52 protein-coding genes (2 of these 52 cut by a window edge) are annotated in these 57,671 nt (G+C 59.9%); 29 read left to right on the top strand and 23 right to left on the bottom strand.

Annotated elements, in window-relative coordinates; all coding sequences use genetic code 11:
* The 3 genes in view from HGP16_RS21000 to HGP16_RS34080 are tightly spaced (at most 40 nt apart) and all read right to left on the bottom strand, a layout consistent with a single transcriptional unit that may run on beyond the window.
* A protein-coding gene (locus tag HGP16_RS21000; RefSeq protein WP_168841942.1) for an error-prone DNA polymerase crosses the window boundary here: on the bottom strand, positions 1-622 show its 5' portion. It extends 2,846 nt beyond the left edge of the window; only the first 622 of its 3,468 coding nucleotides appear in the window; its start codon is at positions 620-622; its stop codon lies off the left edge, out of view.
* The gene (locus HGP16_RS20995; RefSeq protein ID WP_246703536.1) at positions 619-2,046 is read right to left on the bottom strand and encodes a Y-family DNA polymerase; all 1,428 of its coding nucleotides are present in this window, start codon (positions 2,044-2,046) and stop codon (positions 619-621) included. The genes HGP16_RS21000 and HGP16_RS20995 overlap by 4 nt, the downstream gene beginning before the upstream one ends.
* A 40-nt stretch (positions 2,047-2,086) precedes the next feature.
* The gene (locus HGP16_RS34080; protein WP_246703532.1) at positions 2,087-3,082 is read right to left on the bottom strand and encodes an ImuA family protein; all 996 of its coding nucleotides are present in this window, start codon (positions 3,080-3,082) and stop codon (positions 2,087-2,089) included.
* Positions 3,083-3,359: 277 nt separating this feature from the next.
* Here HGP16_RS34080 and HGP16_RS20985 point away from each other — a divergent pair, with 277 nt between their 5' ends.
* Positions 3,360-3,797, top strand: a complete 438-nt coding sequence (locus tag HGP16_RS20985; protein WP_168841940.1) for a metallopeptidase family protein — start codon at positions 3,360-3,362, stop codon at positions 3,795-3,797.
* Between the two features lie 44 nt (positions 3,798-3,841).
* On the opposite strand, the gene HGP16_RS20980 is transcribed toward HGP16_RS20985, so the two are convergent.
* Together HGP16_RS20980 and HGP16_RS20975 are read right to left on the bottom strand one after the other, a co-directional pair.
* Positions 3,842-4,048 carry a DUF1737 domain-containing protein gene (locus tag HGP16_RS20980; RefSeq protein ID WP_168841939.1) on the bottom strand — a complete coding sequence of 69 codons (207 nt, stop codon included), beginning with the start codon at positions 4,046-4,048 and terminating at the stop codon, positions 3,842-3,844.
* 21 nt (positions 4,049-4,069) lie between these two features.
* Positions 4,070-5,011 (bottom strand): CoA ester lyase, encoded by a 942-nt coding sequence (locus tag HGP16_RS20975; RefSeq protein ID WP_168841938.1) that lies wholly within the window; start codon positions 5,009-5,011, stop codon positions 4,070-4,072.
* Positions 5,012-5,122: 111 nt separating this feature from the next.
* On the opposite strand from HGP16_RS20975, the gene HGP16_RS20970 reads away from it, so the two are divergent.
* The 10 genes from HGP16_RS20970 (at position 5,123) to HGP16_RS20925 (ending at position 14,164) form a co-directional block, all read left to right on the top strand.
* A complete protein-coding gene (locus HGP16_RS20970; RefSeq protein WP_168841937.1) occupies positions 5,123-5,359 on the top strand; it encodes a hypothetical protein in 237 nt (78 codons plus the stop codon).
* 191 nt (positions 5,360-5,550) lie between these two features.
* Complete coding sequence (gene leuD / locus HGP16_RS20965; RefSeq protein ID WP_168841936.1) at positions 5,551-6,159, top strand: 3-isopropylmalate dehydratase small subunit; 609 nt, start codon at positions 5,551-5,553, stop codon at positions 6,157-6,159.
* A gap of 189 nt (positions 6,160-6,348) precedes the next feature.
* Positions 6,349-7,167, top strand: coding sequence for a sugar phosphate isomerase/epimerase family protein (locus tag HGP16_RS20960; protein WP_168841935.1), 819 nt, complete (start codon positions 6,349-6,351; stop codon positions 7,165-7,167).
* 187 nt (positions 7,168-7,354) lie between these two features.
* Positions 7,355-8,467, top strand: a complete 1,113-nt coding sequence (leuB, locus tag HGP16_RS20955; RefSeq protein WP_168841934.1) for a 3-isopropylmalate dehydrogenase — start codon at positions 7,355-7,357, stop codon at positions 8,465-8,467.
* 189 nt (positions 8,468-8,656) lie between these two features.
* Positions 8,657-9,421, top strand: a complete 765-nt coding sequence (gene lpxE / locus HGP16_RS20950; protein WP_168841933.1) for a lipid A 1-phosphatase LpxE — start codon at positions 8,657-8,659, stop codon at positions 9,419-9,421.
* Between the two features lie 236 nt (positions 9,422-9,657).
* On the top strand, positions 9,658-9,912 hold the full coding sequence (locus tag HGP16_RS20945; protein ID WP_168841932.1) for an ArsR/SmtB family transcription factor: 255 nt from the start codon (positions 9,658-9,660) through the stop codon (positions 9,910-9,912).
* A gap of 159 nt (positions 9,913-10,071) precedes the next feature.
* On the top strand, positions 10,072-10,821 hold the full coding sequence (locus HGP16_RS20940; RefSeq protein ID WP_168841931.1) for an SDR family NAD(P)-dependent oxidoreductase: 750 nt from the start codon (positions 10,072-10,074) through the stop codon (positions 10,819-10,821).
* Positions 10,822-11,120: 299 nt separating this feature from the next.
* Entirely contained in the window at positions 11,121-11,630 is a 510-nt protein-coding gene (locus tag HGP16_RS20935) for a Dps family protein (RefSeq protein WP_168841930.1), read from the top strand.
* A 389-nt stretch (positions 11,631-12,019) separates the two neighbouring features.
* Entirely contained in the window at positions 12,020-13,054 is a 1,035-nt protein-coding gene (locus HGP16_RS20930; protein WP_168841929.1) for an aspartate-semialdehyde dehydrogenase, read from the top strand.
* Between the two features lie 288 nt (positions 13,055-13,342).
* Positions 13,343-14,164 carry a lytic transglycosylase domain-containing protein gene (locus tag HGP16_RS20925; protein WP_168841928.1) on the top strand — a complete coding sequence of 274 codons (822 nt, stop codon included), beginning with the start codon at positions 13,343-13,345 and terminating at the stop codon, positions 14,162-14,164.
* Positions 14,165-14,272: 108 nt separating this feature from the next.
* On the opposite strand, the gene HGP16_RS20920 is transcribed toward HGP16_RS20925, so the two are convergent.
* On the bottom strand, positions 14,273-14,914 hold the full coding sequence (locus tag HGP16_RS20920; RefSeq protein WP_168841927.1) for a carbonic anhydrase: 642 nt from the start codon (positions 14,912-14,914) through the stop codon (positions 14,273-14,275).
* 72 nt (positions 14,915-14,986) lie between these two features.
* Complete coding sequence (gene pdxY, locus HGP16_RS20915; RefSeq protein ID WP_168841926.1) at positions 14,987-15,862, bottom strand: pyridoxal kinase PdxY; 876 nt, start codon at positions 15,860-15,862, stop codon at positions 14,987-14,989.
* A 295-nt stretch (positions 15,863-16,157) separates the two neighbouring features.
* On the opposite strand from pdxY, the gene HGP16_RS20910 reads away from it, so the two are divergent.
* Positions 16,158-20,948 (top strand): NAD-glutamate dehydrogenase, encoded by a 4,791-nt coding sequence (locus HGP16_RS20910; RefSeq protein WP_168841925.1) that lies wholly within the window; start codon positions 16,158-16,160, stop codon positions 20,946-20,948.
* A 53-nt stretch (positions 20,949-21,001) separates the two neighbouring features.
* Positions 21,002-22,393 carry an MFS transporter gene (locus HGP16_RS20905; protein ID WP_168841924.1) on the top strand — a complete coding sequence of 464 codons (1,392 nt, stop codon included), beginning with the start codon at positions 21,002-21,004 and terminating at the stop codon, positions 22,391-22,393.
* Positions 22,394-22,459: 66 nt separating this feature from the next.
* Here the strand turns inward: HGP16_RS20905 and purH are convergent, their stop codons facing one another.
* The 4 genes from purH to htpX all read right to left on the bottom strand — a co-directional run bounded on the left by purH (position 22,460) and on the right by htpX (position 28,373).
* Positions 22,460-24,076: a bifunctional phosphoribosylaminoimidazolecarboxamide formyltransferase/IMP cyclohydrolase gene (purH, locus tag HGP16_RS20900; RefSeq protein WP_168841923.1), complete on the bottom strand. Its 1,617-nt coding sequence runs from the start codon at positions 24,074-24,076 to the stop codon at positions 22,460-22,462.
* A 97-nt stretch (positions 24,077-24,173) separates the two neighbouring features.
* Positions 24,174-25,820 carry a heparinase II/III family protein gene (locus tag HGP16_RS20895; RefSeq protein WP_246703533.1) on the bottom strand — a complete coding sequence of 549 codons (1,647 nt, stop codon included), beginning with the start codon at positions 25,818-25,820 and terminating at the stop codon, positions 24,174-24,176.
* Between the two features lie 148 nt (positions 25,821-25,968).
* Complete coding sequence (locus tag HGP16_RS20890) at positions 25,969-27,378, bottom strand: RsmB/NOP family class I SAM-dependent RNA methyltransferase (RefSeq protein ID WP_168841921.1); 1,410 nt, start codon at positions 27,376-27,378, stop codon at positions 25,969-25,971.
* A complete protein-coding gene (htpX, locus tag HGP16_RS20885; protein ID WP_168841920.1) occupies positions 27,375-28,373 on the bottom strand; it encodes a zinc metalloprotease HtpX in 999 nt (332 codons plus the stop codon). Before htpX ends, HGP16_RS20890 begins: the two co-directional genes overlap by 4 nt.
* Before the next feature lie 108 nt (positions 28,374-28,481).
* Here htpX and HGP16_RS20880 point away from each other — a divergent pair, with 108 nt between their 5' ends.
* The gene (locus HGP16_RS20880) at positions 28,482-28,709 is read left to right on the top strand and encodes a DUF1674 domain-containing protein (protein WP_168842024.1); all 228 of its coding nucleotides are present in this window, start codon (positions 28,482-28,484) and stop codon (positions 28,707-28,709) included.
* Positions 28,710-28,746: 37 nt separating this feature from the next.
* Positions 28,747-29,739: an alpha/beta hydrolase family protein gene (locus HGP16_RS20875; RefSeq protein ID WP_168841919.1), complete on the top strand. Its 993-nt coding sequence runs from the start codon at positions 28,747-28,749 to the stop codon at positions 29,737-29,739.
* Positions 29,740-29,801: 62 nt separating this feature from the next.
* On the opposite strand, the gene acs is transcribed toward HGP16_RS20875, so the two are convergent.
* The gene (acs, locus tag HGP16_RS20870) at positions 29,802-31,760 is read right to left on the bottom strand and encodes an acetate--CoA ligase (protein WP_168841918.1); all 1,959 of its coding nucleotides are present in this window, start codon (positions 31,758-31,760) and stop codon (positions 29,802-29,804) included.
* A gap of 225 nt (positions 31,761-31,985) precedes the next feature.
* On the opposite strand from acs, the gene HGP16_RS20865 reads away from it, so the two are divergent.
* Positions 31,986-32,693: a DUF1013 domain-containing protein gene (locus HGP16_RS20865; RefSeq protein ID WP_075853359.1), complete on the top strand. Its 708-nt coding sequence runs from the start codon at positions 31,986-31,988 to the stop codon at positions 32,691-32,693.
* 219 nt (positions 32,694-32,912) lie between these two features.
* Here the strand turns inward: HGP16_RS20865 and HGP16_RS20860 are convergent, their stop codons facing one another.
* Complete coding sequence (locus tag HGP16_RS20860) at positions 32,913-33,572, bottom strand: YggS family pyridoxal phosphate-dependent enzyme (protein ID WP_168841917.1); 660 nt, start codon at positions 33,570-33,572, stop codon at positions 32,913-32,915.
* Positions 33,573-33,773: 201 nt separating this feature from the next.
* Here HGP16_RS20860 and leuS point away from each other — a divergent pair, with 201 nt between their 5' ends.
* Genes leuS through holA form a run of 3 tightly spaced genes read left to right on the top strand, consistent with a single transcriptional unit; the run spans position 33,774 to position 37,966 of the window.
* Entirely contained in the window at positions 33,774-36,404 is a 2,631-nt protein-coding gene (leuS, locus tag HGP16_RS20855) for a leucine--tRNA ligase (RefSeq protein ID WP_168841916.1), read from the top strand.
* The gene (gene lptE, locus HGP16_RS20850) at positions 36,394-36,915 is read left to right on the top strand and encodes an LPS assembly lipoprotein LptE (protein WP_168841915.1); all 522 of its coding nucleotides are present in this window, start codon (positions 36,394-36,396) and stop codon (positions 36,913-36,915) included. The genes leuS and lptE overlap by 11 nt, the downstream gene beginning before the upstream one ends.
* Positions 36,916-36,928: 13 nt before the next feature.
* Positions 36,929-37,966: a DNA polymerase III subunit delta gene (holA, locus tag HGP16_RS20845; RefSeq protein WP_168841914.1), complete on the top strand. Its 1,038-nt coding sequence runs from the start codon at positions 36,929-36,931 to the stop codon at positions 37,964-37,966.
* 104 nt (positions 37,967-38,070) lie between these two features.
* Here holA and HGP16_RS20840 read toward each other — a convergent pair whose 3' ends face one another.
* The 8 genes from HGP16_RS20840 to hemE form a co-directional block, all read right to left on the bottom strand.
* On the bottom strand, positions 38,071-38,955 hold the full coding sequence (locus HGP16_RS20840; protein WP_168841913.1) for a ParB/RepB/Spo0J family partition protein: 885 nt from the start codon (positions 38,953-38,955) through the stop codon (positions 38,071-38,073).
* 29 nt (positions 38,956-38,984) lie between these two features.
* Positions 38,985-39,782 (bottom strand): ParA family protein, encoded by a 798-nt coding sequence (locus HGP16_RS20835; RefSeq protein WP_168841912.1) that lies wholly within the window; start codon positions 39,780-39,782, stop codon positions 38,985-38,987.
* Between the two features lie 21 nt (positions 39,783-39,803).
* Positions 39,804-40,421: a 16S rRNA (guanine(527)-N(7))-methyltransferase RsmG gene (rsmG, locus tag HGP16_RS20830; protein ID WP_168841911.1), complete on the bottom strand. Its 618-nt coding sequence runs from the start codon at positions 40,419-40,421 to the stop codon at positions 39,804-39,806.
* 25 nt (positions 40,422-40,446) lie between these two features.
* Positions 40,447-42,327: a tRNA uridine-5-carboxymethylaminomethyl(34) synthesis enzyme MnmG gene (gene mnmG, locus HGP16_RS20825; protein ID WP_168841910.1), complete on the bottom strand. Its 1,881-nt coding sequence runs from the start codon at positions 42,325-42,327 to the stop codon at positions 40,447-40,449.
* Between the two features lie 107 nt (positions 42,328-42,434).
* Positions 42,435-43,769 carry a tRNA uridine-5-carboxymethylaminomethyl(34) synthesis GTPase MnmE gene (mnmE, locus tag HGP16_RS20820; RefSeq protein WP_168841909.1) on the bottom strand — a complete coding sequence of 445 codons (1,335 nt, stop codon included), beginning with the start codon at positions 43,767-43,769 and terminating at the stop codon, positions 42,435-42,437.
* 137 nt (positions 43,770-43,906) lie between these two features.
* On the bottom strand, positions 43,907-45,172 hold the full coding sequence (rho, locus tag HGP16_RS20815) for a transcription termination factor Rho (protein ID WP_205926641.1): 1,266 nt from the start codon (positions 45,170-45,172) through the stop codon (positions 43,907-43,909).
* 199 nt (positions 45,173-45,371) lie between these two features.
* The gene (hemJ, locus tag HGP16_RS20810; protein WP_205926642.1) at positions 45,372-45,917 is read right to left on the bottom strand and encodes a protoporphyrinogen oxidase HemJ; all 546 of its coding nucleotides are present in this window, start codon (positions 45,915-45,917) and stop codon (positions 45,372-45,374) included.
* A complete protein-coding gene (gene hemE / locus HGP16_RS20805; RefSeq protein WP_168841908.1) occupies positions 45,917-46,951 on the bottom strand; it encodes a uroporphyrinogen decarboxylase in 1,035 nt (344 codons plus the stop codon). Before hemE ends, hemJ begins: the two co-directional genes overlap by 1 nt.
* Before the next feature lie 400 nt (positions 46,952-47,351).
* Here hemE and HGP16_RS20800 point away from each other — a divergent pair, with 400 nt between their 5' ends.
* From HGP16_RS20800 to dnaQ, 5 genes are read left to right on the top strand one after another with little or no spacing between them, the layout of a single operon-like run.
* Complete coding sequence (locus tag HGP16_RS20800; RefSeq protein ID WP_168841907.1) at positions 47,352-48,173, top strand: pyruvate, water dikinase regulatory protein; 822 nt, start codon at positions 47,352-47,354, stop codon at positions 48,171-48,173.
* A gap of 33 nt (positions 48,174-48,206) precedes the next feature.
* The gene (locus HGP16_RS20795) at positions 48,207-48,806 is read left to right on the top strand and encodes a Maf-like protein (protein ID WP_168841906.1); all 600 of its coding nucleotides are present in this window, start codon (positions 48,207-48,209) and stop codon (positions 48,804-48,806) included.
* Positions 48,799-49,656, top strand: coding sequence for a shikimate dehydrogenase (locus HGP16_RS20790; RefSeq protein WP_168841905.1), 858 nt, complete (start codon positions 48,799-48,801; stop codon positions 49,654-49,656). Before HGP16_RS20795 ends, HGP16_RS20790 begins: the two co-directional genes overlap by 8 nt.
* The gene (gene coaE, locus HGP16_RS20785; RefSeq protein ID WP_168841904.1) at positions 49,656-50,255 is read left to right on the top strand and encodes a dephospho-CoA kinase; all 600 of its coding nucleotides are present in this window, start codon (positions 49,656-49,658) and stop codon (positions 50,253-50,255) included. The genes HGP16_RS20790 and coaE overlap by 1 nt, the downstream gene beginning before the upstream one ends.
* Positions 50,256-50,272: 17 nt before the next feature.
* Positions 50,273-50,989 carry a DNA polymerase III subunit epsilon gene (gene dnaQ / locus HGP16_RS20780; RefSeq protein ID WP_168841903.1) on the top strand — a complete coding sequence of 239 codons (717 nt, stop codon included), beginning with the start codon at positions 50,273-50,275 and terminating at the stop codon, positions 50,987-50,989.
* Positions 50,990-51,105: 116 nt separating this feature from the next.
* On the opposite strand, the gene secB is transcribed toward dnaQ, so the two are convergent.
* On the bottom strand, positions 51,106-51,588 hold the full coding sequence (gene secB / locus HGP16_RS20775) for a protein-export chaperone SecB (protein WP_112339883.1): 483 nt from the start codon (positions 51,586-51,588) through the stop codon (positions 51,106-51,108).
* A gap of 93 nt (positions 51,589-51,681) precedes the next feature.
* A complete protein-coding gene (locus tag HGP16_RS20770) occupies positions 51,682-52,200 on the bottom strand; it encodes an FxsA family protein (RefSeq protein WP_168841902.1) in 519 nt (172 codons plus the stop codon).
* A 146-nt stretch (positions 52,201-52,346) separates the two neighbouring features.
* Here HGP16_RS20770 and HGP16_RS20765 point away from each other — a divergent pair, with 146 nt between their 5' ends.
* The 5 genes from HGP16_RS20765 to gyrB all read left to right on the top strand — a co-directional run.
* Complete coding sequence (locus tag HGP16_RS20765) at positions 52,347-53,048, top strand: Tim44/TimA family putative adaptor protein (protein WP_168841901.1); 702 nt, start codon at positions 52,347-52,349, stop codon at positions 53,046-53,048.
* Positions 53,045-54,163, top strand: coding sequence for a murein transglycosylase A (locus HGP16_RS20760; protein WP_168841900.1), 1,119 nt, complete (start codon positions 53,045-53,047; stop codon positions 54,161-54,163). The genes HGP16_RS20765 and HGP16_RS20760 overlap by 4 nt, the downstream gene beginning before the upstream one ends.
* Positions 54,163-54,747: a Smr/MutS family protein gene (locus tag HGP16_RS20755; protein WP_168841899.1), complete on the top strand. Its 585-nt coding sequence runs from the start codon at positions 54,163-54,165 to the stop codon at positions 54,745-54,747. Before HGP16_RS20760 ends, HGP16_RS20755 begins: the two co-directional genes overlap by 1 nt.
* Positions 54,744-55,109, top strand: coding sequence for a helix-turn-helix domain-containing protein (locus HGP16_RS20750; protein ID WP_168841898.1), 366 nt, complete (start codon positions 54,744-54,746; stop codon positions 55,107-55,109). The genes HGP16_RS20755 and HGP16_RS20750 overlap by 4 nt, the downstream gene beginning before the upstream one ends.
* A gap of 261 nt (positions 55,110-55,370) precedes the next feature.
* Positions 55,371-57,671, top strand: the 5' portion of a protein-coding gene (gene gyrB, locus HGP16_RS20745; RefSeq protein ID WP_168841897.1) for a DNA topoisomerase (ATP-hydrolyzing) subunit B. The gene runs 135 nt beyond the window's last position; 2,301 of the gene's 2,436 nt are visible here — the first part of the coding sequence; its start codon is at positions 55,371-55,373; its stop codon lies beyond the right edge, outside the window.

The raw sequence follows: 57,671 nt of genomic DNA, 5'->3' as shown, positions 1-57,671 counted from the left end.
TGGCAAAGACCAACCGATCCCGTCCGTCATAGGCTGGCGACAAGACCATATGGAACTTTCGGCCGAAGCGCATCCATAGCCGCTTCAGGCACTCCTCAAGCTTTGCCTGCCCCTCCGGCGTCTCGATGCTATCAGCATCGGGAATGAGCGCCAGCATCATCTCGTCCCCCCATTCCATAAGGTCGGCTTCTTCGAGCTGACAGGAACCTTTCTCGGCCCTGAGGTTACCGACACTCAACAGCCGGCAGAGATGTGCCCAGCCCTTGCGATTTTCCGGATAAGCAAGAATGTCAGGCGTGCCGTCGGCAAAGACCAGGCGTGCGCCGGGCTGGAAAGGGACCGGTTTCAGGAGCGGCTTTTCCGGCTGTCCCTTGGCTCGAAGCTCCAGGTTTTCCTCGATGACCCTCTTATGCTCCGCCCGGAGAACCTTAGTATGCGCATGCGCCTTGACCACGCCGGCAACCGAATTGCGGTCGGCAATTCCAAATCCGGAAAGTTTCAGGAGCGCGGCCTGTATCACCATTTCCTCCGGATGCGAGGCGCCTTCGAGAAAGGAGAAGTTCGTTCGGACCCCGATCTCGAAGAAGGGCACCGGTTCGTGAAAGCCCGGGCGCGCGTTCATGCGAAGACCCCGTGCATGTACCAGTCCGGTGCCGTTCCGCCGCGGTCATAAAGTCCCCTGCGGAACAGCCAGAAGCGATGGCCTTCCTCGTCCTCTACCTGGAAATAATCGCGTGCGGGTTCTTCCTTTTCCTCGACCCACCATTCCGCCGAAAGCCGTTCCGGTCCATCGGCCCGGCTGACCCGATGCATGACCCGCCGCCAGCGGAACTGCCGGGGAGGGCCATCAGGTACTTCGGCGGCAATAGCTTCGATCGGCTCCGGCATGCGAAACAGCCGCAGCGGTCGCTCACCGCGGAAGAAGCCATGCCCGGCATCTTCTCTGCCGATCCGGCGCTTCGAGGCGAGGATTGCCATGGCCGGCATCGGTCGTACGGCTCGTTCGGGGATATGGCTCTGCCGCAATTCGAACCCCTGCAGGCAGTCCGGTCCCAATCGCGCAGTCACCCGATCGACAAAGGCCGCGAGCGAACCGTCCTGGCGGCTGTCTCCGACGAAATCGCCTTGCATCGCGTCGAAGGGTGCGTGCTGAAGGACATTGAGGCGGACGATCTCGAAGCCATAGCCGACATCGAGATCGTCATGAATAGCGCCAAAACGCTCCGTGAACAGGCTGGCGATCCGGCTTGGCTCCCGCAGCGGCTGCGATGCGCCGGCAGCGATGCGGAAGACCGCCCCATCCACCCTGAACAACAGGAGTTCGAAGGAGCGGCCGCCGACACCGCGGGCCTCGAGCTCCGGTTTCAGCGTTTCGGCAAGCTGGCGGGCAAGCTGCAGAATATCGTCTTCCGTCTGCACCGGTTCGGCCAGCCGTCGCTCGGCCGACAATTGCGCGACCGGCCGACGCGGCGAGATCGGCTCCTCGACGAGGCCGACGGCCTGATCGAGCCGCAGGAGCAGTTGCGCGCCAAAGCGGCGGGTAAGCGGCGCGCGTGGCGCGGCCAGAAGGTCACCCACTTGCTTCAATCCCAGCTTCTGCAACGCGGCAATGGTCTCTTCACCGAGCCTCAGCGAAGCCACGGGCAGGGGCGCCAGGGCCTCTTCCATGGCTTCGGGGAGAACGATACGGCTTTCCTCAAAATGGGCGACCGCCCAGGACAGGCCGGGCGCGGAGGAAATGGCGCCGCGCACATCGAGGCCCAGCCGGGAAATCCGGATCAATATATCCTCCAGCAGCGCCTCTTCGCCGCCGAAGAGATGGGCACAGCCGGTAATATCGAGGAATAGCCCGTCCTTGCCGTCGATCGCCACCAGCGGCGTATAGCGGTCGCACCAGTCGGCGATCGCTTCTAAAAGCTTGCGATCCGCGGCGGGATCCTCCTCGACGACATCGAGGTCGGGACAGATCGCCTTCGCCTCGGCCACGCCCTGCCCCTGCTTCAGGCCGATCATCTCCGCACGCTCGTTGAGCGCGGTGAGCCGCATGGCATTGTTGAGCTTGCCGGCACAGGCGAGCGGCGGCGCTTCAAGCCTGCCTGTCGAACGCCAGGACAGGCCCCAGCGCTTGCGGGCGATCCGGTCGGTTGGCAGATGCGGGAAGGTCAGCGCCAGAATTCGCTGCGTATTCGCCGGGAAAGGCAGGGCGTTGAGTGTCGAGGACAGGGGCAAAGCGGCGGTCATGGGCATTCCACTCCAGGGTTATGGAAAGAGGCGCCGGGTTTCGGCTTTTTTCCAAGGTCAGACGAAAGGCCGGGTGACCGATGCTGCCGCCAAGCACCGATCCATCCGGCAGGGGCCGCGCCAGCGCCGGCGCGGGTTCGACGGAAAAGCGGAAGAGAGCGCTGCTTGCTTCCTCCTCGCCTCCCTGTCGCAACAGAAACAAAGGCCGCCCTGCCGCCTTGGCTCTCAGCGCCAGCCGCCGGCTTTCGGTCAGGCCGAAACGGGCCGGATTGCCGCGCACTTCCAGAATGACAACCGCAAGAGCAGCACTCCCAAGCGCTGCCTCCGCCACCCAGAGCGCGTCTTCCAGCTTGCGCGGCGACGCCTGCAGGAAAGCCTCGGGCTCCAGCCCGAAATTCCGGATGCCGATGGCATAGGGCAGGCCCGCCTCCATCGTAGCGACCGTATCGCCGATCCACAGGATCGGAGACGTGGCCGCGTCCGTACCCGAAGCTTGCGCATGCAGCCGCGCGGCAAGCGCAAGGGTAAAGCCGCTTGCCGCTCCCGCATCGCGCAGGCCGAGCGAGCGGATTTCCGTCAGCGCATCGAGCGGCACGCCACCTTGCAGGGCAGCGTCGAGATCGTCGACGCCGGTCGCAAGAAGCGCCTGCGCAGACCTAGGCTGAACGGGCGCCGGTTGGGCAGGTAGAGGCTTCGCAATGCCTGCCGATCCCATGGTCGGCTTGGCTGCTGGCATCTCATGCGCCACTGCCGCCAGTGCCGGGATCGGCCTGCCTTCCAGTCGGGCGATGGTTTCACGCAGGGCAAAAAGCGTTTCCCGCGCCACGGCAGCCTCGGCCATGACGTTCACTCCAGATTGATAATGTTCCTGTTATGTTCTTATGGATTCCAGAGCTTGATAAAAGAGTCAACACCATTTCATAAGAAAATATTCCTTTACCTAAAGTCGGATGATTTTAGGCTTCTTCGGCCTCAAATCTGAATCCGCTCTAAAATCAAAGAAGTAGAACATGATGTCGCCCGAAAACCGCTCAAGCACTTTTCGGCATCGCAGCCTAATCCGCTCTCGTAAAAGCTGCGCAAAGTCTCTATATGACCAGCTAAGGAAGGAAGCATTCATGGCTCGCATTGACCAGAGCGAGGATTGGCGGGACCGCCACGCGCCCTCAATCAGCACATTCGAATCTCTGGCGATGGAGGCGTATAGCCATCTGCCGGAGGAATTCCGCTCGCTCACCGGCAACCTCATCATTCTCATCGAGGATTTTCCCGATGATGAGGTATTCGACGATATGGCGCTGGAGACCCCCTTCGATCTGCTCGGCCTCTTCGAGGGACGCGGCATCTCTGAGCGCTTTACCGCCCAGACCGGCGACATGCCCAACAAGATCCGCCTCTACCGCCGGCCGATCATCGATTACTGGGCTGAAAACGAGGAAACCCTCGGCGATATCATCACCCATGTCCTAATCCACGAGATCGGCCATCATTTCGGCCTGAGCGACGAGGATATGGAGCGCGTCGAGGCAAGCGCCGAGGAAGCGACGGATCGCTGATACCAGCCCGACCGCAAGACGGCTGGGTGAAGAACTTCAGTCGCTTACTGCTCGGAGAGCTTCATCTCCGGATCGTAATCCTTGCCGGCCACGTTCTTGACGACGGCCTGGCCGCACTGCATCTGGCCGCTCGCGGCATTGAAGGCGTAGGTCGGCGAGCCCGACAGCTCCCAGCCCTTGTTCAGCGCCGCGGTCACCTTGTGGCAGAAGGAAGCGTCGTCGGGGCCGGTGAGGAAGCGGTAGAGTTTCATCAAAGGATCTTTCGTAACGTATCAGTCCTTGCCCTGAGCCTGTCGAAGGGCAATGGAGCGCTGCTCGATCAGGCGAGCTTTATGGACCAGTCTTTCCGCCTGGACAAGGTGCAGCCGCTCCACCATTCGCCCGTTAAGGTTCACGACATTAAGGGCGTCGGCACCCGGTTCGGCAAAGGCTGATATGATGGCTTCGGCCTCGGCGATGGCTGTTACATCGGGGCTGAAATGCCGGTTGGCCGGCTCGATCTGGCTCGGATGGATCAGCATCTTGCCGGCAAAGCCCATGATGCGGCCCTGGCCGCATTCCGCTTCGTACGCCTCCGCATCCCTAAAATCGTTGAAAACGCTGTCGATGGCCTCAAGCCCGTAGGCGCTAACAGCAAGCACTACCTGCATTAGCCAAGGCACGAGATAGGCGCGGTCCGGCCGCGGCAGGACGCCCGTTTCCTTTCTGAGGTCGTTGAGGCCGACGACAAAGCAATCGAGCCGGCTGCCCGCCGTTCGCCCGGCCTCGGCGATCGAAGCAGCGTTCAGGATACCGCGCGGCGTCTCGATCATTGCCCAGATACGCAGGCTTTCCGGCGCATCGGCTTCCGCGAGCCTGTCGCTGACAACAGTCACGTCCTGCGGCCCGTCCACCTTGGGCAGGAGCACCCCATCCGGCTCCAGCTCCACCACCAGCGCCAGGTCGTCAGCCCCGAAATTGGAGGAAAGCGCATTGATGCGTATGATCCTTTCCTTGCCTGGCAGCGGCGAGGCCACGAAAAAGGCCCGCAAATTCTCCCGCGCCTCGGCTTTCTTTTCCGGCGAGACCGAATCCTCGAGATCGAAGATGACGGCGTCGCAATCGAGGCTCGAAAGCTTTTCCAGCGCGCGGCGGTTGATGGCGGGAACGCTTAAGACCGAGCGGCGCAGACAGGCGGGACGGGAAGGGGAGTTTTGGCTCGCAGATTGGCTCATTGTGCCGTTTTGCCGCGCTTTTAATCGCCAGGCAAGTCAACAAAAAGCCACGCTCCTCTTGCAGAGGGGAAGAGAGAGGACCACATTGCTGGGAGTAGAGAGGTCTCGACCATGCAGAATATCCGTTCCCTGTTCATCGCGCTTGCCGGTATCACCGTGTTTGCGGCCATGGCGTTGTTTACCGTTTCGGTCACGCTTGCCGTCGGCGGTATCCTGACCGTGCTCATGGCAGCCCGCGCGATTTCGCTTCGCATGAAGCCGGCACCGGTGCATGCCAAGGCAAAGGCGAACGGCCAGCGCGAAATGCGCATCTGGAACGACGGCCGCGGCACGATCATCGACCTTTGAGTCGAAACAGGTGAAGGTAGCCCCTCCCGGGCTACCGAACGCATTCGCCAAGCTCGGACACGGCTCGAAGAATGGAATGCGACCCAAAGCGCCGCGGTTTAGAGCATATCCAAGATTCTCCTTCATTTCGGACCGGATTTGCTCTATTGGCAGGATAATTCGTGCTTAGACGAGAATGAAGGCAGGACCCCATGGACAAGTTCGTGAAGTTGACCGGTGTCGCAGCACCCCTCCCGGTCGTCAATGTCGATACCGACATGATCATCCCAAAGGATTATCTGAAGACCATTAAGCGCACGGGTCTGGGCAAGGGCCTCTTCGCTGAAGCCCGCTACAATGAAGACGGCACGCCAAACGAAGATTTCGTGCTGAACAAGCCGGCCTACCAGAACGCCAAGATCCTCGTCGCCGGCGACAATTTTGGCTGCGGTTCCTCGCGTGAGCATGCTCCGTGGGCGCTGCTCGACTTCGGCATCCGCTGCGTCATCTCGACCAGCTTCGCCGACATCTTCTACAACAACTGCTTCAAGAACGGCATCCTGCCGATCAAGGTCAGCCAGGAAGAGCTCGACAAGCTGATGGACGACGCCTCGCGCGGCTCCAACGCCATTCTGACGGTCGATCTGGAAAACCTCGAAATCACCGGCCCGGATGGCGGCTCGCTCAAGTTCGAACTCGACGAATTCAAGCGCCACTGCCTGCTGAATGGCCTTGACGATATCGGCCTGACGCTGGAAAAATCCTCCGCGATCAACGATTTCGAGAAGACGAACGCCGCATCGCGCCCCTGGGCCGCCTGATCGGTTTATCGTTATTTTTCGCATTTCAAAGCCGGGCCTCGCGCCCGGCTTTTTTGTTGTCAGACTTTTGAAAACACCGCCTCTCTCATCCCCTGTAATATGATCGACAAGAAGCGGGTCCATACAGGCTGCCGAGACCCTTCGGGCCTCTCCCCACCCTAATTCTTCCCCACGCAATGGAGCCTCTCCATGACCTCCCTTCCCATTGTCGGCGCCGCCATGACGCTTGACGACGTTGAAATCCATCGCAACTGGCTGCTCGAAAAGCCGCGCGACCTGGAACTGCAAAGCTTCGTCGAAGCCGAAGTCCTGAGCGGCGACTGGACCCCGCTCGCCGAGCGCGCTCGCAAGCTGCTCGCTGGCCATCAGGGCCGCCTTGGCATCCATGGCCCGTTCTGGGGCTTCGTCATCGCCTCGCAGGACCCGGATATCCGCGCCGTCGTCTCCAAGCGCCTCCTGCAAGCGCTCGACGTCTGCGCCAATATCGGCGCCACGCAGATGGTCATCCATAGCCCCTATACGTCCTGGTCCTACAATAACCTCGACAACAACAAGGGCGAGCGCGAGAAGATCATCGAATATACACATCAGACGCTCAAAGAGGCTGTCAAGCGCGCCGAAGACATCGGTCTGACCATGGTCATCGAGAATATCGAGGACAAGGATCCCCATATCCGCGTCGGTCTTGCCGACAGCTTCCATTCGCCCGCCGTCGCCGTTTCGATCGACACCGGCCATGCCCATTACGCCCACGGCTACACCGGTGCACCGCCGGTCGACTATTATGTACACGCCGCCGGCAACCGCCTGCAGCATGTCCATCTGCAGGACGCGGACGGCTATGCCGACCGTCACTGGAGCCTCGGGGAAGGCAATATTCACTGGCGCGCCGTCTTCGCCGCCCTTGCCAAGCTCGACAGCAATCCGCGTTTGATCATCGAGATCAAGGACAAGTCGAAAATCCCGGCATCGGCCGCTTATCTGGCATCGCTTGGATTGGCCGAGTAAGCAGACTCACTGCCCGCCCTCGTGGTGAGGTGGGAGCCCTGAGCCTGGCGAAGGGCGACTCGAACCACGAGGGCGGATGGTTGCCCTCAAAAGCCCGAAAACCGTACCGTTTCGGCCCGTTCCTCGCTTGAAAAGCCGCATTTGCGGGTCTAAGAACCCGCAACTTGTTTTTTTGTGGAGGCTTCCCATGACAGTGCGCAATCTCTTCCTCCTGCCGGGCGACGGCATCGGTCCCGAAGCCATGGGCGAAGTTCGCAAGATCATCGCCTACATGAACGAAGCGAAGAATGCCGGCTTCGTCACCGACGAAGGTCTTGTCGGCGGCAGCGCCTATGACGCGCACGGCGCGGCGATCTCTGATGCCGACATGGCAAAGGCGATGGCCGCCGACGCCGTGCTCTTCGGCGCCGTCGGCGGCCCGAAGTGGGATGCAGTCCCCTATGAAGTGCGCCCGGAAGCCGGCCTGCTGCGCCTGCGCAAGGATCTGCAGCTGTTCGCCAACCTGCGTCCGGCCATCTGCTATCCGGCACTGGCATCCGCTTCTTCGCTGAAGCCGGAGCTGGTCGAAGGTCTCGACATCCTCATCGTGCGCGAGCTCACCGGCGGCGTCTATTTCGGCGAGCCGAAGGAAATCATCGACCTCGGCAACGGCCAGAAGCGCGGCATCGATACCCAGGTCTACGACACCTATGAGATCGAGCGCATTGCCGGCGTCGCCTTTGAACTGGCACGCACCCGCAACAACCGCGTCTGCTCGATGGAAAAGCGCAACGTCATGAAATCAGGCGTGCTCTGGAACCAGGTCGTCACCGCGACGCATAAGGAAAAGTATTCCGACGTGCAGCTCGAGCATATGCTGGCGGATGCCGGCGGCATGCAGCTCGTGCGCCAGCCGAAGCAATTCGACGTTATCGTGACAGACAATCTGTTCGGCGACATGCTGTCCGACGTCGCGGCCATGCTGACCGGTTCGCTCGGCATGCTGCCGTCCGCTTCGCTCGGCGCGCCCGATGCCAAGACCGGCAAGCGCAAGGCGCTCTACGAGCCGGTGCATGGCTCGGCCCCCGATATCGCCGGCAAAGGCATTGCCAACCCGATCGCCATGATCGCCTCCTTCGCCATGTGCCTGCGTTACTCCTTCGGCTTGGTTGCCGAAGCCGATGCGCTGGAAAAGGCGATCGCCAACGTCCTCGACAGCGGCATCCGCACCGGCGATATCATGTCGGCAGGCAGCCGCCAGGTCGGCACCGCCGAAATGGGCGACGCCATTCTCGCCGAATTCAAGGCCCTCTCGGCATAAGCCAGATAGATCGCCTGATATATTTCACGTGAAACACACAACCCCGCCCTGCAGCGCAGCGCGGGGTTTTCAGTACGAGGAGCCAGCAGTGAGCTTCGAATCGACGGACCGATATCCGCGATCTTAAAAATACTGTTACAGGAGCCTGCTAGTCGTCCAACTGATTGGAAATCAAAATGGGCGATGATTATGCAGGCGATCTTGACGTCTCTCGACAGGCGTTGGCGGCGAAGCGATGCGGCACTTGCACCGTCTCACTGGAAAATCTGCCTTTTTCTGACAGCCAATATCGTGCTTCTTTCGGCACTTCTGTTCGACTGGCCTGTCGGGGCCACCGTCAAGAACCTTTCGCCACCCCTTCACTTCTTCGGCAAGATGCTGACGGATTTCGGCGATTCCGAATGGATCATCATCATCAGCGCTTTCCTCTTCTTCGAGGGCTGGGTCGGTAGCCGTCTGCTGCATTCGCAGCGCTGTCGCTGCAAGGCGTTGCGTATCTGCCAGATCGGCGGCTATCTCTTGACGACTATCGTGCTTTCCGGCCTTCTCGCCAATCTGCTGAAGCGCGCCATCGGCCGCGCCCGCCCCACCCATTTTGCCGATTGGGGACCTTTTGGTTTCTCGCCGTTCAACGGCCGGGCCAGCTTCGAAAGTTTCCCGTCAGGCCATGCGACCACCATCGGTGCCCTCTTCGTGGCGCTTGCTTTCATGTTCCCGCGCTACCGCTACATCTTCGCTGCCTGTGCCCTGTGGCTGGCGATCACGCGTGTCATGGTCGGCGCGCACTATCCAAGCGACGTCATCGCCGGCCTGGCCCTCGGCGGCTGGTTTTCCTTCATGACGGCGATCGTCTATTCCCGCTACGGCGTGCTTTTCCGCATCAATGCCGCTGGCTGGCCGACGCCGAGATGGCAGCTGTTTAAGGGCGGCAAGTCAGGACAAGCCAACGCTTGATCTGACCCATACCATCGAATCAAGCCGCGCCCGCGGCGGGTCAAGGCAATTGGGTTCGACCGTCCTCTGGCAGGCCCTTGACGGCAGCTTTCAATGGCGATCGCGTCGTAAAGGTTGCCAAGCCCGCCGCACATTCATATATCTGGCAAGCGGGTCGCCGAAGACGGTCAACCCGATTTCGTTCTTTTGCGATGAAAATCATGGATGCCGGACCGATACGTTTGAGCGAAAGGCAGATGGGATTGATCTCCCGGGCACTTGCCGAGCCGCGACGCGTGCAGATCCTGAAGGAAATCGGCACGCGTAGCGAACCCATGCCCTGCAGCACGCTGAACGAGTGCCACACCGTCAGCGCCGCAACAATGTCCCATCATATCAAGGAGCTTGAGAATGCCGGTCTCATCGAGATCCACCGGGACGGCAAGTTCGCAAACCTTGTGCTGCGTCGCGATACGTTGAACGCCTATATGGCGGAACTTTCCAAGATCTGACGATTCCGGCTGCGCCATCAGCATATTTTGCCTGGGCTCTTGTATCAGTTAGATGCTTATCTAAATATCAAAGTGACGATGCGGATCGGTTTTCGGGTCGCATGCGCCAAATGTTTCGATGATTGTGAAACTGTCTAATAATTTCTGAAGGAAGATAACATGAGCAAACTGGCAGGCAAGGTCGCGATCGTGACCGGAGCATCCAAGGGAATCGGTGCAGGCATCGCCAAGGCGATGGGCGAGGCGGGAGCGGCGGTCATCGTCAATTATGCCTCGAGCCGCGAAGGTGCCGACAAGGTTGTGGCTGAAATCGCCGCCAAGGGCGGCAAGGCGCTCGCCGTCCACGGCGATGTTTCCAAGGCGGACGATGTCAAGCGCCTTTTTGACGAAACGAAACAGGCCTTCGGACGCGTCGATATCCTCGTCAACAACGCCGGTGTCTACAAATTCGCGCCGATCGAGGAATTCGCCGAGCAGGAATTTCATCGCCAGTTCAATATCAACGTCCTGGGCACATTGCTCGCCACGCAAGAGGCGGTGAAACATTTCGGCTCCGAGGGCGGCAGCGTGATTAACATCGGCTCCAACGCCGTCAGCATGAACTTGCCAACCGCTTCGGTTTACACGGCAACCAAGGCCGCCGTGAATTCCATCACCCAGATCCTCGCCAAGGAACTCGGTTCACGGAATATCCGGGTCAATAATCTGGCGCCCGGCGGCGTCGAAACCGAAGGCGTCGTGGCGGCGGGCATCATCGGCACCGACTTCGAAAAGCATCTCGTCTCTCAGACGCCTCTCGGCCGTCTCGGTCAGCCGACGGATATCGCTCCGGTCGCCGTCTTCCTCGCTTCGCAGGATGCCGCCTGGGTGACCGGTGAAACCATCTATGTTGGCGGTGGCCTTAAGTAATTGAGCATTGCGGAGCTGCCCTCCCACAAAAGAGGGCGGCTCGTTCAGCGGCTGTAGCCACACGGTGGGCCTATACTTTAGTAAGCGATTGCCAAACGGTCCTATTTTCCTATCTAGTATGCGTGTTCGGGTTTTCCGGCTAGAACCGCAGTCGACTGTGCCGCCAAGCCGCGCATCTCGCCCGCGAAATTTCAAAACGATCCTGTCTTCAATACGATCCCGCGCAGCAGCGAATGTCATCGAACTCCCCTAAGATCCGCCGGCGATCGCTGTCGTGAACAACAAACGGAGGACATCTTATGAATACCGCCAATACCAAGTCGAAACTGGGTACGCGCACCAATCTCAGCGAGGAGGCGACACGCGATATTTCCGCAGCCTTGAGCGCCCTGCTGGCGGATGTCTTCGCCCTCTATCTGAAAACCAAGAATTTTCACTGGCACATGAGCGGACCGCATTTCCGCGATTACCACCTGCTGCTCGACGAGCAGGGCGAGCAGATTTTCGCGATGACCGACCCCATGGCCGAGCGTGCCAGGAAGATCGGCGGAACGACCCTGCGGTCGATCGGCCAGATCGCCAAGCTGCAGCGCATTCCGGACAATGATGCCGAATATGTCGATCCGCAGGACATGCTTGCCGAGCTGGCGGACGACAATCTCAAGCTCTCTGCCGAAATGCGCGCCGTTCACGACGTCTGCGACGAGTACGGCGATGTCGCCACTGCCAGCCTTCTTGAAAACTGGATTGATGAGACCGAGCGCCGTACCTGGTTCCTGTTCGAATCCACCCGCATGTCCAACCGCTGATACCAGAAGCAGCTGGCCTTCGAACGCGACAGGTCGAAGGCGAAGCTCAATGATCCCGATTCCTCGCTCCCGCATCGATAGACCCCGCGTCGATGGGAGCGAGGAAATCCTTGACTCCTGTGGAAAACATCTTAGAACCGGCGACGGAAAAGGAAGACTTCCATGGTTCGCTTCGAACAGCTCGATAGCTTCAGTCACCTGGCAGACCATGCCGGGCGGGATGTCTATTTTCCGGTTTCTTCCAAAACCAAGGCCAAAACGACGACGAAAACCGTCTGACGTCTCTGGCCTGCCGCTCTCTCCCCGGCTCGGCTGGGGACAGGACCCGTCGCCGATGGCTGCGGTTCCCCCCTCGCCCAAGAGGAGAGAAGAGAAAGAGAGCTTGAGAAATGGGTTTCAAAGTTGCAGTAGCGGGCGCGACCGGGAATGTCGGCCGTGAAATGCTCAATATCCTGGTCGAACGCGGCTTTCCGGCCGATGAGGTCGTAGCGCTCGCATCGGCCCGTTCGCAGGGAACCGAAGTCTCCTTCGGCGACCGGACGCTGAAGGTTTCCAACCTGGAGAACTACGATTTCTCCGACACCGACATCTGCCTGATGTCGGCCGGGGGCGACGTCTCGAAGAAGCTCTCGCCGAAGATCGGCGCCCAGGGCTGTGTCGTCATCGACAATTCGTCGGCCTGGCGCTACGACGCTGACGTGCCGCTGATCGTTCCGGAAGTCAATCCGGATGCAGTCGCGCAGTTCACCAAGCGCAACATCATCGCCAACCCGAATTGCTCGACCGCGCAGCTCGTCGTCGCGCTGAAGCCGCTGCACGACTTCGCCAAGATCAAGCGCGTCGTCGTCTCGACCTATCAGTCGGTTTCCGGCGCCGGCAAGGACGGTATGGACGAACTGTTCAACCAGACCCGCGCCGTTTTCGTCGCCGACCCAATCGAGACGAAGAAGTTCACCAAGCGCATCGCCTTCAACGTCATCCCGCATATCGATAGCTTCATGGAAGACGGCTACACCAAGGAAGAATGGAAGGTTCTGGCCGAAACCAAGAAGATGCTCGATCCGAAAATCAAGGTCACCTGCACGGCCGTGCGTGTGCCTGTTTTCATCGGCCACTCGGAATCGGTCAATATCGAGTTCGAAAACGAGATCACTGCCGATCAGGCTCGCGACATTCTGCGCGACGCTCCTGGCTGCCTCGTCATCGACAAGCACGAAAACGGCGGCTACATCACCCCTTATGAATCCGCCGGCGAGGACGCGACCTACATTTCGCGCATCCGCGAGGACGCAACCGTCGAGAACGGCCTCAACATCTGGGTCGTCTCCGACAACCTGCGCAAGGGTGCCGCGCTCAATGCCATCCAGATTGCCGAGCTGCTCATCAACCGCGGCCTGATCAAGCCGCGCAAGCAGGCTGCATAAGGATCCGTAAACCAATTTACGGTTTATAAATTCTTGCCAGCTAAGCAGGATCGAATGAGAGCTTCGCCATTTCGGATGAAAGGCGGGGCTTTTACAAATGGGCGTGGCGATCAATGTTTCACGTGAAGCGGAACATTGATCGCTAAAATGAGATAATGACAGAACGGTCGTATGCTGGCATGGTCCGGTGGCGGCTAGACAGCGCATAAGCCTGGAAACTGGAGGGTTTATGCGCTTTTCAAAAACGGTTACCGCGTTCGCGGCGCGGTGAGAATTCGGGGACACTGAATGCGCATCACAAAGTCTGGAATGGCAACTCTCGTGGCGGGCGGGTTGTTGCTGGCGACGCCGATTGCCGCAAATGCGGCCTCCTGTGGCAACACTTCCGCCGGTTTCGAGAATTGGGTGCAGGAATTCAAACGCGAAGCGCAAGGACAGGGCGTCAGCCCCTCCGTCCTCGACAGAGCCTTCGCCAACGTTCATTACAACCAGCCCACCATCCGCGCCGACCGCGGCCAGAAGAGCTTCAAGCTTTCCTTCGAGGAATTCATGAAGAAGCGCGGCGGCCAGACAATCATCAATCGCGGCAAGAGCATGAAGCAGGCCAATGCGGCGCTCTTCGCCAGGATCCAGAAGCGCTTCGGCGTACCCCCTGGCCCGATCATCGCGATCTGGGGCATGGAAACCGGCTTCGGCGGCTATATGGGCGACCAGCATACCCTTTCGGCGGTTTCGACCCTGGCCTATGACTGCCGTCGCTCGGCATTCTTCACCGAGCAGCTCTACTCCGCCCTGAAGCTTGTCGGCGAGGGCTACCTCAGCCCGTCGGCGCGAGGCGCGGCCCATGGCGAAATCGGCCAGACGCAATTCATGCCCAAGAACGTCGTTGCCTTCGGCGTCGACGAAGATGGTGACGGCAGGGTCGACCTTGTGGGATCGCGCGCGGATGCACTGGCTTCGACCGCGAACTTCCTGCGTGGTCATGGCTGGCAGCCGGGCGCCGGCTATCAGCCTGGCGAGCCGAATTTCTCCGCCATTGCAGGCTGGAACGACGCAAGGGTCTATCAGCAGGCGATCGCCTATATCGGTCAGCAGATCGACGGCAAGTAAGCCGGACCATGGCCGGGGACCCGCTAAGGGGACGACGGCGACCGAAATGAAAAAGGCGCTGCGACCGGATGGTCCGCGGCGCCTTTTTCATTTGATCTGCATCTGACCTTACACGTCGGGCCGGATGAAATCGCGGGTTTCGGGATCCATGACCCACAATTCGCCGGTCGAAATATCGAACCACGCGCCATGCAGGTGCAGCTTGCCTTCTTCTTCCCGCGCCTTGATCTCCGGAAAACTACGCAGGTTGTCGAGCGAGTTGCGGATCGAAATGCGCTCCAGCGCCGTCTGACGCTCGGTCTGCGTCATGATATCATTGCTCTGGATCTGTTCGGCTGCCGGCTTCAGCAAGCCCATCCATCTTCCGATGAAATCGCCCGGCGACAGCGGCTCGGCATCGGGATCGAGGGCGGCACGAATACCGCCGCAGCGGCCGTGGCCCATCACGACGATATCCGAGACCTTGAGCGATAACACGGCGAACTCCAGCGCCGACGAGGTCGCATGGAAATTGCCATCAGGCTCATAGGGCGGCACCATATTGGCGACGTTGCGAATGACGAAGAGCTCGCCCGGACCGGCGTCGAAGATGATCTCCGGCGCCGAACGGGAGTCACAACAGGCAATCACGAGGGTCGATGGATTCTGGCCAAGCTCCGCCAGAGTGCGGTAGCGTTCGCGCTCATCGACGTAACGCCCGCTCATGAAGTTGCGATAACCGTTCAAAAGGGTGTCGGGAAAGCTTTGCATGACATTGGATTACAGCGCAGTTTGGCCGATGGCAACTGTTGCGCTGCAAAAAGCGTTAACCACCGCAAACCGCTATTTCTTGCGCCGTTGCGCCGGGTGGACGAGATGCCGCAGCTGCACCATCGCCATCGGCGTCGACAGGCTTGTTGAATCGGCGGCGAGCGTCAGCTCATCGCTGCCGCGCTTCACCGCGCGCGCCAGCACCTCGTAGACGCTGGCCGTCGTCAGCTGCAGCGCCCTTTCCTCATCCATGCCGGAAAGCAGACGCGACAGGAACACGGCCGACAAGAGATCACCAAGCCCGTTTGGCGCCCCCTCGACGCTGCGATGCTCGGCAAGCAGTGCGTTTCGGCCGCTGAGATAGAGGTTGCCGATGCCGCCGGCCATCATCGGCACTGCCGACGTCACCAGCATGCGCGACGGTCCAAGGGCAAGGGCCGCTTCCATGATGGCGTTATTGTCCTCGAGCGGAGCACCGGCAAGCCAGGCAAGCTCATAACGGTTCGGCGTTGCCAGCGAGGCCAGTGGGATCAGGAGATCGCGGATCGCTTCCGCCGTCGCCTCTGGCACATAGAGCCCGCCGGCATCGCCGATGACAGGATCGCAGGCATAGAGGAGATGTGGGTTCTTTTTCCGCAGGGCCGTCACCAGCCTGGCGACCGAGCGCGCCTGCGCGGCATTGCCGAAATATCCAGAGAGAACCGCTTTCACCTCGGAAAGCCAGGGTGCCGCGATGAGATCGTCGATGGCGTGGCCGAAATCCGTCTCGCTGAAGGTCAGCCGCGTCGAGCGACCATGGCCTGGATGCCAGGGCAGAACGACGGTCGGCAGTGCCCAGACGGGGTGGCCGAGCGTTTCCAGCGCGAAAACGGCCGCCCGATTGCCGACGGAGCCTCTAACAACATGGCTGGAAATGACGATAACGGCGCCGGGCGACATTTGCGACATGATGCTTGCTTTCAGTTCAGGGCTTCAAACTGCAATGGCGCCGTTGATGATCCCTTTCGCGCCACTCTGTCAACCGCGCTTCACAGAGTCATGAAAACCTCTGTTGACGAGCTTCTTCCGCCAATTTCATGCCGATGTTCATCTGCTTTGCATCGGAAGCGCATATTCCGGCAAAATTCTTGAAAAAACGAAGCGAAATCGATCCTAAAGCAACCAAATCCGCATTCTTTTTGCCAGTTTTTTCGCTAAACCTTCTGCTACTGTGGTCAAAATTCGAAAAATCGGGAGAAATTTCATGGCGCCCAGAACCAATCCGAAACGGGAAAAACAGATCGAAGTGGCACGCAAAATAGCCGCTGCCTCGGGCGAGGCACACCTCGATCCCGAAATCCTGTTCGGCCGGGCCAGCAATGACGATATGGAGCGATACACTCCGGAAATGCTGGCTCTTGCCGCGGCGCACGCGGCCAGGGAACTGGCAGCCTGGAGCGGTACCTCTCCGCGCGTCAGCATCGAACAGGTCGCCCATGTCGAGCCCGATGGCGCCGCCGTGTCGATCCTCTCGATCACCGACCACAACATGCCCTTCCTTTACGAATCGATCATGGGCGAGGTGACCAGCAGCTACCGTGATCTCTATATGGCGGTGCACCCGATCCTGGTCGTCGAGAAGGGCAAGCAGCCAAGCCTCTATTCCGCCGATCACCCGAGCGACCCTGCCCATCGCGTCAGCCATATCCAGCTTCATCTCTCGCCATTGACGGCGGCACAGGCAGCGGACCTGACCAAGCGAATCCAAAGCGTGCTCGACCAGACGCATCTCACCGTTTCCGACTGGAAACCGATGCTGTCGCGCCTCGACACTGTCATTTCAGAGCTTTCCACCTATGAGGCGGCCGGCCGCCGCAAGAACGATCGCGACGAGGCGCTTGCCTTCCTTGCCTGGCTACGGGATGGCAACTTCACTTTCCTCGGCATGCGTGAATATGTCTATTCCGGCAAGGGCGCCAACGCCAAGGTGGAGCGCGATCGCGGCACCGGCCTCGGCATCCTCTCCAATCCGGACGTGCGCGTTCTGAGGCAAGGCAAGGACGCCGTCACCACGACGCCGGAAATCCTCGCCTTCCTCGACGGCCCGGATTTCCTGATCGTCACCAAGGCCAACGTCAAGTCGATCGTCCACCGCCGCGCCTATATGGATTACGTCGGCGTCAAGCGCTTCGACGCCGACGGCAACGTGACGGGCGAGCTGCGCATCGTCGGCCTCTTCACCTCCACGGCCTATACCAGCGCTGCCGCCGAGGTGCCGTTGCTGCGCTCGAAGATCCAGAAGGTCAAGGATCACTTCGGCTTCGATCCCACAAGCCACTCCGGCCGCATGCTTGAGAACACGCTGGAATCCTATCCCCGCGATGACCTCTTTCAGATCGATACATCCCTGCTGGCAAGCTTCGCCGAACAGATCAACGACCTGGCCGACCGGCCGCGCGTGCGGGCGCTGCCGCGCATCGACCATTTCGACCGCTTCGTTTCGGTAATCGTCTATGTGCCGCGCGAGGAATACGATTCCGTCGTCCGCGAGAAGATCGGCAACTACCTGAAGTCAGTCTATGACGGCCGCGTCTCGGCTTATTATCCGGCTTTCCCGGAAGGCGGCGTGGCGCGCGTGCACTTCATTATCGGCCGCAGCGCCGGCAAGACGCCGCATATTCCGCAGGCCAAGCTCGAAGAGGCGATCCGCGCCATCACAGCCCGCTGGGACGAGCGCTTCGTCATGCTGGCAGGTCCGAAGGCACCGAACATCTCCGTCAGCCAGGCCTTCCAGGAAGCCTTTTCGCCGGAAGACGCCTTTGCTGATCTGCCTGACATCACGGCGACCGCCGGCGCCGAACCGATCCGCATCGCCTTCTATATCCGCAAGGACGAAGCCGGCGACATCCTCTCGCTCAAGATTTTCCATGGGCAGGGCAATCTGGCGCTGTCGCGTCGCGTACCGCTCCTCGAAAATCTCGGCTTCAACGTCATCAGCGAGCGCACCTTCGATATCTATGTCACGGGTAGAGACGGCTCGACCGGCCATGTCGTGCTTCACGATATGGAGCTCGAGGCTCGCAGCGGCGTGACGATCGATCTTGCCCGCCATGGCGCGGCACTGGAAGAAGCCTTTCTTGCTGCCTTCGGCGGCACGATCGACAACGACGCCTTCAACCGGCTGATCGTCTCCGCCGATCTCTCCGCCCGCGAAGCCAACGTGCTTCGCGCCTATTCCCGCTATCTGCGCCAGGCCGGCATCGCCTATTCGCAGGATTACATCGCCGCGACACTGGACAAATACCCGCGCATCGCTGCCTCGCTTTTCCGCCTCTTCCACGACACGCTTGATCCGAAGCTCAGCGACAAGAACCGCACGAAGAAGATCGTCGACCTACATACAGGCATCGAAACCCAGCTTGCCGATGTTCCGAGCCTCGACGACGACCGCATCCTGCGTCGCTATGTCAATGCCATCGACGCTACCCTGCGCACCAACTATTTCCAAGGGAATGCGGACGGCACGCCGAAGGCCATGCTGGCTTTCAAGCTCGATCCGAAGCTGCTGGATGGCTTGCCCGAGCCGCGGCCCTTCCGCGAAATCTTCGTCTACGGCGTCGAGGTAGAGGGCGTGCACCTGCGCTTCGGCAAGGTGGCGCGCGGCGGCTTGCGCTGGTCTGACCGCGCCGAGGACTACCGCACCGAAGTGCTGGGTCTTGTGAAGGCGCAGCAGGTCAAGAATGCGGTCATCGTGCCCGTTGGCGCCAAGGGCGGCTTCTATCCGAAGAAGCTCCCGGTCGGCGGCAGCCGCGACGAAGTCTTCAATGCCGGCCGCGACGCCTACAAGACCTATATCCGCACGCTGCTGTCGATCACCGACAACATCTCCGGTGCCGATATCATTCCGCCGGCCGACACCGTTCGGCTCGATGGCGACGATCCTTATTTCGTCGTAGCCGCCGACAAGGGCACCGCCACCTTCTCCGATACCGCCAATGCGCTGGCGCAGGAAGCTGGCTTCTGGCTGGGTGACGCCTTCGCTTCGGGCGGCTCGGCCGGTTACGACCACAAAAAGATGGGCATCACCGCCCGTGGCGCCTGGGAAACCGTCAAGCGCCACTTCCGCGAAATGGACATCGACATCCAGACGACGCCTTTCAATGTCGTCGGCGTCGGCGACATGTCCGGCGACGTCTTCGGCAACGGCATGCTGCTGTCGCCGAAGATCCGCCTGCTCGCCGCCTTCGACCATCGCGACATCTTCATCGATCCAGATCCGGACATGGAAAAGACGCTTGCCGAGCGGCAGCGCCTCTTCAACCTGCCGCGCTCCAGCTGGCAGGATTTCGACAAGTCCGTTCTATCGAAGGGCGCCATGATCATCTCGCGCTCGGCAAAATCGGTCGCGCTGACGCCGGAAGCGGTCGCCGCCATCGGCATCGACAAGTCGGTCGCGACGCCCTTTGAGATCATGACGGCAATCCTCAAGGCACCGGTGGACTTGCTGTGGTTCGGCGGCATCGGCACCTATGTCAAGGCAACCGCTGAAATCGATTCGGAAGTCGGCGACCGCGCCAACGATCCGATCCGCATCACGGCTGAAGAGGTTCGCGCCAGGGTGATCGGTGAGGGCGCCAATCTCGGCGTCACCCAGAAGGGCCGCATCGCCTATGGCCTCAAGGGCGGCCGCTGCAACTCCGACGCCATCGACAATTCCGCCGGCGTCAACACCTCGGACGTCGAGGTCAACATCAAGATCGCGCTCGCCAACGCCATGCATGACGGTCGCCTGACACGCGCCAAACGCGATATCCTGCTGTCATCGATGACCGACGAGGTCGGGACCCTGGTATTGCGGAACAACTATCTGCAATCCCTGGCAATCTCGCTGACGGAGCGCAAGGGCACCGGCAACGGCCTGGAACTCAGCCGCTTCATGAGTGTGCTCGAAGCAGCCAAGCAGCTCAACCGCAAGGTCGAGACCCTGCCGGATGATCAAACCTTCGCCGAACGTTATGCCAATGGACGGCCGCTGACCCGCCCTGAAATCGGCGTGCTGCTCTCCTACGCCAAAATCGTTCTCTTTGACGCGATCGTTGCGAGCGACCTGCCTGACGATCCCTATTTCGCCGCAACCCTCAGCCGCTATTTCCCAGCCAAGATGCAGCGCTCGAACACCACCGATATCGAAAGCCATCGCCTGCGCCGCGAGATCATCGGCACGGCGCTTGCAAATGAAGCGATTAACCGTGGCGGCCCGGGCTTTGCGGTCAGTATGATGGACGCGACGGCCGCATCGGCCGCCGAAGTCGTCAAGGCGGCCGTGATCGCCCGCGACGGCTTCGACCTCGACCGGCTCTGGAACGAGACCGACGCGCTGGACGGCAATGTCGGCGGCCAGATGCAGAACCGCGTCTATGGCGAGATCACCGAGGTCTATACTGCGCTGACGCGGCTCCTCTTGAAGACCGGCGCCGCCAAGGGCGACATCGAGGAAACCGTTAGCCGGCTTCGCTCGGCCTTGAAGAAGCTGCGACCCGTCTTCCTCAGCCATATCCCGGCGGATTTCGCGGCCGAGATCGCTACACGCGAAGCGGAATATCAGACCGCAGGCCTGCCGGAAAAGCTGGCTTCGGAGATCGCGACGATCTACGCGCTCGTCCTCGTTCCGGAAATCATGCAGATCGCCGAACGCACCGGCGATACGCTGAACCGGGCGGCGGAAAGCTACTTCACCGTCTCGCAGACCTTCCGAGTCGGCCGCCTGCTGCTCGCCGGGAGCCGGATCGTCACCGGCGACCACTATGAGAGCCTTGCCCTGGCGCGCAGCCTCGACCAGATCGCCGGCGCCCGCCGCGATATCGTCATCTCCGCGCTGTCGAACCATCCGAAGGACAAGCAGCCGGTCCAGGCATGGCATGCGGAAGATCGTATCCGCATCAACCGCATCGCCGAAGAACTCGGCGGCCTCAGCGAAAGCGGCGATCCCAATCTCGCCCGCATCACTGTCGCCGCAGGCCTGCTCAGCGATCTTGCGAACGGCCGGGCAAGGTGACACAGTCCGCCCCAACCCGGCAAACAAACGGGTGAGGGAATAAGGGGCAGGATGTGGTAGCGACTGAAATCGACAATCCCGTGCCGGCAAAAGTGCCGGCGCGCGGCATCTGGGGCTGGATGTTCTTCGACTGGGCGGCTCAACCCTTCTTCACTGTTGTTACCACCTTCATCTTCGGCCCATATTTCGTCGCACGGCTGACGGCCGATCCCGTCTCCGCACAGACGACATGGAGCAACATGGCGACGATCTCTTCGGTGATCATCGCCATCCTTTCACCAGTCCTCGGTTCGATCGCTGATCAATCCGGCGCCCGCAAACCCTGGATTGCCTTCTTCGCCGTCATCAAGATCGTCAGCCTCGTCTGTCTTTGGGGAGCAGCACCCGGATCGCCTGTGATCTATCCGGTGATCTTCATGATCCTCGCTTCGATCTCGGCCGAATTCTCGATCGTCTTCAACGATTCGATGATGCCGCGGCTGATCGGCAAGGACGATGTCGGCAAGCTGTCGAACGCCGCCTGGGGGCTCGGCTATCTCGGCGGCATGATCGTGCTGATCACTGTCGTCGCCCTGCTCGCCGGCAATCCGCAGACCGGCAAGACCATTCTCGGCCTGACGCCGCTTTTCGGCCTCGATGCGACGCTCGGCGAGGATGCCCGCATCACCGGGCCGATTTCCGCCGCATGGTATCTCATCTTCATCCTGCCAATGTTCTTGTTCACGCCGGATGCCGACCACGGCCTGCCGCTTCGCGCCGCGGTTCGCTCGGGCCTGCGCGAGCTATCGGCGACCCTGGGCGAACTGAAGCGCAGGCGCGGCATCAGCCTCTTCCTCATCGCCCGCATGATCTATCAGGATGGCGTCAACGGCCTGCTGATCCTCGGCGGCACCTTTGCGGCCGGCATGTTCGGCTGGGCGACGATCGAGATCGGCATCTACGGCATCATCCTCAACATCATCGCCATTTTCGGCTGCTTTGCCGCCGGTTATGTCGATCGCTGGCTGGGCTCGAAGACCACGGTCGTCATCAGCCTGACCTTGCTGCTCGTCGCCACCTTCGGCATCATCTCGACCGGGCCGGGCTTCACGCTCTTCGGTCTCGTGCCGTTCTCGACCGTCAGTTCCGGCGGTCTGTTCGGCACGGCGGCGGAAAAGGCCTATATCGGCTATGGCCTGCTGATCGGCATCGCCTTCGGTCCCGTACAGGCCTCCTCGCGCTCCTATCTCGCCCGCAGCGTCATCCTCACCGAAGCCGGTCGTTATTTCGGCATCTACGCCCTCTCGGGCCGCGCCACCAGCTTCATGGCGACGCTGTTCTTCTCATTGGTGACCTATTGGAGCGGCTCGGCCCGCCTCGGCATGGCGACGCTCGTCATCTTCCTCGCCGGCGGCCTTCTGCTTCTGCTGCCGACGCCCTATCCGGCCGATAAGGTAACAAAGTAGGCAAAGAAAATCCCGATCGGAAAACCAACCGGGATATAAAATTTGCCAACTAGGTATATCCGCCGCTTAGTGGCGGAAGTGACGGATGCCGGTGAAGACCATCGCGACATTATGCTCGTTGGCTGCGTCGATGACTTCCTGGTCGCGCATCGAGCCACCGGGCTGGATAACGGCCGTCGCACCCGCGGCGATCGCCGAGAGCAGGCCGTCGGCAAAGGGCAGGAAGGCTTCGGAAGCGACGGCGGAACCACGCGTCAACGGCTCGGCAAGCCCCATGGCCTTGGCCGCTTCCTCGGCCTTGATGGCGGCGATGCGGGCGGAATCGACGCGGCTCATCTGTCCTGCGCCAATGCCGGCCGTCTGGCCATCTTTGGCGTAAACGACGGCATTCGACTTCACATGCTTGGCGACACGGAAGGCGAATTTCATGTCTTCCAGCTCCTGCGCCGTCGGCGCACGCTTGGTGACGACCTTGAGGTCCATGTCCTCGACCAAAGCGTTGTCGCGGTTCTGGACAAGCAGGCCGCCGGAGACGGTCTTGGCGGTCAGCCCGGCGGCACGCGGATCGGGCAGGGCGCCGACCGAAAGCAGGCGAAGGTTCGGCTTGCGGGCGATGATCGCCTTGGCTTCCTCGCTGACCTCTGGCGCGATGATGACCTCGGTGAAGAGCTTGACGATCTCTTCGGCGGTCTCGGCATCGAGCAGGCTGTTGAGCGCAATGATGCCCCCGAAGGCCGAGACGGAATCGCAGGCGAGAGCCCGCTTATAGGCTTCCGCCAGGCTCGGGCCGGTGGCAACGCCACAAGGGTTGGCATGCTTGATAATCGCGCAGGCCGGACCCTTTTCCGGCAGGAACTCGGCAACGAGTTCATAGGCGGCATCGGTATCGTTGATGTTGTTGTAGGAAAGCTGCTTGCCCTGGATGAGCGTCGCCGTGGAAACGCCCGGGCGGTTTTCGCCGGTCACGTAGAAGGCCGCTTTCTGGTGCGGATTCTCGCCGTAGCGCATCTCCTCACGCAGGACCCCGCCGATGACGCGATGGCGCGGCGTGGCGATATCGAGCGCTTCGGCAAACCAATTGGAGATCATCGCGTCGTAAGCAGCGGTGCGGGCAAAGGCCTTTGCAGCCATACGCTTGCGGAAATCGTAGGTCGTTTGGCCGGCGTCGGCGGAAAGCTGCGCCAGCAGTTCGGCATAATCGGCGGGATCGGTGAGCGTTGTCACATAGGCATGGTTCTTCGCCGAAGCACGGATCATCGCCGGGCCGCCGATATCGATATTCTCCACCGTGGTCGGGTAATCGCCGCCAGCCTTGCGCACGTCTTCGAAGGGATAAAGGTTGATGACGGCAAGGTCGATGCCTTCGATCCCATGTTCCTTCATCGCAGCCTGATGCTCGGCGTCGTCACGGATGGCGAGCAGGCCGCCATGCACCTTCGGATGCAGCGTCTTGACGCGGCCGTCCATGATTTCGGGAAATCCCGTCACGTCCGACACGTCGGTCACGGCAAGGCCGGCCGCCGCGATCGCCTTATGCGTGCCGCCAGTCGACAGCAACCGCACGCCCTGTTCGCTGAGCGCGCGCGCCAGCTCGACGATGCCGGTCTTGTCGAAGACGGACAAAAGCGCTGTTTTCACTGTCACCTTGTCGGGAGCGGGAATTTTCTTGGAAACGACGGCCATGGGGGTTTCTCCGATCTAGCATGAGGAGACGAGATGTCCGGCGGAAGTGGCGCGGAACGGATAATGCCGCCCCGTTAGCATAGCTGACGCGCTTAGCCTATGGCCGATGGGATAAAAACCAGCGGATTTCCGGCTTTTCGGTGATCTTGAAAACGATCTCGAGCTGATCGGAAGAGCGCATGCCCGAGGGATCGGCGAAGAAGATATCCTCCGCGACAAGCACCTCATTGCCCGGGGAGGAGAAGACCCAGGTCTCCCCATCCGGCGCGATCAGCAGCGCGGAATCCGTTTCCGTCTGCAACAGGCTGATGGAAGGGTGTATATGGAAGCGCGCCGAGGCAATGCCTTCGCCCTTCGGCGGCTGTTTCCTGCCCTCTGGCACGAAGAGCCGGTCGCGGCCGGCGAGGATCGTGCCTGACGCATTGAGGCTGAGTTCACGCTCGTGAACATAGCCGAACACGGAGAGATAGCCGTCATGAGCCGCGCGAACATAATCGCGTCCGTCTTCGGTCTCGGCGCGCTCGACGATGACCTTCTTGACGCCACCGACCATGATCGGCCCCAGAGATTTCGATTTGGAAAACTGGGACGACGAGGTGTCGTTGAGCGTGACGGTCGAATGCGCCGCAGTCGCCCGCGCAACCTGCATGAAGCGATCGCCCGCAAACTCCGGCGAACCGGAATTGATGATGAAGCGCGTCTTGCCCGATGACATTTCGAAGGAAAGGCAGCCCGCATGCGCCGTGCGGCTGAGATCGGCCGAAGCAGCAGTTCCCACGTCGACGATGACGACGGCCGAACCGGCCGCCAACCGATGATATCGAGTGTGCGGCAGCGCCTTGAAAGCCTGTCCCGCCGTCTCGTCGTAGCGCAGCACCGACATCAGTTCATTGGCAAGCGTCGATGTGGCACCGTTGAACAGCGCCAGATCGCCATCCTGGTGGCGGAAAAAGCGCAACGCCGGATACATGCGGTCGATGCCGGGGATCAGCCGTATCGGCACGTCATGGCCGAGATTGACATAGGTCTGTCTCAGCGGCAGCAGATCGAGCAGCAGTTCCAGCGACGCGCGCGGATTGCGGGAGATATGACCGCCATCCTGCAAAATTTGACGGTCGATTTCGCGATCGAGTGCCTGGCCGGCACGCTTCAGCCTGAGCGCGCTGCTCGGCATGGCGACCGAGGACATGGCAAGCGCGATGCGGACGCGGAATCGGGTGACGCCGTCGGGCGACGACGACACGATCCGGTGCAGGAAGCGCACATGAAAGACAAGCATCCGCATGAAACGGCGATAGAAGCCGCTGTCGGTGCCGTGCAGCAGCACCGGCGAATGCGACAGAAGCGCAATCAGCCGCTGCGCTGCTATATCGGGCGACCAGGCGAGACCATGCAGCCGGCGGCCATGAACGGCAATCCAGTCGGTGAGGATCGAGCGCGCCATAGCCGAGGCTTGGTCGCTTTTCTCCGCCCGCAAATGCCGCAGCCAGCGAAAATTGTGCAGCCGGGCGGCGAAGGCCAGCGATGGCAATTCCAGCGAGAAGGGCGATGCTCCCTGTGTTTCCAGAACTCGCCCGGCAAGCAGGATGCGCCCATTCAGAAGTTCTTCGACAAAAAAGGGATCGACACTGCGCAGATCGGTCGGCGCCACGATCAGACGTTCCGGCACACGCATCGTGTGGCGGGTGAGACGCAATCGCGTCAACGCCGCGCGGCGCGACATCCGCCGCCATGCTTCCCGCATGTATGAACTCACAAAACCCTGCCGCAGACCTGCATATTTGCTTCTGCTTACTCTCATTATCCGTGGTTAAAAAGAGGTTACAAATATACCAATTAAGAACAGGTTACCGTGCTTTTAACCTGCTCGAGAAAGCTGTTGGAAACCGCGATTAATGCGTGCGCCGAAGCACCACGGCATAGAAGCCATCGAGTCCGGAAGCAAAACCTTGCGCCACCTGCAGCATATCCGGCGTCGTGCGGAAGGCGCCGAGTGGCGAGATCGCCACTTCCAGCCCCGGCCAGTCGCCCGTTACGATCGGCATGCGTTCGACATTGTCCTTGTCGGCTAACAAGCGCGCGACCAGATCCTCGCCCTCTTCGGGATCGAGCGAGCAATTGGAAAACACCACCAGGCCGCCCGGCTTGACCAGCGTCAAGGCATGGCGAAGCAGGCGCTCCTGCAGGGCCGCCAGCTTGGCTATATCCTCCGGCCCCTTGGTCCACAGCACGTCCGGATGACGGCGGGTCGTTCCCGTCGAAGAACAGGGCGCGTCAAGCAGAGCGGCATCGAACAGCGCGTCGGGCTGGTATTTGCTCATATCGGCAACGACAGTCTCGGCCTCAAAACCAAGGCGCGACAGATTGGCGGATAGCCGCTTCAGGCGATTGGCGGATTGATCGAGAGCCGTGACCTCGGCGCCGGCGAGAATGAGCTGAGCGGTCTTGCCGCCGGGTGCTGCGCAGAGATCCACCACCCGCTTGCCGGCGAGCGAACCGAAGAGCTTGGCCGGAATGCTGGCGGCGGCATCCTGAACCCACCACTCGCCCTCATCGAAACCTTCCAGCGAGGGAATGGAGCCTTCGAATGCGGCGAGCCGCACGCCGCCAGTCGGCAGCACGATACCGTTGAGACGATTCGCCCAGCCCTCGGCATCAGATTTCACCGTGAGATCGATAGCAGCCGGCTCGAGCTGCGTGTCTGAGATTCTAAGGGCGGCGGGAGCGCCATAGGCAGCTTCCAGACGGGCCAGGAACCAGTCCGGCATGGCCGGCACATTCGCGACACGCTCGAGAATCTCCTGCTTCTCACGGCCGATGCGGCGAAGAATGGCGTTGACGAGCTTGGCAAAGCGGCGGTTGCGGGGATCGCGGTTGGCCTGCTCGACGGCAAGATCGACGGCGGAATGATCCGGCACGTCGAGATAGAGGATCTGCGTCGCACCGACAACAAGCACATGATGCAGGGCACGGGCGCCTTCCGGCAGCGGCGAATCGAGCAGCGACGAGATTGCCGCCTCAATGCGCGGCAGGTGCCGCAGCGCGCTGTTCAAAATTGCGCGCACCAGCGCCCGGTCGCTATCACTGAGCGCGGTATAGGCGGCGCTGCCGCCTTCGGCGTCGAGCATGCCGTCGAGCGGCGTCTTGCGGTCGAGCACGGCTCCCAGGATCTTCGACGCCGCCGCGCGGGCCGCAAGGCCGGGCTTCGGCGGAGACGAATCGAGCGGCCGCGATTGCTGCGGCCGCTTGCCCGATCGTTTTCCATCTCGGTTGGAAGCGTTGTTTTTCGTGTCAGAACTCAAGACCAGGGACCCTTCGGCGGTTGCGAACCACCGCGACCCGTATTCGGCACGGAACGCGATTTGCGCCCCCGATTAGCAGTGAAGGACGGTCCCGTCGAGGCAAAGTCCGAAGATGGGCCTGAAGATGGCGTCATCGGCGGAGCGCTGCCGCCACCAGAACGGGCCATTTCACGCAGCGCGGCAATGCGGTTTTCCGTATTCGGATGTGTGGAAAACAGATTGTCCATGCGCTCGCCGGAGAGCGGATTGATGATGAACATATGCGCTGTCGCGGGATGACCTTCGGCCTCTTCATTCGGAATATGCTCCGCGCCGCGCGCGATCTTGCCGAGCGCAGAGGCGAGCCAGATCGGATTGCCGCAGATCTCCGCGCCGCGACGGTCGGCCGAATATTCGCGCGTCCGGCTGATCGCCATCTGCACCAGCATAGCAGCCAGAGGGGCGACGATCATCGCGACGAGAACGCCGACCATGCCAAGCGGATTGTTGTTGTCGCGCCGGCCGCCGAAGAAGAAGGCAAAGTTGCCAAGCATGGAAATGGCGCCGGCAAGCGTCGCCGTGATCGTCATGGTCAGCGTGTCGCGGTTTTGCACGTGGGCAAGCTCGTGCGCCATCACGCCGGCCACTTCCTCCGGCGTCAGCGCGTGCAACAGGCCGGTGGAGGCGGCAACGGCGGCGTTTTCCGGATTGCGGCCCGTCGCAAAAGCATTCGGCTGCGGGCTGTCGTAGAGATAGACCTTCGGCATCGGCAGCCCGGCATTGCGGGCGAGATCGCGCACGATGCGGTAGAATTCCGGGGCGCTGCGCTCATCTACCTCCTGGGCACCATAGGTTGCCAGTACCATGCGGTCCGAATTCCAGTAGGAAAAGAAATTCATGCCGGCGGCGACGACCAATGCGATCAACATGCCGGATTGACCGCCGATCAGATAGCCGACGCCCATGAACAGGGCGGTCATGAAGGCAAGCAGCATCGCGGTACGCATGAGATTCATCGAGAGGTCTCCAACACATCTGTCGTCCGAACCTTTTTCTTTGCGGCCGGACGCACTATGATTTGGCTATTCATCCGCTTAATTCAACGGTTCCGGGCCGATCAGACCATGCAGACAGCCGATAACGACAATAAACTCGACACCGAAACCGGTGAAATCACTCGCAAGCCGCTCTCGCCCGCCGCTAAGCGCGCGCTTGCCGAAGCCGAGGAACGCCGCCAGGCGCAGGAAGCTCAAGCACAGGCCCAACTACCCCCCGAAATCGGTGGCCGCGGCGGTGCCGACCCCGCCCGCTTCGGCGACTGGGAGATCAACGGTCGCGCGATCGATTTTTGAGATGGACATAGGTTAACCGTCATTCGATGAGAGAATAATGCCTGTAGGTTTCTCTCAAGGTCTGTCCTTTGATAGGAAGCGCGCAAACTGGAGCAGTACGGGCCGCCGCCCTTTGGCTTGGTGCGCGTGGTATCCGGCCGATGATAATGCAGTCGAAATTGCGCCCTCGCCGACTTGGTTCAAGCAAAAGCCAGTCGCGCCCAACGCACCAATGAAAAAGTCTACGGGTTCGCATCCCCTGGTGCTGCTGTCGCATGGGTCAGGCGGCCTTGCCATCGGACTGGAATGGCTCGGACACCGCTTGGCGCAGGCCGGCTTTGTGGCCTTGGGCCTCGACCATCACGGCCATACAGGTTCAGAACCATACAGAGCCGAGGGGTTTCTCTGTCTCTGGGAGCGAGCGGCCGATCTGACCGCCTTGCTCAATGCCGATGACTGGAGAGAGGTTTTGGGAGGGGTCGTCGAAGACCAGGCCTACGTGGCGGGCTTCTCCGCCGGCGCCTACACCGCGATGCTGCTCGTCGGCGCGCGCGTTGCCTATTCTCAGTTCGAGCCGGATAACCCTCGAAAGAGCCCGATACGAGGTCCGAAAGAATTCCCTGATTTGGCGGATTACATTCCTTCGCTTCTCCTCGACGGCATGTTCCTGGAATCATGGAATCGACGACGAGATAGCTTCAAGGATGACAGATTGAAAGCCGCTTTGGCGATCGCACCAGGTCGATCGGTTCTCGGCTTTGCCAGGGAAAGTCTCGAAGAAATAACAGCACCCGTTAAGATTATTGGCGGCGACGCCGATGTCATAGCCCCGGCTCACGAATGCTGCACATGGCTCCACAAAAATGTGCGCCCCAGCTCCCTTGAAATCATGAGCGGCGGAGTGGGCCACTATAGTTTTTTGCCGGAGCCCACACAGCGGGGCCTGGAGGCCTCACCAGCAATCTTTACCGACATTGCCGGCTTGGTGCGAGAAAACGTGCACAACCATGTCGCCCAAATGGCAATTGCTTTTTTCAGCACTGTGAGATGAGAAACTTAGGCGAGAGCCACGCTCCCGCCTAATATCGAATGGCCTAATGCCCCTGGCTCGACTTACGCCGCATCGGGCTTGTTCTGCCGGTTTGCGATGAGATCGTCGACGACGGCGGGGTCGGCGAGCGTCGAGGTATCGCCGAGTGCGCCGAAATCGTCCTCGGCGATCTTGCGCAGGATGCGGCGCATGATCTTGCCCGAGCGGGTTTTCGGCAGGCCGGGGGTGAACTGGATCTTGTCGGGCGAGGCGATCGGGCCGATTTCGGCGCGCACATGCTTCACCAGCTCCTGCCGCAGCGCATCCGAGCCTTCCTGGCCGACCATCAGCGTCACATAGCAATAGATGCCCTGGCCCTTGATAGAATGCGGATAGCCGACCACTGCCGCCTCCGACACGTGGCTGTGCGACACCAGCGCCGATTCCACCTCCGCCGTGCCGAGGCGATGGCCCGAGACGTTCAGCACGTCGTCGACGCGGCCGGTGATCCAGTAATAGCCGTCCTCGTCGCGGCGGCAGCCGTCGCCGGTGAAGTACTTGCCCTTGTAGGTGGAGAAGTAGGTCTGGATGAAGCGCTCATGGTCGCCATAGACCGTGCGCATCTGCCCCGGCCAGCTATCGGCAATGACGAGATTGCCGTCGGCGGCCCCTTCCAGCACATTGCCCTCATTGTCGACCAACTCCGGTTGCACGCCGAAGAAGGGCAGGGTGGCCGAGCCGGGCTTCAGGTCGGTCGCACCCGGAAGCGGCGTGATCATGTGGCCGCCGGTCTCCGTCTGCCACCAGGTATCGACGATCGGGCAGTGGCTGTCGCCGACCACCTTGTAATACCATTCCCAGGCTTCCGGATTGATCGGCTCGCCGACCGTGCCGAGGATGCGCAGGCTGGAGCGCGAGGCGCGCTTGACGAACTGATCGCCGGCCCCCATCAGCGAGCGGATCGCCGTCGGCGCGGTATAGAATATGTTGACCTTGTGCTTGTCGATGACATCCCAGAACCGGCCCTGGTCGGGATAGTTCGGCACGCCTTCGAACATCAGTGAGGTCGCGGCGTTGGCGAGCGGGCCGTAGACGATATAGGAATGGCCGGTCACCCAGCCGACATCGGCCGTGCACCAGTAGATATCGCCGGGGTGATAGTCGAACACATATTCATGCGTCATCGCCACATAGACGAGATAGCCGGCCGTCGTGTGCAGCACGCCCTTCGGCTTGCCGGTCGAGCCGGAGGTATAGAGAATGAACAGCGGATCTTCCGCCTTCATCTTTACCGGCGGGCAATCGGCCTTCACCCTGGCGATTTCCTCGTGGTACCAGAGATCGCGGCCGGGCTCCCAGGCAACCTTGCCGCCGGTGCGGCGCACCACCAGCACATTCTTGACCGCGACCTTCTGCTTGGCGGCAATCTTGATTGCCGTATCGGTATTGTCCTTCAGCGGGATCGACTTGCCGCCGCGGACGCCTTCGTCGCAGGTGATGACGAAGGTCGACTGGCAATCGACGATGCGGCCGGCGAGCGCTTCCGGCGAAAAGCCGCCGAAGACAACCGAATGCACCGCGCCGATGCGGGCGCAGGCCAGCATCGCGTAAGCCGCCTCCGGGATCATCGGCATGTAGATGGTGACGCGGTCACCCTTCTTGACGCCGTGCTTCTTCAACACATTCGCCAGCCGGCAGACCTGCTCGTAGAGCTCGTTATAGGTGATCTTCTTGTCGAGATAGGGATTGTCGCCCTCCCAGATGAAGGCGACGCGATCGCCGTGCTTCTTCAGATGCCGGTCGATGCAATTATAGGAAACATTGGTGACGCCGTCCTCGAACCACTTGATCGAGACCTTACCGGTGAACGACGTGTTCTTCACCTTGGTATAGGGCTTGAACCAGTCAATGCGCTTGCCGTGCTTGCCCCAGAACTTGTCGGGATCCTCGACGCTCTGCTCATACCATTTCCGGTACTTCGCCGCATCGATCAAAGCACGCGCCTTCACCGGCTTCGTCACCGGATGAACCTTCTCCGACATTCTCTCCTCCTCAATTCAGTTGGCACTCCAATTTGCAAATTCGAGTGCTCTTTCCGCGCAATCAATAGCAGGTCAAACTACGACAGCAATTGGACAAAGTGCATTTCATGCGCAAAGAATTGCAATTCCGCGACACTATCGCTATATAGGGCCGTATTTCCCGGACATTGAGGTGTTACACCCCGGACCGCGACACCGGCGCGGACTGACAGAAGGACTATATCCATGGCTCAACAATTGCTCATGCCGAAGGCAACCGCCATCTGGCTTGTCGACAATACAGCCTTGTCATTCGACCAGATCGCGCAATTCTGCAAGCTGCATCCGCTCGAAGTGAAGGCCATTGCCGATGGCGAAGCTGCACAGGGCATCAAGGGCCTCGACCCGATCTCGACCGGTCAGCTGACGCGCGATGAAATCGCCCGCGCCGAAGCCAACCCGAACCACAAGCTGAAGCTTTCCGAGCCGAAGGTCCGCGTGCCTGAATCCAAGCGCCGCGGCCCGCGCTACACGCCGGTTTCCAAGCGTCAGGATCGCCCGAACGCCATCCTCTGGCTGGTGCGAAACCATCCGGAACTGAAGGACGCGCAGATTTCTCGCCTGGTCGGCACCACCAAGTCGACCATCGAGCAGATTCGCGACCGCACCCATTGGAACTCTGCCAACCTGGCGCCGATGGACCCGGTCACCCTCGGCCTCTGCAGCCAGATCGACCTCGACATGGAAGTCGAAAAGGCCGCCAAGGGCCGTCCGCTGCCGACCGCCGCCGAACTCGGCGCAACCCTGCAGCCGGCCCAGGAAACCGAAAAGCTCGGCTTCAGCTATGAGCGTGAAGAAGAGAAGGAAAAGGAAATCGACGCCGACGCCGTTTTCGCCAAGCTGAAGTCGCTGAAGTCGACCAGCCGCGACGACGAGGACGACGATCAGTTCTAAGATCCGGCATAGCGGACCTTGTTACAAAGCCTCGGCCGAAACCGGGGCTTTTTTGTTGGCTTTTGTTAGCCGGAAGGTCCGGGCCATCCTTGCACTTCGAGGCTGCGCGCCTCGTGGTAAGGTGCGCAGGCTCCCGAGCCTGTCGAGGGGCCGAAGCCTCGCGAACCACGAGGGTGAGCGCGCGCCAAGGGCTTTCGGCACGCTTATTTTTGGCAGAATTTATCGCGCCCCGAAAATCGCAGAGCCGACGCGAACGCTGGTCGCGCCGAAGGCGACGGCGGTTTCGTAATCGCTCGACATGCCCATGGAGAGCTTTTCGACGCCGGCCTGCTTGGCCAGCTTTGCAAGCAGGGCAAAATGCGGGCCCGGATTTTCGTCTGCCGGCGGAATGCACATCAGGCCCTCGACCGAAAGACCGAGCTCCTTGCGGCAAAAATCGACGAAATCGGCCGTATCGTCGGGCGCGATACCCGCCTTTTGCGGTTCCAGCCCGGTATTGACCTGCACATAGAGGCGCAAAGTCTTGCCCTGCCGCTTCATTTCGTCGGCGATGGTGCGCGCGATCTTTTCCCGGTCGATCGTCTCGATGACATCGAACAGCGCCACGGCCTCCGCGGCCTTGTTCGATTGCAGCGGCCCGATCAGATGCAGCTCGATGTCAGGCGTTTCAGCCTTCAGCTCCGGCCATTTGCCCTGGCTTTCCTGCACGCGGTTCTCACCGAACACCCGCTGGCCGGCCGAAATCGCCGGGCGGATCTGATCGGCATCGAAAGTCTTGGAAACGGCAACGAGCTGCACGGAGCCGGTAGCTTTGCCGGCCTGACGCTCGGCAGCCGCGATATGGGAACGAACTTCGTTCAGGCGCTCTTGAAGTTCCATCTTTTCGCCTCGATATCTTCGCTTGCTTCTTAGACTTTGCAGTAATGAGGCAGGCGGGTTTTGCCAAGGGCGAATACGCCCGAATCCGGCTTTGCTTTGCAAGATAAGGCACTTGCTGCAACTGCTAAACTTGACGCTTGGGTAGTTTCGTGGTGAAGGTCACCCCCTAACTCCCCATGATTTTCCGGAATACAAGATCAGATGACGACCGAACGTTATAATCCGCGCGACGCCGAGCCCCGCTGGCAGCAGAAATGGAACGAAGACGAGGTCTTCGTGACCGACAATGATGATCCGCGCGAGAAATACTACGTTCTAGAGATGTTTCCTTATCCGTCGGGCCGCATCCATATGGGTCATGTGCGCAACTACGCCATGGGCGATGTCGTCGCCCGCTATAAGCGCGCCCGCGGCTACAACGTGCTGCACCCGATGGGCTGGGACGCCTTCGGGATGCCGGCGGAAAATGCCGCGCGCGACAACAAGGTGCATCCGAAAGAATGGACCTACCAGAACATCGCCTCGATGCGCACCCAGCTGAAGGCCATGGGCCTGTCGCTCGACTGGAGCCGCGAGTTCGCAACTTGTGATGTCGATTACTATCACCGTCAGCAGATGCTCTTCATCGACATGATGGAGAAAGGCCTGGTCTATCGCAAGAAGTCCAAGGTCAATTGGGACCCGGTCGACAATACCGTTCTCGCCAACGAGCAGGTCATCGACGGTCGCGGCTGGCGCTCCGGTGCGCTCGTGGAACAGCGCGAACTGACGCAATGGTTCTTCAAGATCACCGAATTCAGCCAGGAACTGCTTGATGCCCTGGACACGCTCGACCATTGGCCGGAAAAAGTGCGGTTGATGCAGAAGAATTGGATCGGCCGGTCGGAGGGCCTTACCGTTCGCTGGGAGATTGTGCCGGAAACCGCTCCCAATAGCGATCGCGAGATCACGGTCTATACGACGCGCCCGGACACGCTGTTCGGCGCGTCCTTCCTGGCGATCTCCGCCGACCACCCGCTGGCCAAGGAAGCGGCCGCCAAAGATCCTGCGATCGAGTCCTTCTGCGAGGAGTGCCGGCGCGCCGGCACCTCGCTGGCTGCCTTGGAAACGGCGGAAAAGAAGGGCATGGATACCGGTATTCGGGTTCGCCATCCCTTCGATCCATCCTGGGAATTGCCCGTCTACGTCGCCAATTTCGTGCTGATGGACTATGGCACGGGCGCCATTTTCGGCTGCCCGTCCGGCGACCAGCGCGACCTGGATTTTGCTCGCAAATACGGCCTGCCCGTTGTGCCTGTCGTCATGCCGCAGGATGGCGACGCCGCAAGTTTCAGTGTTGGCGACACCGCCTATGACGGCGATGGCGTCATGATTAATTCCCGTTTCCTCGACGGCCTGAGCACCGGGGAAGGCTTCGAGACGGTGGCGACGAAGCTCTCGGAAACGAGCCTCGGCAATGCGCCGCAAGCCGAACGCAAGGTGAATTTCCGCCTGCGTGATTGGGGCATTTCCCGCCAGCGCTACTGGGGCTGCCCGATCCCTGTCATTCATTGCGACGATTGCGGCGTGCTGCCCGTGCCGAAAAAGGACCTGCCGGTCAAGCTGCCCGACGACGTCACCTTCGACCAGCCGGGCAACCCACTCGACCGGCACGCCACCTGGCGGCATGTTGCCTGCCCGCAATGCGACAAGGATGCGCGCCGTGAAACCGATACGATGGATACTTTCGTCGATTCCAGCTGGTATTTCGCCCGCTTCACCGCGCCCTGGGAAAGCCAGCCGACGGATCAGAAGGCCGCCAACCACTGGCTGCCCGTCGACCAGTATATCGGCGGCATCGAGCACGCGATCCTGCATCTGCTTTATTCGCGCTTCTTCACCCGCGCCATGCGCGAGACCGGCCATCTCGACGTGAAGGAACCCTTCAAGGGCCTGTTCACGCAAGGGATGGTGGTGCACGAGACCTATAGCCGCGGTAGTGGTTTGACGCGCGAATGGGTGTCGCCGGCCGATATCCGCATCGAGGAGGTGGACGGTCAGCGCCGCGCCACCCTGCTGTCGAATGGCGAGGACATTGCCATCGGCTCGATTGAGAAGATGTCGAAGTCGAAGAAGAACGTCGTCGATCCCGATGACATCATCGCCTCCTATGGTGCCGATACCGCACGCTTCTTCGTGCTCTCCGATTCGCCGCCCGATCGCGATGTGATCTGGTCGGAAGCAGGCGTCGAAGGCGCGCATCGTTTCACGCAACGCATGTGGCGCCTGGTCTCCGAAGCGGCCGAAGCTCTGAAGATGGTCGAATCGACTCCGGCTAAGGAGGGCGATGCGCTGGCGATTTCGCAGATCGCCCATCGCACGCTGAAGGCGGTTCAAGGTGACTACGACAAGCTCGCCTTCAACAAGGCCGTGGCGCGCATCTATGAATTCGTCAATGCGCTGGCGGCACCGCTGAGCAGGGTCGCAACCGGCCAGGCCGATGTTTCTTATCGTTCGGCCGTTCGCGAAGCCGTCGAAATCCTGATTGCGCTCGTTGCACCGATTACGCCGCACCTGGCTGAAGAATGCTCGGCAGTGCTTGGCAACGTCAATATGATCGCTACCAGCGCGTGGCCTGCCTATGACGAAGTGCTCGTCATCGAGAACGAGATCGTCTATCCCGTTCAGGTCAACGGCAAGAAGCGCGCTGAATTGACAATCGCGCGCGATGCGGATCAGAATGCCGTGCAACAAGCCGTGCTCGCCCTGGATGCCGTTACGAGCGCATTGAATGGTCAGGCGCCAAAGAAGATCATCGTCGTTCCACAGAGGATCGTAAACATTGTCGTCTGATAGTTTTTTCAAGTTCGCCCGCATCGCCGGCGTCGCCTCTCTTGTGGCCGTTACCGGTCTTCTGTCCTCCTGCCAGGTTCGGCCGCTCTACGCCGTCAGCACGGGTGTTACGCAGAAACTTTCCGAAGTTGCCTTCTCCGACGCCAACTCACGCGTCGGCCTGCAGGTCCGCAATCAGCTGATCTTCATTGCAGGTCGAGGCGCCGGTGAAACGAAGACGCCGAAATATACCGTCGACCTCAGTGTCGCCTCGGGTACGGGAGGCGTTCTCTATCTGCCGTCGTCCAGTACGTCGGCAGCTGGTCGCACCACGGTGACTGCGTCCTTCACGCTGAAGGAAGCAGCTAGCGGAAAGGTGCTTAAATCCGGCAGCCGCTCGGTAACATCGCTCGTCGACTTCCCAACGCAGGAATTCGGCAAGCAGCGCGCGATCCGTGATTCGGAAGATCGGGCAGCCCGCGAAGTTGCCGAGATGGTGGCTGTCGACATCGCAGCCGCGCTCAGCCGCTGATAGAGAGCGCGGCATGGCGGAAATCAAGTCTCACGAATTCGACGGGTTCCTCCATAATGCCGCGCGAAACTATCGCATTTTTGTCATTTATGGGCCGGATCGCGGCCTGGTGTCTGAACGGGCTGCGCAAATCGCCGGCAAGACCGGCGTCGACCTGAACGATGCTTTTTCTCTCATTAAGCTCGACGTCACAGACCTGCAGAATGATGCCGGCCGCCTGCTTGACGAAGTGAATGCCATCGGTCTGTTCGGCGGCGAGAAGCTCGTCTGGATTCGCGGTGCCGCCAATGAAAAGGCGCTCATCGATTCCCTGCAGATCGTTGCCGACAATCCTCCGGACACCAGCTTTGTCATCATCGAAGCCGGCGATCTCAAAAAAGGATCAGGGCTGCGCAAGGTTGCGGAGCCGACTCGCAGCATCGCTACCATTCCCTGCTATGCCGATGATGTCAGGGCTCTCAATAGCCTGATAGATACTGAGCTGTCCAATGAGGGACTGCGTATTACGCCTGCCGCTCGCCAGACATTGCTGGAGCTTCTCGGAGGCGATCGCATCGCGTCACGCAACGAAGTGCGCAAACTTGCCCTTTACTGCCGCGGCCAGGACATGATCGAGGAACAACACGTCATCGAGATTATCGGTGACGCCAGCGCGGTTTCCGCTGATGACGCCGTCGATGCCATTCTGAAGGGTGATTCGGAGGCCTTCCTGCGCGCCATGCAGAGGATTTCCTCATCTAAAACGCCGATGTTCCTCGTGTTACAGGGCTGTCTGAGACAGTTTCAGATGCTTGATACGATGCGGGCGGAGATGGATGAAAAGCGGATCGCTCCCGCCCAGGTCATGCAGACGCACGGCCGCCATCTGCATTTCCGCCGCAAGCCTCTCATCGAACAGGCGCTCCGGAGCTGGACCGCGCCAGCGATTGCCCGGGAAATGAACAGATTGCAAAGCGCTATTCTTCAGACACGCCAGCGGGCCAGCCTGGAAGATACTATTGCCACCCAGACCCTATTGGCAACCACGCTGCAATCGGCTCGAAAGGGTTGATGTTTCGCAGGAAACAGCCGGCGCAAATGGCTACGGATCCATTTCCAATGGACCAAGCTTTGCCTTTAGCCGGCTGACTGTAATTGCAAAGCTGCGGAATGCCTTCAGCGCCGCTCCAGCAACCGGCAGATCTCCTCGAGCTGCTCCAGCGTCTTGTAACTGATCTTCACCTGGCCGCCATTGCCGCGATGATTGATCGAAACGTCCAAACCGAGCGTATCGGAGAGTGTACGCTCCAGCGCCAGTGTATCGGAATCCTTTTCGTCCTTGCGCGCACCGGCGGGGCGAGGATCGTTCTGGGCCTTGATATCATTCTGCGCCAATCGCTCGGCATCGCGCACCGACATGCCCTTGGACACGATGGTGCGGGCCAGCGCAGCTGGATCGGATGTCGACACCAGGGCACGCGCATGACCGGCAGACAGACTGCCGCCCGCAAGCATATCGCGCACCGGATCGGGCAGCTTCAGCAGTCGCAGCGAGTTGGCGACATGGCTGCGGCTCTTGCCGATGATTTCGCCGAGATCGTTCTGCGTATAGCCATGCTCAGCGATTAGCTGCTCGTAGCCCAGCGCCTCTTCAAGTGGGTTGAGATCGGCACGCTGGACGTTTTCGACAATCGCAATTTCAAGAGCGGTCTTGTCGTCGACATCCCGGACAATGACCGGAATTTCGATCAGGCCGGCAAGCTGCGCTGCTCGCCAGCGTCTTTCGCCGGCTATGATCTCATAGCGGTCCGCCGAAATCGTTCGCGCGACGACCGGCTGGACGATACCGTGCTGGCGGATGGAGCTGGCAAGATCATGCAGCTCCGTTTCATCGAAATAGCGGCGCGGGTTTCTCGGGTTCCGGTTGATGAATTCGATCGGCACCAGACGATCCGGATTGACCGCCGGCTTGCCCGCATCCACTGGCGTTGGCTGGTCCATCTCACCGATGAGAGCCGCCAATCCGCGCCCGAGACGCCGCTTCGAAAGATCATCATTCATTACCGATACTCACTCTGGAACAATACATATCATGCGGCAGCCTTGCGCTGCCGCTCTCTTTGGATCACTTCCGAAGCCAATTGCAGATAAGCCTGGCTGCCTGCGCATTTCAGGTCATAGAGAATGGCTGGCTTCCCATAGGAAGGCGCCTCGGACACGCGTACGTTGCGCGGAATCAACGTATGGTAGACTTTCTCACCCAAATGGGTGCGAACATCGCTGACCACCTGCTGTGCCAGATTGTTGCGGGAGTCGAACATCGTCAAAACGATCCCCTGAATATCCAGGGATGGATTGACCGTGCGGCGAACCTGATCAACAGTTTCCAGGAGCTGGCTGAGGCCTTCCAGTGCGAAAAATTCGCACTGCAACGGCACCAACACGGAATGTGCCGCAGCCATGGCATTCATCGTCAGCAAATTGAAGGACGGCGGGCAATCGACCAGAATATAGGAGAAGGCGAGGGCCTCCGGCGCATTCAGCGACCGGCGAAGCTTGAAGACCCGATCCGGCTGCTGTGCAATCTCCATTTCGACACCGAGCAGATCCATCGTCGATGGCACGATGAAGAGATTTGGGACGGCGGTTTCCTGGACGGTATCCATGATCGAATGGGTGCCTACCAGGAGATCATAGGAGGATAGTTTTCGATCTCGCCGCTCGATCCCAAGACCCGTACTGGCATTGCCCTGTGGGTCGAGATCAACGATCAGGACGCGCTCACCGATCGCAGCAAGAGCGGTCGCCAAGTTGATGGCGGTCGTGGTCTTGCCGACTCCGCCCTTTTGATTTGCGATGGTAATAATCCGGTTTCGCTCGCCGATCATCTGCCGCACATCCAATTATGGTTAATTCACGCATCGCAGTCGACTCAGCTCCAAAATGACGGAATCTTGCTCGACGACACTCCGATGTTTTACCAGATCGAATTCCCAACGACCACGGGCTTTCTCAAGCTCACGCTCGTAATCCCGGCCTTTGTGCAGAAAAAGCCGTAGATTTTCGTTGCGCTCGCGCCAGGGCGCCGCGTAATCAAGCAACAATTCCAGCTCCGCAAGAGCCCGCGCCGAGATCGCATCGCAATGCTGGGCGACAGTAGGTGCGTTTTCGATGCGAACGGCGTGAACGGCGCCGCGCGCTTCGCATTCCCGCAGGCACACGCGCAGAAAAGCAGCCTTCTTCTGATTGCTTTCAATTAAATCAACATGTCCCGCGCCCGTTTCAGCCAGGAGAATTGCCGTTATCACGCCGGGAAAGCCGCCGCCGCTACCTAGATCGACCCAATGACTCGGCACGGGATGGAGCTGAAAAATCTGCGCGCTATCGGCAATATGGCGGCGCCAGAGATCATCGACAGTAGAAGGCGCGACAAGATTGATAGTTTTCGCCCATTTCTGGAAAAGTTGGGCGAAATGCTGCAACCGCTCCTGTGTTTCACGTGAAACACGTACACCGTTCAATTCCATATTTGGACTCTCTAACCTTGTAGGATCAGGATACGAGCTTCTGCTCGTCCTGATTGCTCGCCTTCCTAAGATGCGCCAGCAATAAGGAAATAGCCGCTGGCGTCATTCCATCAATCCGCGACGCCTGAGCAATGTTCTTCGGATTTGCCGCGGCGAGCTTCTGCTTCAGCTCATTAGACAATCCTGAGAGAATGGCAAAGTCGAAGTCGAGCGGAATGGCCCGCTCTTCCTCTTTCCGGACCTGTGCGATATCCGCCGCCTGCCGGTCCATATAAACCGCGTAAGCGGCCTCGATCTCGATCGCTTCGGTAACGCCCCGCTCCATGGATTGCAGCTCAGGCCAAAGACGGGACAGCGTCTCGATCGATTGACCCGGATGAGAGAGAAGCTCATAAGCAGAACGGCGCTGACCATCCCTATTCAAATGCATTCCGGCCTTCTCGGCCTCGCTTGGCGTAATCTTCAAATCCCTCAGGCGCGCACGCGCCTGCTCGAGCTTCGTCACATACCCTCCGAACCGCGATGCGCGATCGGCGCCCACGCAACCGATGGATAGGCCGACCGGGGTCAGGCGCACATCCGCATTATCGGCCCGCAGGGAAAGGCGGTATTCCGCGCGCGAGGTAAACATGCGATAGGGTTCTGCAACGCCGCGTGACGTCAGATCGTCTATCATCACGCCGATATAGGAGTCCGTTCGGCTGAATTCTATGGCTTTGCCGCCGGAAGCAAGGCGCGCAGCATTCAGCCCCGCAACAAGACCCTGCGCTCCAGCCTCTTCATATCCGGTGGTGCCGTTGATCTGGCCGGCAAGGAAAAGCCCGGGAATCTTTTCCACCTCCAGAGAGAGCTTCAGCTCGCGCGGATCCACATGATCATATTCAATCGCATAGGCGTATTGGAGGATTCTGACTCGTTCCAGACCCGGAATGGTTTTAATGAAATTCTCTTGGACGTCCTCGGGAAGGGAGGTCGATATGCCGTTCGGATAGACAGTCGTATCATCGAGACCTTCCGGTTCCAGGAATATCTGATGGCCGTCGCGCTCCCCAAACTTAACGATCTTGTCCTCAATGGAGGGGCAATAGCGCGGTCCGACACCTTCAATCTGTCCGGAATACATCGCCGAACGCTTTAGATTGTCGGCAATGATCCTATGTGTCTCCGGTGTCGTTCGCGTGACGCCACATTCAATCTGCGGATTGACGATGGAATCAGTCATGAAAGAGAAAGGCGTGGGATCCTCGTCGGCGCCCTGTTTCCCGACAGAGGCCCAATCGATGGTCGTGCCGTCAAGGCGGGCCGGGGTTCCGGTCTTCAAACGTCCAAGGGCAAGCCCATGTCGCAACAATGTTGCCGAAAGCCCAACTGAAGGTTCTTCGCCGACACGGCCAGCCGGGATTTTCTTGTCGCCAATATGAATAAGGCCGCGAAGAAAAGTTCCGGTCGTCAGAACGACGGCACCACAACGGATGACCCTGCCATCCTTCAACGCAACGGCGGATACGCGCCCGTGCTCGAGGACGAGGTCAAACGCATCCCCTTCGATGACATCGAGATTGTCAATTGCACCGATCTCGGCCTGCATGGCCAAACGATAGAGCTTTCGATCAGCTTGCGTACGCGGGCCACGAACGGCAGGTCCCTTCTTGCGATTGAGCATGCGGAATTGAATGCCGGCCGCATCGGCAACCCGGCCCATCAAGCCGTCAAGCGCATCGATTTCCCGCACGAGATGACCCTTGCCGAGGCCGCCAATGGCGGGATTGCAGGACATGACGCCGATCGTGTCTCGCTTATGTGTCACCAACACAGTGCGCGCGCCCAGGCGCGCGGCCGCGGCTGCGGCCTCGCTGCCAGCGTGGCCGCCTCCCACAACGATCACATCATACACTTTATCGAACATCACCAAGTCCTCGGTCGTGCCGTCTGTTTGGCACACCAATTTCAGGAGTCAAGAAGGTTTCACGTGAAACGTTCGTCCGTCACCCAATCGGACATGTTTCACGTGAATCATTTGCCAATGCAGAATTCCGAGAAGATCACGTCCAACAGATCTTCGACATCAACGCGTCCCGTTATGCGCCCGAGGCTGGTGGCCGCCTGTCGCAAATACTCAGCCCTGATATCGAGACCGCGATCCTCGGAGGCAAGTGCTGCCGCAACGGCAGCCAGACTTTCACTGAGTAATGTCCGATGCCGCAGCCGGCTCGGTAGTGCCAATGAAAGAGATTCCGAGCGATCCTTTAGGTCGTTTCGAAGAAACTGGTGTAGCTCCGATAATCCTACGCCCGTCTCCGACGAAATAAGCACGTCATATTCCTTGCTGCCTTGGTCGGGATATAGGTCTGATTTCGTCCCCAGCGTGACAATTTTGCCGGAGAAGCCTGGGAAATCCAGTTGCGGACGATCACCGATTTCCGCCAGGGACAGAACGAGATCGGCATCAGCGACGGTCTTAAGGGCGCGGCGTATTCCCTCGCGCTCGATAATCTCGTCGGTTTCCCGCAAACCGGCCGTATCGTAAAGCTTGACGGCATATCCCTCGATGTTGAGGTCGACATGCAGAACGTCACGTGTCGTTCCAGCAATGTCGGTAACAATCGCCACTTCACGTTTTGCCAGCGCATTCATCAGGCTGGATTTGCCAGCATTCGGCGGTCCGGCAATCACCACTTTCAAGCCGTCGCGGATAATTTCGCCCAGATCCGCACCCTTGAGATGATCGGATAGTTCGGAATGTAGCCGCTGCATATCCGCCCATACAATATCCGATACAGAGCCGGGCACATCGTCTTCGTCGGCGAAATCCAGCTCCGCCTCGATCAACGCGCGAACGCGCGTCAACCTGTCAGCCCAGCCATTATAAATGTCCGATAGCCCGCCGGCGGCATGCTCCAAGGCGAGACGCCGCTGCATCTCGGTTTCGGCACTGATAAGGTCTGCCAGGCCTTCCACCTCGACAAGATCCATCTTCCCGTTCTCAAGGGCACGACGCGAAAACTCTCCATGCTCCGCAAGACGGCACGCGTCGAACATGGAAAGTTCCGTTAGAAGCGCATTGACGACGGCCTTACCACCATGAACATGAATCTCGACGCAATCCTCTCCGGTAAAGGAGGTTGGACCGGGAAAAATCAGCACAAGGCCGCGGTCGATCATTAAACCGTTACGAGTCCGAATCGTTTTCAGCGCAGCCTGCCGCGGCGCTGGCAGAGACCCAGCCAAAGACAGAGCGGCAGGGAAGGCTGCTGGTCCGCTGATGCGGATCACAGCAACGCCGGCCGGCAGCCCGCCGCTGGATAGGGCATAGATCGTATCATTTGCCGTCATTGAATTGATCCGCATCCGAGTCGATACCCATCGACTTCCCGCTTCGATGATATCACGTCGCTAAAACGAAACAGGGGCCGCTTAAAGGCGGCCCCGACTATAACATGCAACCAGCGCCGCCAAAGAGCACTGTGGACGAATCCGGCTAATGATCAGGTGTTCATCGACTCGAAGAAGTCCGGATTGTTCTTCGTCTGCTTGAGCTTGTCGATCAGGAATTCGATCGCGTCGGTCGTGCCCATTGGCGCGAGAATACGGCGAAGAACGAAGATTTTCTGGAGATCCTGGCGCGGCACCAGCAGATCTTCCTTACGCGTACCGGACTTGAGGATATCCATCGCCGGGAAGATGCGCTTGTCGGCAACCTTGCGGTCGAGAACGATTTCCGAGTTACCGGTACCCTTGAATTCTTCGAAGATGACTTCGTCCATGCGGCTCCCGGTATCGATCAGCGCCGTCGCGATAATCGTCAGGGACCCACCCTCTTCGATATTACGGGCAGCACCGAAGAAGCGCTTCGGGCGCTGCAGAGCGTTTGCGTCAACACCGCCAGTCAAAACCTTACCGGAAGAGGGGACGACGGTGTTATAGGCACGGCCGAGGCGTGTGATCGAATCGAGCAGGATGACGACGTCACGTCCGTGTTCGACTAGGCGCTTCGCCTTCTCGATCACCATTTCGGCGACCTGAACGTGCCGGACGGCCGGTTCATCGAATGTCGAGGAGATGACTTCGCCGCGAACGGAGCGCTGCATGTCGGTCACTTCTTCCGGACGTTCGTCGATCAGGAGAACGATCAGATAGCAGTCCGGATGATTGGCGGTGATCGAATGGGCGATGTTCTGCAGCAGGACGGTCTTACCCGTGCGCGGCGGTGCGACGATCAGGCCGCGCTGGCCCTTGCCGAGCGGCGCCACCAGGTCGATCACGCGCGGCGACAGATCCTTCGTCGTGGGCACGTCGAGTTCCATGCGGAAGCGCTCGTTCGGATAGAGCGGCGTCAGGTTGTCGAAGTGAACCTTGTGACGGATCTTTTCCGGATCGTCGAAATTGATGGTGTTCACTTTCAGCAGCGCGAAATAGCGCTCGCCTTCCTTCGGTCCGCGGATCGGTCCCTCGACCGTGTCGCCCGTCTTCAGCGAGAAGCGGCGAATCTGGGAGGGAGAGATGTAGATATCGTCCGGGCCGGGAAGATAGTTGGCATTGGCGGAACGCAAGAAACCGAAGCCGTCCTGCAGAACTTCGACGACGCCCTCGCCGATGATTTCCACGTCCTGGCTCGCCAGTACCTTCAGAATGGCAAACATCAGTTCCTGTTTGCGCATCGTGCTTGCGTTCTCGACCTCGAGCGATTCGGCGAAGGCCAGGAGATCGGTCGGGGATTTATTTTTCAGTTCCTGAAGCTTCATTTCAGCCATGAAGGGAATTACTCGTTTTTTTAGGAGGGGAAAGGCAATGTTGCTCGAATTCAGAACCGCGATAGGGGCGCTCGCGGGCGACAGAATGGATACATGCCACGAAGAGAAGATGGCGGGAAAATAGCGACTCACTTTCTGAACCGCAAGGGGGGCATGCAAAATGAAAGAAATTTAACGCTGCCCCTAATACAGCCCCACCTTACGCAAATGGCTTCACCACCACGAGAATGACAATCGCGATCATCAACAGCGTCGGCGCCTCGTTCATTAGTCGCCAGTAGCGCGCCGAATGTTTGTTCTCATCGCGGGCAAAAGCGCGTGCCGCGCTGCTGAAATGCCCATGAACAGCCGATAGCAGCACGACAAGCCCGATCTTGGCGTGCAGCCATCCGCCGTGAAAATCATAGACCGACCAGGCAAGATAGAGCCCGAAAATCCACGTCAAAATCATCGCCGGCGTGATGATGTAGTGCAATAGCCGCTGCTCCATCACCTTGAACGTCTCGGATTGCTGCGAACCCGGTTCGGCATCGGTATGATAGACGAAAAGCCGCGGCAGGTAGAACATGCCGGCCATCCATGAAATCACCGCGATGATGTGAAGCGCCTTGATCCAGAGATAGAGATCGCTTGGATGCCAGGCGAACAGGCCGATCGCCAGGACGGCGAAGATCAGGATCATGGAATAGGCGCGCCGTCCGGCTTTCTGGCCAGGTGCGGAATCCGTCTGCTTTTCCACCGCCATCAGTTCCTCCATCCCCGCACACGTTCGACAAGCGTCGAAACATTGGCGGGATCCGCCTGTGGCGTAATGCCATGGCCGAGATTGAAAATCAGCGGACCGCTGCCAAGATGCCGCAGAATATCGTCGATCCCCTCTTCCAGAGCCTTGCCCCCGGCAACCACGCGCATTGGATCGAGATTTCCCTGTATGGGCCCATCCTTCTGGAGTTCGCGCGCGAAAGCCAGCGGCACCGACCAGTCGAGACCGATCGCATCGGCGCCAGTCTTCTGCCGATAGGTTTTCAGCAGATATCCCGCGCCCTTGGCGAAAGCGATGACGCGAGCCTGCGGCCGCCGTGCCTTCACCGACGCAATCATTTTCGCAACCGGCTTGACCGCATAAGCTGCGAATTCCTTTTCGCCGAGCACGCCAGCCCAGGAATCGAAAATCTGCACGGCATCTGCGCCGGCGTCGATCTGCGCCACGAGATAATCGGCTGAGATATCGGCAAGCAGCATCAAGAGATGTTCGAACGCCTTGGGATGGCGATAGGCAAATAGCCGGGCAGGGGCCTGATCGGGCGTACCATGTCCGGCGATCATATAGGTCGCAACGGTCCAGGGTGCCCCGCAGAAGCCGAGAAGCGTCGTTTCCACCGGCAGCTCCCGCCGTAACCTCCTCACCGTTTCCATGACCGGCGCAAGATGCGCCAGGATGCCCTCCGGCTTCAGCGCCAGGATGCCGGCTTCATCGATCGGATCCATCTCCGGTCCATGCCCTTCAGTAAACCGGACATTCCGTTTCAGCGCATCAGGGATGACCAGGATGTCGGAGAAAAGAATAGCCGCATCGAAGCCATAACGACGGATCGGCTGCAGCGTCACTTCCACCGCGTGATCGGGCGAATAACAGAGATCGAGAAAGCTCCCAGCTTTAGCGCGTGTCTCGCGATATTCCGGGAGATAGCGTCCTGCCTGACGCATCAGCCAGAGAGGGGGAGGGATGAGCGTTTCTCCGCTTAGCACCCGCATGATCTTCCGGCGTTCATCGGTCAAAGACGTCGTCCTATATAAAACCAAACATATATCTAAGGTTTCTATTTCTTAGAGTCGGTGACTATCAAGGATTAAAGTTCATCCATCGCCTGTCCAATTTGTCGCGCCTCACGCGGAAATTTGCAGCGATTCGAACGCCGCGAGCCGATATGTGGAAAACAAAGACGATCTTTCAATCATTTGAGCAGCTTGCAGCTGAATTTGCTTTATCCCGTTCTGGGGACAAAGTGGGGATCGAAGTTGCGCTTCTCAACTTGTCCACATTGCCCACAGCCGCGGCGAAGGCCTTCTCTCGAAAATCCCAAATGTGGAAAACTCGGCGGTTTTCCACTTGCCGAGGATAGGCCCCTTCTCGTACCTCTCTTTTCTCCCGAGATATCAACAGGTGACGGAAAGTAGCGTGGAAAACCGAACGAGCTTCTTTCATCTGCACCTGATTTCTGACTCAACGGGCGAGACTCTCATCTCCGCCGGTCGTGCCGCCTCGGTGCAATTCCATGCTAGCCAGCCGATCGAGCACGTCTATCCGCTGATCAGAAACCGCAAGCAGCTGCTGCCGGTTCTGGAGGCGATCGATAATAGCCCCGGCATTGTCCTCTATACGATCGTCGATCGTGAACTCGCCGATTTCATCGCCGAGCGGTGCAAGGATATGGGCGTGCCTTGCGTCAATGTTCTCGAACCTGTCATGAATGTCTTCCAGACCTATCTCGGTACGGCATCGCGCCGACGCGTCGGCGCGCAGCATGTGATGAACGCTGATTATTTCGCCCGCATCGAAGCGCTGAACTTCACCATGGATCATGATGACGGGCAGATGCCGGATGATTATGACGATGCCGATGTCGTCATCATCGGCATCAGCCGCACCTCGAAGACGCCGACGAGCATCTATCTGGCCAATCGCGGCATCAAGACCGCCAATATACCTATCGTCCACGGCGTGCCGTTGCCGGAGAGCTTGAGCAAGGCGACCAAGCCATTGATCGTCGGATTGGTGGCAACGACCGATCGCATCTCGCAAGTACGCGAAAACCGCATTCTCGGCACGACGCCCGGCTTCGATCGTGGTGACTATACGGATCGCGCCGCCATTTCCGAAGAGCTGAAATATGCCCGCTCGCTTTGCGCCCGACACAATTGGCCGATCATCGATGTCACGCGCCGCTCGATCGAAGAGACTGCGGCGGCCATTGTTGCCCTGCGCCCCAAGCTGCGTTAAGCGCTGCACATTATTATCCCGGAGGCAGCCGTCATGACCGTGCCCCTTATTCTTGCATCATCCAGCCCATTCCGACGGATGCTGATGGAAAATGCCGGGTTGCATTTCCAGGCCATCGCCGCCGATGTCGACGAACGCGCAATCGAAGCCCCGCTCGAACGGGATGGCGCCAGCCCCGATGCTGTCGCGCTCGTCCTGGCAAAGGCGAAGGCAAAGGAAGTCAGCGATCGCTTCTCGGGCTCGCTCGTCATCGGTTCGGATCAGACCATGTCGCTCGGTGACCAGGTCTTCCACAAACCGAAGACGATGGCGGATGCGGAAAATCATCTGCGGACCCTGTCGGGTAAAACGCATCGCCTGAACAGCGCCATCGCGTTGGCCCGCAATGGCGATATCATCTGGGAGCATGTGTCGCACGCCGATCTGACCATGCGCGAGCTGCCGGCCGATTTCATCCATCGGCATCTCGGCCGCGTCGGAGAGAAGGCATTGTCAAGCGTCGGCGCCTATCAGCTCGAGGGCGAAGGCATCCAGCTTTTCTCGAAAATCGACGGCGATTATTTCACGATCGTCGGATTGCCGATGCTGCCGCTGCTGGAAAAACTGCGTGAGTTGGGGACGATCGATGGATGATTCACGTGAAACACCGGGCATAAACGCTTTCGTAACGGGTTATCCGATCAAGCATTCGCGCTCGCCGCTGATCCATGGCTACTGGCTGCGGCAGCTCGGTCTGGCCGGAAGCTATCGCGCGCATGCAGTGCTCCCCGAGGATTTCGCTGCCTTCATCACGTCGCTGAAAGAGGGCACCAGCGGCTTCGTCGGCGGCAATGTCACGATCCCTCACAAGGAAGCGGCGTTCAAACTCGCCGATCGGCCCGATGAGCTTTCGGAAGAACTTGGCGCCGCCAACACCTTGTGGATCGAGGACCGGCTGCTGCATGCGACGAACAGCGATGGCCGTGGTTTCACGGCGAACCTCGATGAGCGTCATCCCGGCTGGGATCGCAGCGACCGGACCGTGATCCTCGGCGCAGGCGGCGCCAGCCGCGCGGTGATACAGGCCGTGCGTGATCGCGGCTTCAAGGAAATCCACATCGTCAACCGCACGGTCGAGCGGGCGCGGGAGCTGGCGGATCGGTTCGGCGAACGTGTTCATGCCCATCCGATGGCAGCACTTGGCGACGTCATGCAAGGTGCCGGCCTTTTCATCAACACGACCTCGCTCGGCATGGATGGCGAAGCCGCACCGCGGATCGATTTCTCGCCACTTGCACAAGGGGCTGTCGTTACCGACATTGTCTATGTACCCTTGAAGACGCCGCTTCTGACGCAGGCCGAGGAACAGGGCTTTGCCATCGTCGATGGCCTTGGCATGCTGTTGCACCAGGCGGTGCCAGGCTTCGAAAAATGGTTCGGAAAGCGTCCGGTGGTTGATGATACTTTGAGGGCGTTGATCATCGCGGATATGGAAAAGCATTGATGATCAGGATCGGGCTGACGGGATCGATCGGCATGGGAAAATCGACCTCGGCGAAACTCTTCGCCGAAGCCGGAATTCCGGCGAACGATTCCGATGCTGTCGTGCATGATCTTTATAGCGGCGAAGCGGTTCCTCTGGTCGAGGCTGCCTTCCCCGGTACGACCAGCAATGGCAAAGTCGACCGGCAGGAACTCAGCCGGAAGCTTGCGGGCGAACCCTCCGGTTTCAAGCGTCTCGAAGCCATTATCCATCCGCTCGTTCGCGAGCGCGAGCGCGAATTCCTGGAACGTCAGCGGCAAGCAGGCGCCGATATGGTGGTGCTGGATATTCCGCTCCTGTTCGAAACCGGCGCGGACAAGAGGGTCGACAAGATCGTCGTCGTCAGCTGTGATCCACAGATTCAGAGAGAAAGAGTGCTTGCCCGACCAGGCATGACGGAGGAAAAATTCAACATGATTCTCTCCCGACAGACGCCGGATGCGGAAAAACGGGCACGCGCCGATTACGTCATCGATACCGGCGGCAGTATCGATGCGGCCCGCAAGCAGGTAAGAGAGATCGTCGCGGATCTGCGGCGCAAGCAGCGGAATAAGAAATAGGAAGGCGGAGCCCCCACATGCGCGAAATCATTTTCGATACGGAAACCACCGGCCTCGACAACAGGGCAGACCGTATCATCGAAATCGGCGGCATCGAGCTCTTCAACCATTTCCCGACCGGCAAAACGCTGCATCTTTTTATCAATCCCGGCGACCGCAAGGTTCATCCCGATGCGCTTGCTGTGCACGGCATCACCGATGAATCACTGAAGGACAAGCCGCCCTTCGAAGTCGTTGCGGATCAGATCCTCGATTTCTTCGGCGACGCCAAATGGATTGCGCACAACGCCACCTTCGACATGGGCTTCGTCAACGCGGAATTTGCAAGGATCGGCCGGCCGCCGATCCTGCCCGATATGGTGATCGATACGCTCGCCATGGCCCGGCGCAAGCATCCCATGGGTCCGAATTCGCTGGATGCACTCTGCCGGCGCTACGGCGTCGACAATTCGCATCGCACCCAGCATGGCGCGCTTCTCGACTCCGAACTGCTCGCCGAAGTCTATATCGAGATGATCGGCGGCCGGCAGACCGCGCTGGGTCTCGGCAGCGCCAATGGTTCGTCGGCGCGTTCGCGTCAGAACTATGCCGTGGAGGAAATCGTTGCTGATATTCTCGAACGGCCTTATCCGCTGCCGAGCCGACTGAGCGAGGAAGAGCTCGCTGCCCATGCCGCACTGGTCGCCAAGCTTGGCGCGAAGGGAATCTGGTCCAAATATCGCGCCTCCGAATAAGGCGCTTCCCCAGGTCGTCAAAGAAAATGCCCAGGTCTTTCGATCCGGGCATTTCTATTCTATCTCTTTGTTATCTAGCAATTCTAGGCGGAAAACCGCTGCGCACTGGAATTGCTCTAGTTCGGAACGGCCGAAACCTGGGCGCGGGCCTGCTCCTCGGCCATGCGCTGCGTGAACATCTGCGCGAAATCGATCGGGTCGATCATCAGCGGCGGGAAGCCGCCATTGCGCGTGACGTCAGCGATGATCTGGCGTGCGAAGGGGAACAGCAGGCGCGGGCATTCGATGAAAAGCAGCGGCAGCATGTGTTCCTGCGGGAAGCCGGTGACGCGGAAGACGCCGCCATAGACCAGCTCGGTATGGAAGAGAACGCGCTCGCCATCCTTGGCTTCGGCATTCAGCGTCAGCACGACGTCAAAATCCTCGTCCGACAGCGGGTTGGCGTTGACGTTGACATTGATATTGATGTCGGGAGCATTTTCCCGGGCCTGAAGCGAGCGCGGAGCCCCCGGATTTTCAAAGGAAAGATCCTTGGTGTACTGAGCAAGGATGCTGAGGCTCGGGCTGGCTGCACCGTTGCCGTTGGTCTCGTTGGCCATGGGGGTGTCCTCTCACGTCTCGATGGGTGTCGCCATCTAGCATTTAGAATAGGGGCTTACAACCCTTATGGCCCGGTGCTCAATTGCGCTATTCTAGTCCTTTAGGCGCTTCTGATCGGACCATGGCGAGTTGCGGTTCGGCTCGCGATGGAAATCGGTTTCGTCCAGATCGACCACCGTTTCAGGGTTGCGTGGCCGGCCTTGCGGGCTGGCGTCCGGACCCTGTCCTCGCCGGAAGGCGCGCGAATTGCCGACAACGACGATGCGCTTGCGCAGCACCGTCCAGGCAAGATCGCGCACCGCCGGGATGAAAAGCAGCAGGCCAATGATATCGGAAATGAAGCCGGGCAGCATTAGGAAAAAGGCCGCGACGACGATCATGGCGCCATGCACCATCTCGCGGCCGGGATCGCCGCCATTGCGGCTTTCGGCGGAGATGCGCTGGAGGATCCCGATCCCTTGAATTCTTAAGAGAACGGCACCGAGCAGCACGCTGAGGATGACAAGCCCCAGGGTGGCCCAGACGCCGATCATTTTTCCGACGACGATGAATCCGGCGATTTCCGCCAGAGGCATCAGAGAAACGAAGATAGGAAGAAGTGATAGGCGCATGTTACGGTGGTCCTGAAAGCGGGTTTCTTCGCGTAGGCGTTGGTTTCTCGCGTATAATAAAGAAACTGGTCCGCTATTTGAATGATAGATCGATGCGGACTATATGGGGATTAATCTTTTAATTTTAACGGTGGTTCCGATACGAGATGGGTGCAAACGACTTTGTGACGATCTTTTTCCTGGTGGCGGCAGTGCTGATCTTCTTTCAGCTGCGCAGTGTTCTTGGCCGCCGCACGGGGAATGAGAAGCCGCCGCGCGATCTCTATGGTTCCGCAGATCCGGCAAATGGCCCGACGCCGCCGGATGCCGGCAAGGTGGTGACCCTGCCGCGGCGCGATGCGACCGAAGAGGAAGACCGTTTTGCCGCCATCGATACCTTCGCCCCGGCTGGTACGCCGCTGAACGACTCGCTGCGTGAAGTGAGCAAGGCTGATCCCGCCTTCAACCCGAAGGAATTCGTCAACGGCGCCCGCATGGCCTATGAGATGATCGTTATGGCCTTTGCCGATGGCGATCGCAAGTCTTTGAAGGGACTGCTGTCGCGTGAGGTCTATGAAGGTTTCGATACCGCCATCGCCGATCGCGAGGCTAAGGGCGAGAAGGTCAAATCGACCTTCATCGGCATCGACAAGGCTGATATCCTCAGCGCCGAGATGAAGGGAACGGAATCCTTCATCACCATGCGCATCGTTAGCCAGATGATTTCCGCCATCTACGACAAGAGCGGCACCGTGATCGATGGCGATGCCGAAGCTGTGGCCGAGATCAGCGACCTGTGGACCTTCGCCCGCGACACGCGTTCGCGCGATCCGAACTGGAAACTCGTGGCGACCGAATCCGAACAATGACGATCCCATTGCAGGAATTCAGGCTGGAGCCGGCAACCTTCGCCGATCTGAAGGGCTGGAAGGACGATGATCCTTCCAGCCTTTTTCGCGCCATGAAGGACTGTCGAGCCTATATCCGCGACGTGAAGCCCTATCGCACGGGCGCGGCCGGACTGACTGCGGCCGATCTCCTGACGCTCCTCGATGCCGCAGAGGGAAGAGAGCCGCAAAGCGCGCCCGACGCCCGGGCATTTTTCGAGGAGCATTGCCAACCGTTCTTCATTCGCCGCGATGGCGGCGCGACCGGTTTCGTGACGGCCTTCTATGAGCCGGAAATCGAAGTTTCGGCCGAACCGGACGAAACCTACCGCTACCCCTTTTATCGCCGGCCGGCTGATCTAATCGATCTGGACGACGCCAACCGCCCCGCTGGGCTTGACCGGTCCTATATGTTCGGCAGGCTCCAGGGCGGCGCAATTTCCGCCTATCCCGATCGCGGTGAGATCGATCGCGGCTATCTCGACGGCAAGGGGCTGGAGATCGCCTGGGCGAAATCCAAGGTTGATGTCTTCTTCGTGCATGTGCAGGGCGCGGCGCGCCTGCGCTATCCGGATGGGCGTCTCGGCCGCATCACCTATGCCGCCAAGGCCGGTCATCCCTTCTCGGCGGTTGGGCGCCTGCTCATAGAGCGCGGCTTGCTGGACCGCGCCACGATCTCCATGCAGACGATCCGCGACTGGCTCTATGCACACCCTGAACAGGTCGACGAGGTCCTCTGGCACAATCGATCCTATATCTTCTTCCGCGAGGCTGATGTCAGCGATCCGGCGTTGGGTCCGATCGCAGCTGCAAAGGTGCCGCTGGTGGCGGGTCGGTCCCTTGCGATCGATCGGCTAATCCACACCTTCGGCTTTCCCTTCTTCATCCGTTCGGAAAGCCTGACCCATCTCGATGGCGGCAAGCCTTTCGCGCGGCTGATGCTGGCGCTCGACACGGGCTCGGCGATCGTCGGGCCGGCGCGCGGAGATATCTTTACCGGTTCGGGTTATGATGCCGGAGAGCTCGCCGGCACCGTGCGCAATGACGCCGATTTTTATATTCTCATTCCGAAAGCGGCGGCGCAAAGGTTCGGCTGATGGCCCCGGAACGGCAGAACAAGGAACGAAAGCTCAGCGCGGAGGACCGCATCCTTTGGGGAAAGGTCGCCAAGAGCGCCCGCCCCATGCCGGGCCGCATGGCGGATATCGAGGCTTTCGAAGCGGCGCTGCGTGCAGAAGCCGAAAAAGAGGAAAGCGGCCGTGCCGCGAAGGCGAAGACAGCGCCCGCCCCGGCAGAAACCCAGGAAGCACCGGCGCCTGCGAAGCAGCCCAGCGGCCGACACCACCCGCTGGAACGCCCCGTCAAACGCAAGATCGCCAAGGGCCACCTGGCGCTTGAGGCCCGCATCGACCTTCATGGCCTCATCCAGAGCGAGGCGCATTCCATGCTTCTGGATTTTCTGCTGCGAGCTCACAGCCGCGGCCTTCGCCATGTGCTTGTCATAACCGGCAAGGGCAGCTCCATGGGCAGCGAGGGCGCGCTGAAGCGCGCCGTACCGCTCTGGTTTTCCAAACCGGAATTCCGCTGTCTGATCTCTTCCTACGAGACGGCGGCGCAACATCATGGCGGCGAGGGTGCGCTTTATATCCGCCTGTCGCGCTTGAAGGGGGAGAAGCTTTGACCCCCTTCGGCGAAGCCGTGCGAAAGCTGAGATTACGCAAGGGCGTCTCGCAGAAGCAGATGGCGGCGGCGTTGAATGTGACTCCGGCTTACTTATCCGCCTTAGAACATGGGAAGCGCGGCTTGCCGACCTTCGACCTGCTGCAGCGCATTGCCGGATATTTCAATATCATCTGGGACGAAGCCGAAGAACTTTTCCTGCTGGCCCGGTTTTCCGATCCGCGCGTCGTCGTCGATACATCCGGGCTTGCGCCCGAATATACGGCCTTCGTCAATCACTTGGCGGGCAAGATCCGCGGCCTTGACGCCGCGACGATCCGGGAGCTGAGCCGAGTTCTGGAAAATGCCGGGAAAACCGGCTGAAAACCGCCTTAATCCCCTGTTTTATACTTGATTTCGGGGCCTTCCGTTTGGAACTTCAGGGCGAAACATCCTATATACAGGCGAGGAAAAACCGCTGATTCGTTGGAGCCGGATGATTTCAGGTCGAAACGACCTAAAATCTGAATCCGCTCTAGACTCAAAGAAGTAGGGCATGATGTCGTCCGAAATGCGCTGACACTTTTCGGCATCATGCTCTAGGGATCGGCATGGTTCTCTAAACTACTGGAAAGACTTCAATATATGAGCGACACATCCGTAACCGATAACGGTGGCAACGCCGAGTATGGCGCAGATTCCATCAAGGTCCTGAAAGGACTTGATGCGGTGCGCAAGCGTCCCGGCATGTATATCGGCGATACGGATGACGGCTCGGGCCTGCATCACATGGTCTATGAGGTCGTCGACAACGCCATTGACGAGGCCTTGGCCGGCCATGCCGATATTGTGACGGTCACGCTCAATCCCGATGGCTCGGTGACGGTTACGGACAACGGCCGCGGCATTCCGACGGCTATTCACACTGGCGAAGGTGTTTCGGCGGCTGAAGTCATCATGACCCAGCTTCACGCCGGCGGCAAGTTCGACCAGAATTCCTACAAGGTGTCCGGCGGTCTGCATGGCGTCGGCGTTTCCGTCGTCAACGCGCTCTCCGTCTGGCTACGCCTGAAGATCCGCCGTCACGGCAAGATCCACGAAATGAGCTTCACCCATGGCGTTGCCGATGCGCCGCTAAAGGAGACCGGTGACGCGGGCGATGCCACGGGCACGGAAGTCAGCTTCATGCCGAGCACCGAAACCTTCACCATGACGGAATTCGACTACGGCACCCTGGAGCATCGCCTGCGCGAACTCGCCTTCCTCAATTCCGGCGTCCGCATCCTGCTGTCCGACAAGCGCCATTCCGACGTCAGGCAGGAAGAAATGCTTTATGATGGCGGCCTGGAAGCCTTCGTTTCCTATCTCGACCGCGCCAAGAAGCCGCTGGTCGACAAGCCGGTCTCCATCCACGGCGAGAAGGATGGCATCACCGTCGAAGTGGCGATGTGGTGGAACGACAGCTACCATGAAAACGTGCTCTGCTTCACCAACAACATCCCGCAGCGCGACGGTGGCACCCATATGGCCGGCTTCCGCGGGGCCTTGACGCGCCAGATCACCTCCTACGCCGATACATCGGGCATCACCAAGAAAGAGAAGGTGACGCTGACCGGCGATGACTGCCGCGAGGGCCTGACCGCGGTGCTCTCGGTCAAGGTTCCCGATCCGAAATTTTCGTCGCAGACCAAGGATAAGCTGGTTTCCTCCGAGGTTCGCCCGGTGGTCGAAAGCCTGGTCAACGAGGCGCTCGGCACCTGGCTCGAAGAACATCCGTCCGAAGCCAGGGTGCTGGTCGGCAAGGTCGTTGAGGCCGCCGCTGCCCGCGAAGCCGCCCGCAAGGCGCGTGAACTGACCCGCCGCAAGGGTGCGCTGGATATCGCCTCGCTGCCCGGCAAGCTTGCCGACTGCTCCGAGCGCGATCCTGCCAAATCCGAGGTCTTCCTCGTCGAGGGTGACTCGGCGGGCGGTTCGGCCAAGCAAGGCCGCTCGCGCGAAAACCAGGCCATCCTGCCGCTGCGCGGCAAGATCCTGAACGTCGAGCGCGCCCGCTTCGACAAGATGCTGTCGAGCCAGGAAATCGGCACGCTGATCACCGCGCTCGGCACCGGCATCGGCAAGGACGAATTCAACGCCGAGAAGCTGCGTTATCACAAGATCATCATCATGACGGACGCAGACGTCGACGGCGCGCATATTCGTACGCTGCTCTTGACCTTCTTCTTCCGCCAGATGCCCGATCTCATCGAGCGTGGTCACCTCTATATCGCCCAGCCGCCGCTCTATAAGGTGACGCGCGGCAAGTCGGTGCAGTATGTCAAGGATGAGAAGGCGCTCGAGGAATATCTGATCGGCCAGGGCACCGAGGATGCAAGCCTGCATCTTGGCAATGGCGAAGTTCGCGCCGGCCACGATCTGCGCGAGGCGATCTACGATGCGCTGCGACTGCGCACCCTGATCGACAATCTGCATTCCCGCTACAATCGCTCCGTCGTCGAACAGGCATCGATCGCCGGCGCACTCAATGCCGAAATGGTCAGCGATTCCGCACGTGCCGAAGCGCTGGTGAATGATGTTGCCAAGCGGCTTGACGTCATCGCCGAGGAAACCGAGCGCGGCTGGAGCGGTGCCGTGACGGACGAGGGCGGTCTGCGCTTCGAGCGCACGGTGCGTGGCGTCAAGGAAGTCGTCTTCCTCGACCTGGCGCTCATCGGCTCGCAGGATGCCCGCCTCATCGATCAGTTGGGCTCTCGCCTGAAGGAAGTCTACCAGACCCCGCCGAAGCTCGTTCGCCGCGATGGCGAGAAGGAGATTTCCGGTCCGCGCATGCTGCTGGATATGATCTTCGCGGGGGGACGCAAGGGCTTGACGCTGCAGCGCTACAAAGGCCTCGGCGAAATGAATGCCGAGCAGCTCTGGGAAACGACGCTCGATCCGAACGTCCGC

This window comes from Rhizobium sp. P40RR-XXII (genome assembly GCF_012641405.1).
GTDB lineage: Bacteria > Pseudomonadota > Alphaproteobacteria > Rhizobiales > Rhizobiaceae > Rhizobium.
The sequence above is the reverse complement of the archived record's forward strand: the minus strand, read 5'-3'. Positions and strand labels throughout refer to the sequence as shown.

Coding starts and splice junctions, on each gene's coding strand:
- HGP16_RS20995 (WP_246703536.1), bottom strand. CDS start 2,046: ATGCGGCTCACCGCGCTCAACGAGCGTGCGGAGATGATCGGCCTGAAG.
- HGP16_RS34080 (WP_246703532.1), bottom strand. CDS start 3,082: ATGGCCGAGGCTGCCGTGGCGCGGGAAACGCTTTTTGCCCTGCGTGAA.
- HGP16_RS20985 (WP_168841940.1), top strand. CDS start 3,360: ATGGCTCGCATTGACCAGAGCGAGGATTGGCGGGACCGCCACGCGCCC.
- HGP16_RS20980 (WP_168841939.1), bottom strand. CDS start 4,048: ATGAAACTCTACCGCTTCCTCACCGGCCCCGACGACGCTTCCTTCTGC.
- HGP16_RS20975 (WP_168841938.1), bottom strand. CDS start 5,011: ATGAGCCAATCTGCGAGCCAAAACTCCCCTTCCCGTCCCGCCTGTCTG.
- HGP16_RS20970 (WP_168841937.1), top strand. CDS start 5,123: ATGCAGAATATCCGTTCCCTGTTCATCGCGCTTGCCGGTATCACCGTG.
- leuD (WP_168841936.1), top strand. CDS start 5,551: ATGGACAAGTTCGTGAAGTTGACCGGTGTCGCAGCACCCCTCCCGGTC.
- HGP16_RS20960 (WP_168841935.1), top strand. CDS start 6,349: ATGACCTCCCTTCCCATTGTCGGCGCCGCCATGACGCTTGACGACGTT.
- leuB (WP_168841934.1), top strand. CDS start 7,355: ATGACAGTGCGCAATCTCTTCCTCCTGCCGGGCGACGGCATCGGTCCC.
- lpxE (WP_168841933.1), top strand. CDS start 8,657: ATGCAGGCGATCTTGACGTCTCTCGACAGGCGTTGGCGGCGAAGCGAT.
- HGP16_RS20945 (WP_168841932.1), top strand. CDS start 9,658: ATGGGATTGATCTCCCGGGCACTTGCCGAGCCGCGACGCGTGCAGATC.
- HGP16_RS20940 (WP_168841931.1), top strand. CDS start 10,072: ATGAGCAAACTGGCAGGCAAGGTCGCGATCGTGACCGGAGCATCCAAG.
- HGP16_RS20935 (WP_168841930.1), top strand. CDS start 11,121: ATGAATACCGCCAATACCAAGTCGAAACTGGGTACGCGCACCAATCTC.
- HGP16_RS20930 (WP_168841929.1), top strand. CDS start 12,020: ATGGGTTTCAAAGTTGCAGTAGCGGGCGCGACCGGGAATGTCGGCCGT.
- HGP16_RS20925 (WP_168841928.1), top strand. CDS start 13,343: ATGCGCATCACAAAGTCTGGAATGGCAACTCTCGTGGCGGGCGGGTTG.
- HGP16_RS20920 (WP_168841927.1), bottom strand. CDS start 14,914: ATGCAAAGCTTTCCCGACACCCTTTTGAACGGTTATCGCAACTTCATG.
- pdxY (WP_168841926.1), bottom strand. CDS start 15,862: ATGTCGCAAATGTCGCCCGGCGCCGTTATCGTCATTTCCAGCCATGTT.
- HGP16_RS20910 (WP_168841925.1), top strand. CDS start 16,158: ATGGCGCCCAGAACCAATCCGAAACGGGAAAAACAGATCGAAGTGGCA.
- purH (WP_168841923.1), bottom strand. CDS start 24,076: ATGGCCGTCGTTTCCAAGAAAATTCCCGCTCCCGACAAGGTGACAGTG.
- HGP16_RS20895 (WP_246703533.1), bottom strand. CDS start 25,820: ATGCGGGAAGCATGGCGGCGGATGTCGCGCCGCGCGGCGTTGACGCGA.
- htpX (WP_168841920.1), bottom strand. CDS start 28,373: ATGAATCTCATGCGTACCGCGATGCTGCTTGCCTTCATGACCGCCCTG.
- HGP16_RS20880 (WP_168842024.1), top strand. CDS start 28,482: ATGCAGACAGCCGATAACGACAATAAACTCGACACCGAAACCGGTGAA.
- HGP16_RS20875 (WP_168841919.1), top strand. CDS start 28,747: ATGCCTGTAGGTTTCTCTCAAGGTCTGTCCTTTGATAGGAAGCGCGCA.
- acs (WP_168841918.1), bottom strand. CDS start 31,760: ATGTCGGAGAAGGTTCATCCGGTGACGAAGCCGGTGAAGGCGCGTGCT.
- HGP16_RS20865 (WP_075853359.1), top strand. CDS start 31,986: ATGGCTCAACAATTGCTCATGCCGAAGGCAACCGCCATCTGGCTTGTC.
- HGP16_RS20860 (WP_168841917.1), bottom strand. CDS start 33,572: ATGGAACTTCAAGAGCGCCTGAACGAAGTTCGTTCCCATATCGCGGCT.
- leuS (WP_168841916.1), top strand. CDS start 33,774: ATGACGACCGAACGTTATAATCCGCGCGACGCCGAGCCCCGCTGGCAG.
- holA (WP_168841914.1), top strand. CDS start 36,929: ATGGCGGAAATCAAGTCTCACGAATTCGACGGGTTCCTCCATAATGCC.
- HGP16_RS20840 (WP_168841913.1), bottom strand. CDS start 38,955: ATGAATGATGATCTTTCGAAGCGGCGTCTCGGGCGCGGATTGGCGGCT.
- HGP16_RS20835 (WP_168841912.1), bottom strand. CDS start 39,782: ATGATCGGCGAGCGAAACCGGATTATTACCATCGCAAATCAAAAGGGC.
- rsmG (WP_168841911.1), bottom strand. CDS start 40,421: ATGGAATTGAACGGTGTACGTGTTTCACGTGAAACACAGGAGCGGTTG.
- mnmG (WP_168841910.1), bottom strand. CDS start 42,327: ATGTTCGATAAAGTGTATGATGTGATCGTTGTGGGAGGCGGCCACGCT.
- mnmE (WP_168841909.1), bottom strand. CDS start 43,769: ATGCGGATCAATTCAATGACGGCAAATGATACGATCTATGCCCTATCC.
- rho (WP_205926641.1), bottom strand. CDS start 45,172: ATGGCTGAAATGAAGCTTCAGGAACTGAAAAATAAATCCCCGACCGAT.
- hemJ (WP_205926642.1), bottom strand. CDS start 45,917: ATGGCGGTGGAAAAGCAGACGGATTCCGCACCTGGCCAGAAAGCCGGA.
- HGP16_RS20795 (WP_168841906.1), top strand. CDS start 48,207: ATGACCGTGCCCCTTATTCTTGCATCATCCAGCCCATTCCGACGGATG.
- HGP16_RS20790 (WP_168841905.1), top strand. CDS start 48,799: ATGGATGATTCACGTGAAACACCGGGCATAAACGCTTTCGTAACGGGT.
- coaE (WP_168841904.1), top strand. CDS start 49,656: ATGATCAGGATCGGGCTGACGGGATCGATCGGCATGGGAAAATCGACC.
- dnaQ (WP_168841903.1), top strand. CDS start 50,273: ATGCGCGAAATCATTTTCGATACGGAAACCACCGGCCTCGACAACAGG.
- secB (WP_112339883.1), bottom strand. CDS start 51,588: ATGGCCAACGAGACCAACGGCAACGGTGCAGCCAGCCCGAGCCTCAGC.
- HGP16_RS20770 (WP_168841902.1), bottom strand. CDS start 52,200: ATGCGCCTATCACTTCTTCCTATCTTCGTTTCTCTGATGCCTCTGGCG.
- HGP16_RS20765 (WP_168841901.1), top strand. CDS start 52,347: ATGGGTGCAAACGACTTTGTGACGATCTTTTTCCTGGTGGCGGCAGTG.
- HGP16_RS20760 (WP_168841900.1), top strand. CDS start 53,045: ATGACGATCCCATTGCAGGAATTCAGGCTGGAGCCGGCAACCTTCGCC.
- HGP16_RS20755 (WP_168841899.1), top strand. CDS start 54,163: ATGGCCCCGGAACGGCAGAACAAGGAACGAAAGCTCAGCGCGGAGGAC.